This is a genomic window from Leptospira dzoumogneensis, assembly GCF_004770895.1.
GTDB lineage: Bacteria > Spirochaetota > Leptospiria > Leptospirales > Leptospiraceae > Leptospira_B > Leptospira_B dzoumogneensis.
Genome location: NZ_RQHS01000018.1, coordinates 401,955 through 459,625, shown reverse-complemented (window position 1 = coordinate 459,625; position 57,671 = coordinate 401,955). Strand labels below are relative to the sequence as shown.

The window sequence follows — 57,671 nt, the reverse complement described above, 5'->3', positions numbered from 1 at the left end:
CTCCGGTAATCGAGGTTTCTATCACATTAAAAGAAGATGATGGATCGGTCGAAGCGGAGAAAAAATTACGCGCCCAAGCAAAGATCCTAGAACAAGCACTTTTAGATATTTCCGGAGTAGCAAAGGTTTCCCGCAGAGGTTGGAGAGAGACCGAAATGCAAGTGGATATTCTTCCGAATAAACTATTCGGATTTTATCTGACCGGCCAGGATGTGATCGGTGCATTAAGAAATCGTAACGTAAACGTTCCCGGCGGGAATGTTACGGGTATAGATAACGAGATCATTCTTAGGACTATAGGAGAATTCGATACCCCTGCTGAAATTTCGAAAGTACATGTAAGAGGAAATGAGATCGGGAATGCGATCCAGGTCCAGGATGTCGCCAGGGTCACCGAAGGTTTAAGAGAAGCGGATTATATAGAGAATGTGAATGGCACTAAAACTGTGGCTCTTACGGTTCTCAAAAGACAGAGTGCGGATGCGATCAAGGTAGTGGATAATGTAAAATCCACTGTCGAAAAATTCCGCCAAAGTTCTCCCGAATTCCAATACGCATTCGTAAACGATCTTTCAAAATATATCCGACGAAGGCTGAACGTTCTAATTTCAAACGCCGCATTCGGTATGATCCTAGTCACAGGTTCTCTATTCTTTTTCTTAGGATGGAGAGTGGCACTTATGACCGCTCTTGGGATCCCTGTATCTTTCGGTGCTACATTCTTCATAATGGACCAGTTCGGACTGACCTTAAACCTGATCTCCATGTTCGGCTTGGTTTTGGTCGTGGGAATCCTAGTGGATGATGCGATCATCATCTGCGAGAATGTGTATAGATACATAGAAGAAGGGCTTCCTCCTTATGAGGCAACTTTAAAGGGAACCCTGGAAGTGGTTTCTCCGGTAACAGCAACTGTTACTACAACAATCGCTGCATTTGCACCTCTTCTATTCATGCCTGGAATTTTCGGTAAGTTCGTATTTAGTATCCCACTTGTTGTGATTATCGCGCTTTGTGCATCTCTTGCGGAAGCATTCTTCATTCTTCCAAACCACTTGTACGATATCAATAAAGGTGGAGTAAAAGCGGGAGAAATTAAGGAAGAATCGGGATGGTTTTCCAAATTTAGAAATACCAAATATGTTCCTGCGCTTAGATTCTCATTGAATCATCCTTGGAAGATGACCATCGGGATCGTTGCGCTGCTGATCGTTAGTTTTATCATCCAAATCCTATTTTCTAAATTTAAACTATTCCCAGGTTCCGTGGACCAATTCTATGTTAAGGTCACCGCAAAAACCGGAGCCAGCTTGAATGAGACCTACCGTTATTTAGAGGTAATCGAAAAGGAGATCGCTAAAGTTCCGGGAGAAGATCTGGAAAATTATGCAACTCGTGTGGGGATTATCCAGGCAAATCCGAACGATCCTTTTACCAAAAGAGGAAAACATTACGGAATGGTAATGGCTTATTTAACTGCGGAAGAGAACCGTAAAAAATGCCATAAAACGGACGATATCATCCAAAAACTCAGAAGAAAAACTCTTTGGTTACTCAATGAAACTTCTCGTAAAATTGAAGAAGAGAAGATCCAAAAAGAAGCGGCAGAGATCAAAAATCCATGCGATGTCCCGGAGCCCACTGTTATCCCGGAAGAATTCGAATCTCTTAGAGGAAAACTAATCGCTTTAGAATACGAAAAAGTATCCGGAGGACCTCCTGTAGGAAAACCTGTGGCGATTGAGATCAGAGGAGATAGTTACGATACACTTCTTAAAATTGCAGCGGAATACAAGGGTGTATTAGAAAGAGTGAGAGGAGTCACTGATATAGCAGATGACTTCAATGAAGGAAAAGACGAGGTCAGAATTCGTGTCAGCGAATCACTTGCTTCTACCGCCGGAGTTTCGGTATTCAGAGTTGCACAAGCGATCAATACTGCATTCCAGGGAACAGTAGCAACCAAGATCAAAAGAACGGATGAAGAAGTAGAAGTAAAAGTCCGTTTTCCGGAATCTTATAGAAAGTCCGTGGATAGTCTGAATCATGTATATGTTTCTAACTCGATCGGCAAAATGATCCCAGTATCTAGACTAGTAACAATGCAAAGACTTCCAGGTGTTTCCAATATCAATCACTTGGATGGAAAAAGACTTATCACAGTCACTGCAAACTTGGCCGGTGGAAAACAGGCAAACTCAAGCGAAGCAAATTCTTTCGCAAAAAAAATAGCCGAGGAAGAAAAGATCATAGATAAGTATCCGGGTTATATAGTCCGTTTCGGTGGAGAAAATAAGGACACGGAAGAATCCATGGGCTCCTTAGGATTTCTATTCTTGATGGCATTACTTATCATGTACATTATCATCGCTTCTCAATTCGGGTCTTTGATGCAACCTCTTGTGATCGGAAGTGCAATCCCCTTCTCCTTTATCGGAGTGATTTTAGCATTCGTAAGCCATGGAGAATATTTCGGATTCTTAGCAATGCTCGGAATTGTAGGTCTAGCAGGAGTTGTGGTTAACGACTCCATCGTGCTTGTGGACTTTGCAAACACACTTCGCAGGGAAAATCCGAATAAAAATATCAAAGAGATCTTAATAGATACGGGAAACTTAAGGTTAAGAGCTGTGACTTTGACCACAGTCACCACTGTATTGGGGCTCTTGCCTACTGCCTACGGGATCGGAGGTTATGACCCGTTCCTAGTTCCAATGGCATTGGCTTTCGGTTGGGGACTCGCATTTGCTAGTATCATCACACTTTTGATGGTGCCTGTATTCTACTTACATCTATATAATTTCCAAAATTGGTTCTCTTCGAAAATGAAACAATTTCAGGCATGGTTAGACAGAATTTTCGACAAGAAAAAAAGATCTAATAGAGGGACTGTATATTTCCCAAGCCCGGAGTTTTCAAGCGAGCCTGAACCCGTTCCTACGAATAATAAAGGTAAAAAGAAGAAGTAAGATCAAAACGAAAAACGGGGTCAATCCTGCTTTTCATTCAGTATTTCCGGAACGGTTACGAATTTATAACCTTTGTTTAGCATCGCCTGGATAAAATCAGGAAGAATATAGATCAATTTTTCGGATTGTCTAGGCGAACCTAAGTGCATCAAAATGATTGCACCGTTCATTCCATTCTTGTCTGCGGCTTCCCAACGATATAAAAAGTCCAACATTTCTTCTTTTGTTTTATAATGAGGATTTTGTACTAGTTTCGTTTTTCCGGTCGCGGGATCTTTTTTGGTAATGTACTTTTTATAAACGAAGTCCGGTACATCCAAGGAACCTACAGTATTATTGCTCCAGAAAATATGATTTTCATACCCTTGGGTAGCATATACATCCAAGATAATTTGGTCCACTGCACCATAAGGTAATCTATAATACTTGGTAAGAGATAGCCCTGTAATCGTCTTAAATTTATCCTCTACAGAAGTTAATTCTTCCAGAAGAAGATTAAAATCTGGGATCTCGTCAGCAACATAACTTAGAAGCGCTCTTTTTCTAAGAGAGGATTCTTTCAAACTTCTGGGTAAATTAAAATGGCTCCAAGTATGATTTCCAAAAACCACCCTTCCATCCAGAGCCGCTAATTTTTTGAGATAGACTAAGTTCGTTTTAGAAAATAAAGATCCGCCTTTTTTAGCCGGGTTCTCATTGGAAACGAATAAGGTGACCTTGATCGGGAACCTCATCATAAATTCATAAAGTATTTGCAGATCTTCTCCAGTACCCAGATCGAATGTGAGAGATATTTCCTTAAAATTCGGATTTCCTCTGCTTATGTTTTTACCTGTTCCCGGTTTAGGAATGATCGCTTGTAGAGAATTTAAGTTTTTATTAACCTCTTCGCTTAGATCTCCATCGGGAACATCGTCCAAAATGGAGGACTTAAAACGAAGAACTTCCTCTTCTCTTTGTTGTTCTTCTAATCTTAGACTCGTAATGTCTTCTGAAAGAACAGAGATGACTTCATTCTGCTTTTGGACTGTGCTTTGGAGAGAATCCAATCTTCTTGCCAAAGCAAAAACGGTGATGATGCTCAAGATCAGGAAAAAGATTACGGAGGAACCGATCCGGATCTGACGAAATTTTTTTTCCAGGACTTCCGATTCTACCTCGTTGTCCTGGATCTCTTTGATCGTCTTAGAAAGTACTGTGGATTCTTCTTCGCTGAGCATGTTCTGATTTCGGTCAACTGACCAGACGGATGAATTTTCCTTTTTTGCCTTGGCGAATCAAGTATTCTGCGTTTTTACTTACGGTAAATTTTTCATCCGAAAGTTTCTCTTCGTCGACATAAATCCCCCCGGACTTGATGAGCCTTCTCGCCTCGGAGGTAGAAGGAACAAATCCAAGTTTGGCGAGGACCCAGATGAGCTGAGGAGTTTCCGATTCTTGGAAAAATTCAGGACCTAATTTTGTTTCCGGAATATTCTCCGGGATGGCTCTTGCCTTCGGATTATGGACCTTATTCCATTCTTCGATCGCTTCCGAATTTGCATCGGAGGAGGAGAATTGGTCCATTATTAATTTTGCAAGTTCCGTTTTGACTTCTTTAGGGTGAAGTCCCCCGGATTCGATCCCTTTTTTACGTTCGGAAACGGACTCCATAGGAAGATCCGTAAGCAATTCGAAATAATTCCACATCAGTTCGTCCGAGATGGACATGAGTTTTCCGAACATGTCGATAGGCTCTTCCGTAATCCCTACGTAATTTCCGAGGGACTTGGACATTTTTTTGACCCCGTCCAGACCGACTAAAAGTGGAAGAGTGATCACACATTGTGCCTCTTTTCCATATTCTCTCTGTAATTCTCTACCAACCAGAAGATTGAATTTTTGGTCTGTTCCACCAAGTTCCACATCCGCTTCCATTTCTACGGAGTCGTAACCTTGCACAAGCGGATATAGGAATTCGATGAGAGAGATGGGTTGACCGCCCTTATACCTTTTGCTGAAATCATCCCTTTCTAAAATTTGAGCGACGCTGTATTTGGAAGTGAGTACCAGAACGTCTTCGAAATTCATCCCGGAACACCAGCGGGAATTATAGACAATCTTGGTCTTCTCCTTATCCAAAACCTTAAAAACTTGGCTTTGGTAGGTTTCCGAGTTTTTGAGAACTTCTTCTTTAGAGAGTCTTTTTCTGGTTTCTGATTTTCCTGTAGGATCTCCGATCATTGCGGTAAAGTCCCCAAGTAGGAAATTCACCTCATGACCCAGGTCCTGAAAATGCCTTAATTTTCTAAGTAAAACGAAATGCCCCAGGTGAAGGTCCGGAGCTGTCGGGTCGAAACCGGCTTTGATTTTTAAGGACTTTTTTTTGGTAAGTTTGGAGGTAAGTTCCTCTTCGCTGATCAGGTCGACTGTCCCGCGTCGTATCAATTCGATTTGTTTTTTAGGTTCCATTTGGCTCTTTTATTGCAATTTCACCCGGCGAAATCAGCCTGTAAAGCAGGAAGACCTTGTACATGCAAAAACACGATCGCAAAAGCCGGTTTGAAAAATTAAAAGAAGAACAATTCGACCTTCTGATTTTGGGGGGTGGAGCCACCGGAGCCGGAGCCGCCCTGGACGCGAGCCTTAGAGGACTCAAAGTTGCACTTTTAGAAAAATCGGATTTTGCTTCCGGAACTTCTTCTCGTTCCACAAAACTCATTCACGGCGGAGTGCGTTACCTCGCCCAATTCCATTTCAAATTGATCCACGAGGCACTCACTGAAAGGCAAAGGCTTTTGGAAAATGCACCTCACCTGGTCAAACCGCTTCCATTCATTCTTCCCACATACAAACTTTACGAAAAACCGTATTATAGTATCGGAATGACTATGTACGATATCCTGGCTTGGAAAGGAAATCTGCCTTCTCACAAAAGAGTTTCTAAAGAAGAAGTAGAAAAAGATTTCCCTGCTCTCCAAACCAAGGGACTCACAGGAGGGATCTTATATTACGATTCTCAATTCAATGATGCAAGATTGAATGTGAACCTGGCCCGTGCTGCATCCAAAGAAGGCGCTCTGGTCCTAAACCAAACAGAACTTCTATCTTTCCAGAAGAAGGACGGCAAAATCACAGGTGGAAAAGTAAAAGATCTACTCAGCGGCGAAACCTATAACGTAAAAGCAAAAGTTGTAGTGAACGCGACCGGACCTTGGGTGGACGATATTCGTTTAAAAGACGATCCAAGAACATACCGAGTACTTTCTCCAAGTCAGGGTATCCATTTGGTTTTCAAAAAAGAAACCATTCCTTGTAATACCGCACTCATTATCCCTAAGACAAAGGACGGACGAGTAGTATTTATCATTCCTTGGGAAGACCATGTGATCTTAGGAACCACAGATACGCCGATCCATGAAGTGACCCAAGATCCTCTTCCTTTAGAATCAGAAGTGGAGTTCCTGTTACAAACAGGCTCTGATTATTTAGCTAAACCTCTCCAAAGAAAAGATATCATCTCGGTATTTTCAGGGATCAGACCTCTTATCTCACCGGAAGGGAACCAAGACACAAAAAGTATCTCCAGAGAGGAAGTGATCTTAGTTTCTTCTTCCGGGCTAATCACTATGGGTGGAGGGAAATGGTCCACCTACAGAAAAATGTCCGAAGACCTGATCGATAGAGTTTTGAAAGAAGGCGGACTAGAAGAATTCGGCTCGAGCAGAACTGCAAAATACGCATTCCCGGGAAAAGTAGGATATTCGGAAGACTTATACAAAGAGATCCAAAAAATGTATAAGGTAAGCGAAGTTTCCGCAAAACGTCTCCAAAACTTTTACGGAGGAGAAGTTTTCATCATCCTAGGCAAGAAGCCAACTCCTCTCTTGAAAGGTGTAGAATATTTCCAAGAAGAAGTGGAATGGTTCGCAAAAGAAGAATTTGCACTCACTGTCACAGACGTTCTTGCCAGAAGGTTCAGAATTCAATTTTTAGATCTAAAACTTTCCGCAAAATTAGCAACGCCGGTCTCTAAAATTTTGGCTAAACAATTAGGTTGGAAAGAAACAATTCGAAAGGAAAAAGAAGCAGAGGCTCTGGAACTAATAGAATCACTCCGAGCTACCTACAACGGTAAGTGAGAGACACGGAGGTAATAGAGGCACAGCGTTTTACACACGCAGAGCCGCAAAGTCGCGGAGAGAATTTAGTAAAGCTAATAAACTCTGCGTCTCCGTGTCTCTGCGTGAGACATTCCCTGCGGCTCTCTAAACTCCGCGGCTCTTAATCGATGTAGTCTCTCAGTTTTTTAGAACGAGATGGATGTCTTAGTCTTCGGAGCGCTTTGGCCTCGATCTGACGGATCCTTTCCCTGGTTACTTTGAACTGGTAACCAACCTCTTCCAAGGTTTGAGGATAACCGTCATCCAAACCGAAACGCATACGGATCACTTTCTGTTCCCTTGCAGGAAGAGTATGAAGCACCTGACGTATCTGTTCCGCTAAAATACTGGAAGCGGCAGAATTCACCGGAGATTCCACATCTTTGTCTTCGATAAAGTCTCCGAGTTCTGAATCTTCTTCGGAACCTACCGGGATCTCTAGAGAGATTGGTTCTCTTGCTACGTTCTTAACTGCTTTTACTTTTTGGACAGGCCAGCCTAAACGTTCTGCAATTTCTTCATTGGAAGGATCACGACCGAATTCTTGGACGAATAAACGAGTCTCACGAATCACCTTGTTCACTTGTTCTATCATGTGAACTGGAACACGGATCGTTCTTGCTTGGTCGGAGATTGCACGGGTAATCGCCTGGCGGATCCACCAAGTAGCATAAGTGGAGAATTTATATCCTTTCTTATACTCGAATTTATCTACTGCCTTGATAAGACCGATATTTCCTTCTTGGATCAAATCGAAGAAATGCATTCCTCTGTTTGCATAACGTTTTGCGATGGAAACCACAAGTCTTAGGTTTGCTTTTACAAGTTCCTTTTTGGCTTGAGCGATCTCTCTCTCACCTTTGATGATCTTTTCGCCCCAGTCCTTGATCTCTTGGACGGAAGAACCGGCTTCCTGTTCCATACGGCGAAGTTTACGCTCATTATTACGAATATCTTTGATGACCTCACGAACCTCGTCGATAGAGACTCCCATCATCTTTTCGATATCTTCTAACTTTTCATTCTTCTCGATGAAACGGTTGAACGCTTTGATATCCTTAACGTCGTAACCGTACTGAGCTTTGATCTTTAAGAAATGACGATCGATCTCCTTGATCCTAAAGACCATAGATTTGATCTTTTGGGAGATTTTTTGGATCTCTTTTTGAGAAACACCAAGTTCACGAACGGCAGTATCAATGATACCTTTGGAGATATCAATTTTCTCTTTGAACTCTTTGTATTTTTTAGAGTTCTCTGAATATTTGCGGATCCTGGATTGAGCTTCTTGTAAAACTTTTTCCTGTTCTTGGATAACGGAGATGTTCTTGAAGAAAAGTTCTTCTAACTTCTTCGCTTCTTCCGCATTCATAGCATACATCTTGTCTACTCTGACAAGATCATACACCTTAGTCTTTTTACTGCGGATCTTAGGAAGAAGTTTGATGAAGTTCGCTCTAAGTATAGAAGAACCTAAGATGGTTTCTTCAATGATCTTCTCACCTTTCTCGATCTTCTTAGCGAGGAATACTTCCGTTTCTCCGGAGATCAAATTTACTTTTCCGATCTCTTTCAAATACAAACGGATCGGGTCCTCGGAACCGCCTGCGGAAGATGCGGTTTCTTTCTTTTTGCGGGCAGGTTTTACCGGAAGAGCCGGATCATCTTTAGGCAGGATAGAAGTAGCCGGCTCCAAAGATTTTCTAGTATATTCTTCTACGATCTCTATTCCCATTTCGTGAAGAAGAGTGAATACATCGTCAATCTTCTCCGAGTTTAAGATCTTATCCGGAAGTATCTCATTGATCTCGTCGTAGGAAATTTCGCTATTTGCTTTTCCTATCGCGATGATCTTCTGCACTTCCGGCATGCTTTGTAGATTTTCCATTCTGCGGTCCCCTATCTTACGCCCGAATTCTCATTACGGATAAATTCCAATAATTTTGCTTTCTCGGTCTTATAATATGCCAGTTTTGTAAAATGTTCGGGATCATCCATTGGTGAACCCGAATCCAACTCTTCCATTCTCTTATCGATCACGAAAAGTTTCTGTTGATTTAATAGTCCTCTAAATACCTTCACGGAATCTTCAGGACTCATATCCGCTTCCGAGATCAGAAAAGGAGCTATGGATTCCTTAAATTCGTTTGGGATCTCCGAAGAAATAACGGAAGCGGGAGAAACTTCTTCTTCGCTTGCGTATCTCGTATATATAAAGTCCCATAAAAACGCACTTTTAGAGTCCAAGAATTCCAGCCCGGATAATTCTTCGGAAAAACGGAATAAATGATTCGCCTTCACGAGTAAGGCAATGATCTCTCTTTCGCATTTTTCGGCAGGATTCGGGCCTGATACACGTTTGGCGGATTTATCCTTATTATTATCGGACTTAGGATTGGCAAACTTGGCTCCTCCGCCCTTATAATCTCGTAAAACTGCGTCCATACTGATCCCGAGCCTTCTTGCTCCTAGACCTAAAAAAAACTCCTTATCGGAGTCCCGATTGAACCCTTTCAGGAATTGGTATAGATTATCCAGGGCCCTTCTTTTCTTTTCAGGAAGAGCTCGGGAGTCAGCCTTATCTAAAAGTTCTTCTACCACAAAGGAAGAAGCTGGGATCTGATTTTCCAAAAGTTTATGCAATTCTTGGCGGTTCAATTCCTTAGAAAGATCGAAAGGATCTTTACCTTCCGGTAATAATATAACAAAACAATCCAGGCCTTCTTTCAGGCAAAGTTCAGCCGCATGGAGCGCTCCCTTTCTACCCGCAGAGTCCCCGTCCAAAACCAGAAGGAATTTGTCGGAGAACTTCTTCATGGTCCGGATATGATTTTCAGTCACAGCAGTTCCCATACATGCAACCGTGTTTTCCAGTCCCTTATCTACGAGACCGATCACATCCAAATATCCCTCCACTAAAATCGAGGTCCTGGACTTTTGGATGGATTCTTTTGCCTGATGAAGATGATAAAACGTTCTTCCTTTATCAAATATGGAAGAAGCAGGACTGTTCACATACTTAGACTCTTTTCCCGGGCCTAAAATCCTTCCTGAAAATGCGATTACTCTGCCGGAAAGATCGAAAACAGGGAACATGATCCTGTCTCTGAAAAAATCATAAGGTTCTTTACCTTTTTCGGATTCACGGATGAGACCCACTTCTAAAGCGGCCTTGATCTCTTCTTTTGTATTAAAAACTTTTCCGGTTAAATGATTAAATCCGCCGGGAGCGTAACCGAGTTGGAAAGATTTTTGGATCTCTTCTCCAAGACCCCTAGAATTTAAATAATCTCTTGCAGCGAGTCCTTGTGGTCCTCGCAGATTTTCTTGGAAGAATAAAAGAGCCTTCTTATTTACTTTATAAAGTAGTTCAGTTCTTTCTACTTCTTCTTTTGCTTTTTCCTGGATCGGAATTCCGGAATACTCGGAAAGAATTTCTTTCGCTCTTTGGAAATCCACTCTTTCGTAACTCATTACGAATTGGAATAGATCTCCGGATGCCTTACATCCAAAACAATGATAGAATTGTTTATCTACTGAGACGTTGAAAGAAGGAGATTTTTCTTGGTGGAATGGACATAGACCCACCATGTTTCTCCCTCTTTTTTGTAAGGGTACAAATCGACTGATATAACTTTCGATGGGAACTTCCCTACGAACACGGTCGATAAATTCCCTTTGGAACTGCAAGGTATACCCGCTTAGGAAAGTTTAGATTTTACGATCGCAGAAACCTTTGATCCGTCTATGTTCGCGCCTTTAAACTCAGCCATAACTTTTCCCATAACCTTTCCTATGTCTTTGGGTCCGGAAGCTCCGAGTTCTATAACGAATTTTTCTACGGCGGCGATGATTTGGTCCTCGGGCACATCAGGTGGAAGATATGATTTTAAGACTTCAGCCTCACCCTTTTCCTTATCCGCGAGATCATTACGATTTGCTTTTTCGTACATCTGGATCGCATCCGTACGTTTTACGTAACCACGTTTGATCAAAGCGATGACTTGTTCATCGCTTAATTCTTGGGCTCCGTTTTTCGTAAGCTCGTATTGAATATCAGCCTTGAGTAGGCGTAAGGTGGAGAGAAGAGGCTCCTGTTTTGCTTTCATGGCCTCTTTCAGGTCGGTATTAATTTTTAATTGCAGGGACATGCCCGTTCCCCTATCTCTTAGGAACCTAAGACCGGGAATTAACCGCGGTCTTTACGGGAGAAGAGACGTTTTTTCTTTTCTAGTTTGCGTTTCGCGGATTCTAAAGCCTTTTTCTTTTTGATGCTAGGCTTTTCGTAGAATTCACGTCTTTTGATCTCGCTCATGATTCCGGCGTTAGCGCAATCTCTCTTAAAACGTTTGAGAGCGGATTCGATGGACTCGCCTTCCTTTACAATGATTCCTACCATTCGGTGGAGTTCTCCTGTTTGGATTGTTTTAGGACCGGATAAACAATATCGTAAAACGATACCGACCACTGAAAATAACAGAGTCCGGAGTCTGGGGACAAAGTACCCCGTATTTACTAATTTCTGTTGACCGGGTGGGAAGTCAAGGCCATTTGGCCGGTTTTCTGTCTCAAAACCTTGAAAACCTCAAAATGACCTTATATGGCCAAAATGGAGGTCCAATTATACCCATACAAACCAAGTATGACCCCAAGTCCTACTCCGTAAATCAAATGCCCGAAAACGTGGGCAGCAGCTACGCTGATCCCTGCTTCTCTAAACTGTTCCATGGGGTGATTTCTGGCTACTAGTACCACTAAAAGGAAACCTACCAAGTATCCATGGAAGAATCCTACTGCGCCTCCGGTTACAATAGAAGCGATCAGAATATGAGGAGCCAGACTGATCAGGAATGCATAGGGAAATGCAAATAGGAGCCCAACTATAATATGAGTGATTATCCCCGGGATCAGGGCCTTATTCATATCCTTTGTGAAAAAACTTCCTACAGCTCGGATCATATCTGCATTTACGGATCCTGCGTAATGAATGGACCACATGGAAAGGGACATACAAATGGTTCCGACAAAACCGGCCACAAAGATCAATCCTATTGCTTCCATAATTCCTCCGCTCGCGGGGAAGAATTGTAATCTAAAAAATTAGGCCGGACAAGAACTAAAGATCGGTTTAAGCAGCAAAAAAATCCGCTTTTTGGATGGAAGAAATTTCGATTTCTGCTTCTATTCCGAAGTCTCCGTTTTTGATCACTACGTCACCGTTCATTTTTCTATTTTTGTCCAGCTCGATCACGGTTCCGTCTTTTAGAGTGAGGATGATATCTATTCCACGGTAATTGATATAACGTTCCAAGGTTGCCTTAAATTGTTTCGCTCTATCTTTCATCTTCTCCCCCAATACGTTTTAATTTACGGTACAACCGTTCATTTTCTCGATATAGTTTTTTAGGAGAGATTTAATTTATTTTCGCACGGAGTGCGTAGAGAATTAGGGATAAAAAAAGAAGAAGGTACACAGGCGAATAGTACTTCCTCTGCGTCCTTAGCGCCTCTGCGTGAGAAAAAATTAATAGAATTGGCACGCAGAGACGCCGAGCCGCAGAGAGCTAATGTAATTAGAAATGTGCTTTTAGTAGTTTTTCGTAAACAGGTTGGAAGGAATCCAGAGGTTCTGTGATCTCTAAAAAACGGATCTCGTAGTCAATGATCAGATGATTTACTTGAAAGATAACTTCGTCGAATCTGCTTTTTACAATATCCAATCTACAATCGGGACAAAAAGTTAAGAAGGATCTGGAATTTAAAACGTACAATTTATCGTACGGACGAAGATGGGCCTGAATCACTGATTTTAATTCTTCTAAAATTTCGCCCGATTTTTGTTCTCCCAATAATTTGAAATATTGGGAAAGATCCTGAAAATAAAAATGGGTCAGAACCATTTCAGTGCTGAGTGAATTTTTAACATCACGTAAGAATTGGTTCGTAAATTCTTCGAACACATCCGGGATAGGCTGCTTCTGATTCGCTGTTTCCATCTCTTTTAAAAATATCGACATAGGGACCCTCTAAAAGCCTAACTTTTTCATCAGAAAGAAAACTTCATTTATGGATAAAATCGCTACAAAAGGTAGAAGCCTTGCATTAAAGGATCTCAGAAATCAGGCTTGTCAACCTGCCCAGGAGCGATTTTATATCCGGTAGAGCTAAAAAGCAAAAAGGAGAAACCGCTGTGAGCGCTCACCCTACCCAATTAATGAGTCTTTCCCAATATTTGATCGAGGAACAACTCAAACTTCCCCAAGCAACGGGGGATTTTACCGCACTCATGAGCCATCTCGTATACGCCGCTAAAGTTGTTTCTAGAGAAGTAAGAAAAGCAGGTCTTTTAGAAAACATCTTAGGTGCAACGGACCAAACTAACGTCCAAGGCGAAACAGTCATGAAACTGGACGAATACGCGGACAAGATTTTTACTCATACACTTACCCGCTGCGGACACTTATGTGTGATGGGAAGCGAAGAGCAGGAAGACATTATCACGATCCCAACCGGATACAAGATCGGAAAATATACGATCGCGATAGATCCTTTGGACGGTTCTTCTAATATTGATGCAAACGTTTCTATAGGCACTATTTTTTCGGTCCATTTGAGAACTTCTCCTCAAGGAACTCCTGGAACCAAAGAAGATCTTTTGCAAAAAGGATCCAAACAAAGAGCTGCAGGATATATCGTTTACGGATCTTCTACCATGCTTGTTCTTTGTGTCGGAAAAGGAGTCTCCGGTTTTACATTAGATCCATCTTGCGGGGAATTTATACTTTCTCACCCGGAAATGAAAATGCCGGAATCAGGCGGGATCTATTCCATCAACGAGGGAAACTACGATTATTGGTCGGATGAAGTTAAGAATTATATCAGAAACATCAAGTCAATCGAAGGTGGACGTAAACCTCAATCCCTGCGTTATATCGGTTCTCTTGTAGCGGACTTCCATAGAAACCTTTTGAAAGGAGGGATCTTCCTGTACCCGAACGATACTAAATCTTCTAAATATCCTAAGGGTAAACTCAGACTTTTATACGAAGTTGCACCTATGGCGCTGATTGCTGAGCAAGCAGGTGGAATGGCGGTAACTGTAGAAGGCAAAAGGATCCTAGATCTGGAACCGGAAGAACTTCACGAAAGGACCACATTCGTAGTCGGCTCTAAAAAAGAAGTGGAACATTTCTTAACCTTTATAAAAAATTAATATACCATCGCGGACTTTCTTTATCTGTTTTTCAGGAAGAAGGTCCGCTGGCAGTTAACCTTCTTCCTTCCCCGCTCTTCTTCTCTTTAAAATTTCTCCCTAAAATCACTCCAAAAATAAGCGCTTAGATCCTGCTTATATTTTACACCTCCCCTTACTTTATAGTAAGAAGACTTACATTTCATTTTTCATTCTTCTTATATATTATAATTTAATAATAAATAAAAATCTCATGATTTTATTTTAGCGCTTGCTACAATAATTTGGGCAGATAATTTATAGGTGTTTGAAATATAAAACAAGGTATTTTGAAAGAATGAAGATAGTGAAAAATTGGATCAAACCTTCAGTAGCCGTGGCTTTAACCGCCGGATACTTAGCGAGTTGTTCCCCAAATCAATCCAACTTAAGCGGTTTATTAGGATTTTTAGCAGGCTCAGGCTCTTCTAAACAAGTAGAAGAAACAGGTCCGGGAGCGCTTAAGATCTCTGGCGCTGGCGAATTATATACGGAACCTTCTTACGGAAAGGCCCTTTCTTCTTACAGTAAAGAAGCGATCACTCCTTTTCCAGCGGGTATTCCCGTCCCGGATTCTAAAACAGGCCATTATTCTTGTACCACTGCTAAGTGGGGAGCTTCCGAGGTAAGAAGTCTCGTAGACAGAGCAATTTTGAACCAAGGCTCGGAAGTAATCTATCCAGGAGCCTTATTACAAGGTAAGTTTTTGGAAGCAGGAGGTTATACTCCGGTTACTATCCCAAGATCAGGCGGTAAAATTTTCCTAACAGGTCTGAAACTTTCTCCGAACGCAATCTACTCTAAGGAATTACCTCAGGTTAGCGCATCTAATATCCAACAAGGGATCCAAGACATTTTATCTACAGATGTTATAGGAACTGCAGCAGACGCTTCCTTCAGCGTTGAACAAGTTTATAACGAAAATCATCTTCTATTCAATCTTGGATTGGATGCTCGTTTCTCCGATGTCGGCTTAAAGGTTAGCCTCGGAATAGACAATCTGGGCAAAAAGAACTATATTTTGATGAAGTTCACCCAGAAGTTCTACGATGTAAATTTCGAAGATCCTACACTTTCCACTTCGGTTTTCAGGGATGGAGCTAATTTCCAAGATCCGGAAGGACAGATCGAGGCAAATAATCCTCCATTATATGTTTCTAAAGTATCTTACGGAAGAGCAGTCTATTTCCTATTGGAATCGGAATATACTGCACTTCAGGTTAAAACTGCATTGGAAGTTGCTTGGGATCCTGGAATTCTTTCCGCGGTTTCTCCTGTTCCTCCAATCGGCGGAGAAGTTTCCGTAACTCATGAACAGGTCTTAGACAGGACCAGGATCGCTTATTTTGTAAGAGGTGGAAATGCAGGTTTAGCTCTGGCACCGATCAGTGCTGCTGATTCCGCTACTCCGGGAAGTATGTACCAAGCAATCCGCAATTTTTTAGCGAACCCGGAAGCTGCAAATTATTCAGCAGCGAACCCTGGAGTTCCGATCGCTTATACTTTAAACTATCTAAAAGACAGATCCGTTGCTAAGATGAGCTATACCACAGTGTATGACCAAAGAGATTGTGAGGCTACTTACTCCGAAAATCCTCAAGTATTCACTGCAAAACTTGGAAAAGTGGATGATAAGGTCCGTTTCTTAATGGATGGACAAGAGTTCTTTTCTACAAACCCGGAAGCGGACGTTTATACAGGACCTGAAATCAATCTGAACAATGCAATGAGCGTCGGTTCAGAGCATGAATTCACAGTAGAATTGTATAACTCGAATTGTTTCGGAACCGCTCTGGATCTTGAACTGAAATTGAATGGAACCGTATTAAGGACACGTAATCTAAGCAGAAGTATAAGTACCTGTGGGAAGCAGCTAACTTATAAATATAAATTGAATAAGATTACCGGAGCTTGGTCCATTATAGAAGAGAACGAAACTGCAGAAATGTAATCACTATTAACCGATCTTTCAGGCTTCTTCTCTGATCAGGGAAGAAGCCTTTTCTTTTAATGAGAATGGTTTTTGTGAAATTCCCAGGCGCTGGTAACTATATCTTCTATCTTTGCAAATTTAGGATCCCAACCTAAAACCTTTTTGGCTTTTGTATTGTCTGCGATTAACTTTGCAGGATCCCCTTCTCTTCTGGGACCGATCTTGTACGGGATGGAAATTCCGGATACCTTCTCCACAGTTTTAATAATTTCTAAAATAGAAAATCCTTGTCCTGTTCCTAAATTGAAGAAGTCGGAAACTCCTCCTTTTTTCAGATATTCCAGTCCGAGGTGATGGGCCTGAGCTAAATCCATCACATGGATATAATCTCTAACAGCTGTCCCGTCATTGGTATCATAATCATTTCCGTTCACTGTAAGTGAATCTCTTCTTCCTAATGCTTTTTCGATCACTATAGGAAGAAGATGTGTTTCCGGATCATGCTCTTCTCCTATATCCAAATCGGAACCGGAAGCGTTAAAATAGCGAAGCGCCACAAACTTTAGTTCGTACGCATGCGAATAATCCGCTAAAATTTTTTCGATCATCAGTTTGGACTGCCCATAAGGATTGATCGGATCTTGAGGAGTGGTTTCCAAAATCGGGACTTCCGTAACGGCTCCGTAAGTAGCACAGGTAGAAGAGAATATGAAGTATTTGACCCCATGATTTTTCATTGCTTCCAAAAGTTGGAGAGTCCCCATCACATTATTAATATAATATTTTTGGGGATCCGTAACTGATTCTCCCACATATGCTAATGCTGCAAAATGAATAACAGCTTCGAATTCGTGTTCTGAAAATACACGGTCCAGGTCCGCCTTGTTTAATAGATCTCCTTTGAAAAACTTTCCCCACTTGACCGCTTTCTCATGACCGTTGGAAAGATTGTCGAATACAACGGTTTCCACACCTAATTTATGGAGATATTTATTCATATGGGAGCCAATATATCCGGCTCCACCGGTTATCAGGATTTTTTTCATAAAGCTTTTACATGTATTTCAGAAGGATCGAAATTGTAAAAAGGAATTTGGGACTTCTTAGGTATCATCTCCCTTCTTATAAGAAGAGCTAGTTAAGGATTCTTTCAGACTTATAAAGTCGGAGAGAATAAAGATGATCGTAATAAAGGATAAAATTGCTTCGAAAATTACCAGGATCTCGGCTTCAGTACTTTCAGGGACAATTTTGATAATCCCAATATTTGTGAAGATCATTAGGCTAAAATATACAAATTTAAAAAATAGAGAAGAATAACCTAAATCGCTGGGAATTCCTGAAAAAGAACTCATATCCATTTTATAAATACAAAGATAATCGAAACCGAAAGATAAAACGATTACGCTGATATTAAATGCTATAAACACCAGAAATTCATAATATTTTAGATCCAATCCCGAAAATTCAGAGATCCTTCTGAAACCTTTTATGAAGAAATAACAGGATTTAAAACCTGCAAGAATCAATATTAGATATTTGATCTCCAGTCCTGAAAATTCGATCTCGTCCAGATAGATCAGTAATATCCCTAAAGATAGAATGAATACATATTCGATGGATGTTTTAAATATAGTTTTGATAATATAACGATCAATTTTCATGATAACTTTAAATTCCGATATTACTGATATTTATCATTACGTTAGAACGGATCTGCATCCGTCCAATTATTGACAAAGACTTAAAATAGAAGAATATTTTTAACAAAGATACAGTCAATAGGTGTTCAATATGAAATTTATAAATTCAAATTTTTGGGATAGAGCGTTCAGAGTTATATTAGGAACCTCTCTGATTACCTGGGCGTTTTATATAGAAGATCTGTATAAACTTGCGATTTTTGCGGTCGGATTCGTGATACTTGCAACCGGGATCATCGGTTGGTGCCCGATTTATACGTTATTCGGATGGAATACTCGCACCCATTCCAAAAAATCTTAAATTGATCCGGTATTAGAAAGATATTGCCTATTAGATCAGTTCTAGACTAAATAGACACTATGCCCCCTGCCAAGGAGATTGTTTATAAAGATTTAAGTTTTAGAGAAGCGTCCGAACTTCTTCATAAGTTTGGACCAAATGAATCCAAACTAGAGAAAACGTCTTTCTGGAAGACAATACTCTCCATTATCTCGGAGCCGATGCTTTTCTTGCTATTGGCCTGCGGATTTATCTACGCGTTATTAGGAGATTTAGAAGAAGCGATCACCCTTTCCATTGCAGTGATCGCCGTAATTTCTCTCACAATCTTTCAAAAGAATAAGTCTGAAAAAGCTTTAGAATCCCTTCGAAAACTTTCTCCTTTACGAGCCAAGGTGATCCGAGAAGGAAAAAAAATAGAGATCGATTCGGCATTTATTGTGCCAGGCGATCTAGTCTTTTTAGCCGAAGGAGATAAGGTCCCCGCTGATGGATACTTAGTAGATGGATTAAATTTACACTCGGACGAATCTTTATTAACAGGTGAATCCATCCCGGTCCTAAAAGAAGAGACTGATCCAAATAGCTCAGGACCTTATTCCGAATCCCAAAAAATTTATTCCGGAACAAAGATAGTCTCAGGAGAAGGTATTTTCAAAGTATTATTCACCGGTGATTCCACTTTTATAGGTTCTATCGGAAAAGAAATGGGAGAAATTTCGGAATCGGAAAGTCCTCTACAAAAAGAAGCCAAAAGATTCACTACATTCTTCTTTTTAGGCGCCTTAGTAGTTTCCGTTTTTCTAATCTATGGTCTTGGGATACGGAACGGGAATTGGATACAGTCGGTATTGGCTGCTCTTACTTTTTTAATGGCAGTATTGCCGGAAGAGATACCTGTTGTTCTAAGTATCTTCTTCTCTTTAGGAGCTTGGAGAATTTCCAAAAGTGGAGTTTTGACAAGAAAACTGAACTCCATTGAATCATTGGGAGCAGCAACTGTATTATGTGTGGATAAAACTGGAACCCTGACTGAAAACCAAATGAAAGTGAAGGGTTTGGTTTCTTCTGCGGAAAATCCTTTATTCGAATTTATAACTTCGGAGGTGGCGGAGGAATTTCATCTGCTGTTGGAGTTCTCAATTCTTGCTTCTAAAAAAGATCCTTTCGATCCAATGGAAAAAGCGATCCGTGAATTAGGGATCAATCTTCTATACGATACGGAACATCTACATGCGGATTGGACATTAGAAAAAGAATACCCTCTTTCTCCTAAATTACTGGCACTCAGTTATGCTTGGAATTCGGAAGAACCCGGGGCATTTGTGATCGGGACCAAAGGTGCTCCAGAAGCGATATTCGATCTTTGCCATTTTTCAAAGGAAAAAACGGAGCATTGGGAGAAGATCACCGAAACATATTCCTTACAAGGATACAGGGCAATCGGAGTCGCAAGGTCCAGGATCGTAAATACTTCTCTTCCTGAAAACCAACATGATCTTACATTCGAATTTTTGGGGTTGATCTTATTAGAAGACCCGATCCGAGAAACTGTACCTTCTTCCGTTTCCGAATGTATCCAAGCAGGGATCAGGGTCATTATAATAACGGGAGACCATGCAGGAACGGCAAAGGCAGTAGCCTCTAAGATTGGATTAGAAGATCATCAGGACAGTATAACCGGAGATGAATTAGAAAAACTCACTGAAGAGGAACTGGATTCTAAACTAGATACGGTAGGTATTTTTTCCAGGATCAAACCGGCGCAGAAATTAAAGATAGTAAGAGCATTCCAAAAAAAGGGAGAAATAGTGGCGATGACCGGAGATGGGGTAAATGATGCCCTCGCTCTGCAAGCGGCTCATATCGGGATCTCTATGGGAAAAAGAGGTACGGATGTAGCAAGAGAAGCATCTGATCTTATACTACTAGATGATAATTTTTCCTCCATAGTGAAATCCGTATTTTTAGGAAGAAGGATCTATGAAAACATACAAAAGAGTATCTCTTATATTCTATCAGTTCATATCCCGATCATCGGAATGTCTTTATTGCCTGCTTTTACCGGCGATCCTATCTTCTTCTTTCCGGCACATATCTTAGTATTGGAGTTAATTATAGATCCGACCTGTTCCATTGTTTTCGAGTCATTGGATCTAGAAAAGGGAGATCGTTATTCCAGTCCGAGAAGAAAGAATTCTAGTCTGATTACAATCTCTAGATTCGCACTTTCCTTTTCCCAGGGAGCAATCGTTCTAGTAGTATTACTAGTTTCCTATTTCTTGCTAAAACAAGAAGGTCATAACGAAAACCAAATCAGATCTTTCGGTTTTATTTTTTTAGTCGTATCCAATTTCAGTTTAATGCTTACGAATTTATCCCATCAAGGTGGATTTATTTCTATTTTTAGATCTTTGCATTCCAGTGTTTTCTGGATTTTCTTTTTAGCGGCTTCCGCATTGATCGCAAGTTTCCAATTTGAATTCAGCCTTAGATTATTCGGATTCGAAACAATACCTTTAGATTGGGTATTGTTCTCTATCGGGTTAGGACTTATTTCAGGTCTTGTTTGGGAAATCAGAAAGATCCGATTTTTTGCTTGAGAGTTTTGGAAGAAGCAACAATCTACCTGTAAGACATCTCATGAACATTGAGACATTTTTACCTAGTAAAAATTTACAACCGTATATCCGCGAATTCCTGATCATAGGAAGCGAAGAAGGTATGCAGAATAGAATTTTACCGGGATCCTCTTTAGTAATTTCATTCAGGATCAATGGAAAGATTACTCATAAGGAAGAAAATCTGGAAAGTATTCTTCCGATGTCGGGAATCACAGGACTTAGGCGAATGCCCAGGCTGCTCGAGTATTCCGAAAAAGCTTCCACCCTATTAGTCATTTTTAAAGAAGGTGGAGCTGCCAGTTTTATCAAAGAACCTCTCCATCATCTCTTCGAATTGAATCTTTCCTTAGATCATTTAATCTCTTCCAAAAAGATCTCGGAAATAGAAGAGAAACTTTTTCAGACAAAAACGAATCTAGAAAAGATCTCCATACTCGAAAAATTCCTAATCTCGGAATGGATAGAAAACAAACAGGATAATTTAGTTATCGATTCCATTCGAAAGATCAGAAAATATAAAGGAAATCTGAAAATCGGAGATTTGCTAAAAGGAATGCCGATCAGCAGGGATTCTTACGAAAAAAGATTTAGAGAATGGATCGGGACCAGCCCTAAACAATTTTCGAATCAAGTGCGGATCAGGAATATTATAAATTCTTATTCTTCTAAGATCAACTTAACGGAAATGGCCCAAGATGCAGGATATTTTGACCAGGCTCATTTCATCAAAGATTTTAAAACGTTCACAGGCCAGACACCGAAACAGTTCTTCAAACTTTCCATTCCGTACTGGTAAAATCCTGAATTTTTACAATTTTTACCCGACCGAATCTGCTATTCTGTTCCCGAAAAGGAGAGAAAGAACATGCAAAAAGTTCTAATAGATACATTCATCGTTCCTAAAAAAGCAGAGGAAGAGTTTTTCACTCGAGTCAAGGTGAACCGAAACCTGATTAAAAGTCTTCCTGGGTTTGTGCAGGACTCCGCTTATATTCGAGAAAAAACTAAAGACGAATTCCAATTTGTAACTGTAGCAGTTTGGGAAAATGAAGAAGCAATTGACAGCGCTAAAAAGGAAGTTTTGGCATCTTACCAAAGAGAAGGTTTCGATATGCCGGGAATGTTACAAAGACTCGGAATTTCCATTGAAAGAGGGATTTTTGAAATATCTAAGAGTTAAAGATTCGTTAAAGAAGGGAGGATTACTCTCCCTTCTTCTTAACTATACTTAGTTAGTAATTTTATTTTTAATAGCCGGAACGGTTTGCAAATAAGCAAATATAGCTGCAAGATCTTCCTCAGTCATTCCTGCATACATTGTCCAAGGCATAATCGTTTGGAATTCTCCCTCTTTTATGGAGTGAGGTTTATATTTAGGAAGTTCCATACTCTTAAATCTTTTTACAAACCGAGCCTCTGTCCAGTTACCTAGTCCCGTTTCTTTATCCGGAGTCAGATTTGCGGATATAATTTTAGTTCCGTTTCCTAAGGGAAATTCAAAACCTCCGGCAAGTTCCATACCGACAATCGGTTTTCCTTTATCCTGTTTTGTATGACACTCAGTGCAAGCAGCTGCAACGAATAGATACTTTCCGTAAGAAACTTTATCTTTTTTATTAGGAAGTTGTCCGAATTTTGCAGGACTAGGAATTGTTCTTAAGATCAAGTTAAACGGAAAATCCGGCTTAGAATTAGGATTTTTCTTTTCTATCGGCTCCAAACTTCTTAAATAAGAAATGATAGAAATTAGATCTTCTTTGTCCATCTGCCCATATGCTGGGTGAGGCATAACCGGAAATAACGCGTCTCCTTCTTTATTGATCCCGCTGGAAATGGCTCTTAAAATTTCTCCGTCCGTCCATTTGCCCAATGCACTCGGAGTAATATTCGGTGCGATAAAAGAGCCGGGAAACCCAATCTTTTGGTCAAAAACTTCTCCACCTTCTCCCAATGTTTCCTGGACCAATGGTCCTGAAAATTTCGACCAGTCTCGGATAGAATGGCAATCCATACAGGCAGATACATGGTTGGCGAGGTATTTTCCTCTTTGTATGCGCTCTGGATCGTTTCCTGCGGAAATTTCAAGAGCAGGTTCTGCATTCGGAAATTTAAAATATAAAAATCCAATCACGGAAACCGGTATGAGGATGATCAATACTCCAATAAGCTTCAAAATTCGTTTCATTCACAGTTCCTTTTTATTTTTTCTAATCAATCAACACAGATTTATGATACTGTTATGATTACTTTACCGGCGGCGTGGCCTTGTTCAACGTATTGGATTGCTTGTGGAACTTCTTCCAATTTGTATCGTCTATCAATTACCGATTTTATCTTACCTGACTGCATAAGTTCGGATAAAAAAGTAAGATCCTTTTGATTCGGCTCGGAAGAAGCAGCGATAATCTTTTGGCTACCTCTTAGAGAAATGAAAGGTCCCAAAAGTAAGGCTTGGAATAACTGAGCTGTGCCTCCTCCAGCCATTACATATCTTCCTTTCGGATTTAGGACACTCTTGTATTCTGAAAGAGAACGATATCCATTTACACCGACTATTAGGTCGTATTTTTTTCCGCTTTCGATGAAGTCTTCTTTGGTATAATCGATTACTTGATCGGCTCCTAACGCTAATGCCTGCGTTATTTTAGAAGTGCTACAAACCGCGGTAGTATCTGCTCCGAAATATTTTGCGAGTTGTATCGCGAATGTTCCAACACCTCCGGATGCTCCGTTGATCAGAACTTTTTGCCCTACTTCTACCTTACCGAAATCTCTTAAAGAATGTAAAGCGGTCATTCCGGCTAAAGGTAAAGCGGCTATTTCCTCGAAAGATATATTAGAAGGTTTTAAAACAAACTCTTCTTCTTTACCGCATTTGTATTCGGCAAATGCACCGAAGCCGCTTGCAAAAACGTCTCCGAACACTTCGTCGCCTGGACGGAATTTGGTTACATTCTTTCCGATAGCTTCCACAGTTCCGGCGACATCTGCGCCTAAGGTTGAGATCTTTTTAGGTCTAAAAAGGCCTGCATAAAAACGAACTAAAAAAGGATCCGCTTTCATCATACGCCAATCTGCGGCGTTCACGGAAGCAGCTTTGACCTTTACAAGGATCTCATTTTCTTTTGGAACAGGCTTTTGGACTTCTTTATATTGAAGTACATCGGAAGATCCGTACTTCTCGTATACAATTGCTTTCATTTGATATATCTAAACTATGTTTAGATAAAAAGTGAAGAAGAAAAAATTACCTCTTCTTCACTTCTCCCTTCAGTTCTTCTTTCACCGTATCCCTGGTCGTATTGGATTTATTTTCCAATTTGATAGTATAGTGAATTTGATACTTAGTAACTACCGGCTTCTCTTCGGAATGTTCCATGGACCAACGAGTCACATCATTCTGGATAATTTTTGCCAGATTATTAATTCTAGGAACTCTAGTATTAAAACGGATGGTTTCTACGGCGCCGGTGTTTCCGTTCAGGATCACTAAGATGATCCCATCGTCGTTGAAATTAATTCTATTATATTTTACTAATTCTTCGCTGATGAGCGCATCTCCGCCCTTATCCACTTTTCTGCGAATAAACTTGGAACCTCTGATCTGTCTGACCTGATAGGACTCGCTTGTGATATGCACCCTGAAATATTCGGCACTGTCTTTGGACAGGCCTTGGAAAGAAATAGGATCAGCGGTACTGATCTTCACTTCCCTGCCTTCTTCGTCTATGATCTCCTCGCTGTCTCCTGCCGGATTGGGAAGAACTTCTCCTTTTGGAGTTTCCGGAGTGTGGGAAGTCGGTCCCCCGGAGCTGATACAAGAAATGAATGATAAACAATATAGAACCGCAAAACCGGCTAAAAAAGTTCGGAAAACCGAAACACGAAACATTGGCCTCTCCTATCCAAGGAAATTTATTATTTTATGAGAAATATTCAAACTATACCAAATATTGCAAGAACAGTGTGGCAAGCCCCAGGAAACAGAAGAAGCCAAACGTATCCGTTGTCATCGTAACAAATATGGAAGATGCGATCGCCGGATCTATTTTTAAGAGTTTTAAACCCATAGGAACGCAGGCACCCACCAAAGCAGCCACGATCAAATTCGCAAGCATAGCTAAAAATATAACAATCCCAAGCGCAGGTTTACCGAAGAAAAAATACACCGCAAGCCCTGTAATCGACCCGATCGTGATCCCGTTGATAAGTCCGATCAAACTTTCCTTTCGGAATGCAGTCGTCCAGTTGGAGGCACTTAGATCTCCAGTTGCGATATTTCGGACCACCACGGTGATAGATTGAGTTCCGGCATTCCCACCCATACCTGCAACTATTGGCATAAGAGCCGCAAGAAATACCAAGGACTGGATCGTATTTTCGAAAAAAGAGACCATAGTAGAAGCAAGTGTTGCGGTCCCTAAATTAAATACCAACCAAACCAGTCTTCTTCGGATAGAATCCCAGATAGAAGTGTTTAACCTCTCCTCTTCGGAAACCCCTGCCATCCTCAAAATATCCTCGGAAGCCTCTTCCTGAACGATATCCAAGATATCGTCTACCGTGATCCTGCCTATGATCCGGTCCAGATCGTCCACCACTGCTGCGGAAACTAAGTCGTATTTTCGGAATATACGGGCGACTTCTTCCTGGTCCGTATCATAATGAATGGAGAAAACTTCTTCTTTTACGAGCCTGCTCGCCTTTTGGTTGAGAGGTGCAAGAAATAGATCCTTAAGTTTTATAAATCCTTTTAGATGATTCTCAGCGTCAGTTACATAGAGAAGGTAGATATCATCCGTTTCTTTAGCCACCCTTCTCAATTTGATGATCGCTTTTCTGACTGTATCCGTCTCGTATGCGGAGGCGAATTCCGTAGTCATCAAACGACCTGCAGTGTATTCCCTAAAATTCAGTTGTTTTCGGATCTGAGAAGAATCTTCACGATCCAAGGAATTTAGGATTTCCTCTGCCTTGTCCTTTGGGATCTCGGAGATCAGGTTCGTAACGTCGTCCGGTTCCAGATTTTCGACGATAGGAGAGATCTCCTTCATATTCAGACGAGAGATCAAATCAGCCTGCAGATCCTCGTCGAACTCGACTAGGATCTCGGATTGTTGCTCAGAATCGCAAAGTTTAAATATATAGAATGCATCGTCGATATCCAGCTTTTCCAGGACTTCGGCGATATCCGCCGGGTGATTGGAAGAAGTGAAACTGAGAAGGAATTTATTGTCCTTTTTTTCTATCTTTTCTAGGAATGAATCCATCCAATCCGCGGATTGTGGATTTGCCTTCAGGGAAGAAGATTCCTTTGTGCTATTTGTTTCGTCCATCTTGCGTACTTCCCCCTATGACAGAATCCTGGTGGAATTTATCGGTTCAATGAATTTCCTGATTTTTGGTACAAGAGTTTTTCATTTGACTGGGGGCTCGCAGCCTTAGAATAGAACCTAGTTTCCCTAATCTGACTATGAAACCTTTTCTTTTCCGACTTACTCCCGTTCTTCTAATCCTATTTTCTTTACCGATATTTTCGGACGCATTTTATTTCCCTTGGGAATACAATAAACTCTATAACGAGAATGCAACACTCCGGATCGAATTAGATTCTCTCAGACTCCGTTACAGAAATGAGATCGAAAACGCTAAAAAAGAAAAACTGAGCCTGGATTCCAGGATCCAGAGCCTAGAAGAACAACTCGCAGGAGAAAAGTCCTTTAGAGAGAAGGACAAGGAACTTGCAGCAGAGCTGATCCGAGCCCTGGAAAATCAGATCGCGCTTCTAAAGACCAAGAGCGGTAATAAAGAAAAAGAACTGATCGAAGAGAATGAAAAGCAGTCCAAAAAATACCAGGAATTGATCTCAGAATTAAAGTCCGAGCTGGAAAAAGAAAGACTCGGCTGCATTCGCAGGATGGACGAACTCAAAAGAGAATATGAGTCCAAAATTGCAAGCCTGGAAGCCCGCATCAAAGAGTTAGAAGATAGTCTTTCCAAACTTAAAAATTTGAACGAAGACCAAAAAAGAGAATTGAATCGTTTGGCAGAACAGGCAAACGAGCTGGAATCCAAACTTTCAGGTGAGATCGCTAAGGGACAGATCCGAGTAAAACGTTTTCATAATAGACTAGTCATCAATATAGATGACCAAATTTCTTTCGATTCAGGCTCCGCAGAATTAAAAAAGCAGATCTTTCCTGCTTTGGACAAGATCAAAGAGATCTTGGTAAAATATCCAGGCAACCTGATCATCGTAGAAGGTCATACGGATAATATTCCAATACGTAATAAAAAGTTTAACGATAACTGGCAATTGTCTACAGAGAGAGCGCTTTCAGTAGTTCGTTTCTTGTTAGAGAGTAAAAATCTGGACGCTAGGAACTTCTCCGTAGCAGGTTACGGGGAACACCAACCGATCGTTTCAAACGATACTCCTGAAAACCGTTCCTTAAACAGAAGAGTGGATATCGTTTTGGAACCTCAAAGCGGCAAGAGTCACTAAGGTTTGGAAAAAGATCCTAATTCATCTTATAATTTAGAACCTTTTGCAAGGCAGGCTATTCTTCGTCCCAAAAGGAAGGATACATTACGCAGTTTAGTTTTTGCGTTCTTTCTTTCTATCGGGATCTTTTCCTGGGAAATATTCGGTTCCGCTCAAAGTAAAAGTTTGGCTCTTCTTGCAGACGCTGGCCATGTGATCTCCGACTCATTCGCCTTTTTATTAAGTATATTTGCGGTTTTAGTTTCCGACAAAAAACCGAATGCAAAAATGAACTTCGGATTCTTTAGGGTAGAAGTTTTTGCGGCATTTTTAAATTCGATTCTGATCTCCGGAATTTCTATCTTTATCATTTACGAAGCTATCCAAAGATTCCGTCACCAGGAAGAAATTGTTACCGAATCCATGTTGGTTTTCAGCTTAGGGACGATCGGTTTAAATCTGATCTCCGTTTGGCTTTTAAAAAGGATTTCTGCGGACAATATTAATCTTAGGACGGCTTATCTTCATGTTCTAAATGATCTATTCGGAACGATTGCAGTTTTAGTGGGCGCGATCCTGATCCGTCTATTTGCTTGGACCTGGATCGATCCTTTGCTCAGTTTGGTCCTTTCACTTTTTATTTTAAGAGCGGCTATTGTGATCCTAAAGGAAAGTCTTTTGATCCTTTTGGAATCTTCCCCTACTTTTGATGAATGGGATCATTTGAAAAAGGATCTGCTGCATATCAAAGGAATAGATTCGCTTCTTTCCGCACATACTTGGACCCTAACAAAAGGGATCCATGCTTGTGCGTTTAGAGTTCAGATCACTAAGGAATCCGATCCTAAAAAGATCTTAAAAGAAGCATATGAGCTTTTAAGAGGAGAATGGAAGTTCGAGCAGATCTATCTGCAATTAGAAGATCCTTCTACCACGCATACGATCGACGGGATTATCGCAAAAACTCTGCACGATATCGATTCGGAAGAATGGGGACATCATCACCATACTCATGATCATCCTGCACATCATCACTGATGAATTTTGTAAGAGTCGCCGCGTAGGAACTCCTACATCGTTTCTTTTCCGAATTTTCTCCAGCTTTTGGATTGTTTCAGTCTGTTTTTGATATAAACAGGACTTCTGGCTGGATGGATTGTGCAGAATAATCCTAGATCAGGATATTCTTTCTTATAATCGAAGTTCGGAATAGATTCTAGGATAGAGATACATTCGTCCAGGATTGCTTCGTATCCATATGGATGATCTTCTTCTATTTTATAATTCGGATCCTTGTCCTTCTTATCTGAGATCTCCAAACATTTTCCGTATAGAAGGCCACTTAGATCCCAGAGTTTTCCTAGGATCGCAAATCTTTCTCTGGATTCACTTCCTTGGCTTAGATCGGATACAATCTTACGTATGGCCCCACAGAATAGAACCGCTGCAGACAACATTTCCGAAAGATGGATATCCGCTCCCAGTTTGGAATAATCCTTTATAAAATGATAAGAAGAAGGTAGTTTAAAATTTTCACCTGTGATCTTACAATGAGTGGCTTCTCTGGCAACATCCAGATACACTTCTTCCATTTTTAATCCGGGAAAATCTCTCGGGATATAAAATACTCCGAACCGATTCTGCTCTTCTTCTTTTGCTACAACCAGGTAACCTTCCGCGTCCGCTCCGTTGGTCACAAACCCTTTATGAAAATTGATTTCTATTTCTCCGCTCGGAAGTACTTTTGCAGTAGATTTTAGATTGGTAAGTTTCCCCATCCATCCAGGTTCACTTACTCCCAGGCCTAAGATCCCAAGACCGTTTACTAATCTGTCTTGCAGTTCTAATGCCAATTGTCTGGCTTCTTCTTTGATAGAAGCTCCTTCTTCCGAACCGATCACCAATTTCAAGATCTTTCCGGCCACATTTGTCTGGGCCATCAACCCCACTCCCACTCCTATACCATGAGGAAAAGAAGGGATCAATATTAACTTTTCGTGAAATTTTCTGAAGCCGCCATCTTTTAACGCATTCAACAATCCCGCTTTTGCAATATCTGGCAGGGAAGATCTATAAACGGATCTGAATTCTCCCGGAGGAAAGGAAGAAAGTTTTTCTCTTAATTCTTTCATCATTGTCCGAGAATTTAACCTGCCTTCTTCCCTGGATTTCCTAAAACTTTTTTCAGGTATTGTCCTGTGAATGATTCTTTGACCTTTGCGATCTCTGTAGGAGTTCCTTCGGCGATGATCTTTCCGCCTCCCTCTCCTCCTTCCGGCCCTAGATCTATGATCCAATCCGCTTGTTTGATCACATCCAGATTATGTTCGATCACTATCATAGAATTCCCGCGGTCCACAAGAGTATGTAAAACGGTCATCAGATGCCGAACATCTTCGAAATGAAGTCCTGTGGTAGGTTCGTCCAGTATATACAAAGTTTTTCCGGTAGGCCTTTTGGATAATTCGGAGGCCAATTTAATCCTTTGTGCTTCTCCACCGGAGAATGTGGTGGCAGGCTGCCCTAGTTTGATATAACCAAGACCTACTTCGCTCAAAGTTTCCAGTTTTCTTTTTAATGCCGGTATATTCTCGAAAAATGGAATAGAATCCTCAACGGTCATTTCCAGGATCTCGTAGATATTTTTACCTTTATAACGAACTTCTAATGTTTCTTGGTTATAACGTTTTCCCTTACAAACATCGCAGGTTACATATACATCCGGAAGGAAGTGCATCTCAATTTTTAGGATACCGTCCCCTTCGCAGGTCTCACATCTTCCTCCACTCACGTTAAAGCTGAATCTTCCCGGAGAATAACCTCTGAGTTTAGATTCTTCCAACTGAGCGAACATATCGCGCACAACGGTGAAAAGTCCCGTATAAGTCGCGGGATTGGATCTAGGAGTTCTACCTATCGGGGACTGGTCAATATTGATGATCTTATCTATTTCTTCCAGACCTGTGATCTTCTCGTGTTTTCCCCAAACGGTTCTCATCTTCATTACTTTATGAGCCGCCGCATTGTATAAAATATCATTGATCAAAGTGGATTTGCCTGAACCGGAAACACCTGTGACTACGATCAGTTTTCCGAGCGGGATCTCCACACTTACGTTCTTAAGATTATTTTCTTTTGCGTTTACTATCTTAAGTTTTTTGCCGTTCCCCGGTCTGACAGTTTTAGGGACTGGAATAAATTCTTTACCCGATAAAAACTTACCGGTAAGTGAATTTTTGTTTTTGGAAACTTCTTCCGGAGTTCCGGAACATACAATTGTTCCCCCATGAACACCGGCTCCCGGTCCCATGTCGATGAGCCAATCTGCTTCTTCCATGGTTTCCTGGTCATGTTCCACCACTAAAACCGTGTTTCCCAAATCTCTCAGATCCTTGAGAGTATTGACTAATTTAGTATTATCTCTTTGGTGAAGTCCAATAGAAGGTTCATCCAAAATATATAATACACCTTGCAGGCGCGATCCGATCTGAGTTGCAAGTCTGATCCTTTGGGCCTCTCCACCGGAAAGAGTTCCGGCGGCACGTTCCAAACTTAAATAACCGACTCCCACATCATTTAAGAATGTAAGTCTTTGTTGGATTTCCTTCAAGATAGGCCTTGCGATTATTTCTTCGCTTCCTTTAGGCTTCATTGATTTTACGAAATCGAGTCCCTTTTCCACGCTGAAAGCGGAGAACTTATCTATAGTCAGACCGTTTACTTCCACATGAAGACTTACAGGTTTCAGACGTTTTCCTTCGCAGGCAGGACAATGATGATTTGTCATATATCCTTCCAATTGCTGGCGTCTTGCTTCCGAACCTTCTTTATATCTTCTTTTTAAATTAGGGATCACACCTTCGAATTCCCTGCTGAACTCATAATGCGATTTTTCATTTCTGAAATCGTAATCTATTTTGAGATTTTTATCTCCATATAGGATCGTATCTCTTACCTTTTTAGGAAGGTCCTTCCAAGGAATATTATAATCGAATTTTAGCTTTTTAGCGAGAGAATGGACCGTAGTTAAAAACCAATAACTATTACTCTTAGCACCTGCCCATGCTTCTATACAACCTTCTACCAGAGAAAGTTCCGAATCAGTGATTAATAGATCTTCATCAAATTCTAAAAGGCTCCCAAGACCGTCGCAGGTCTCGCAGGCTCCGAATGGAGAGTTAAATGAAAATAATCTAGGAGAAAGTTCAGGTAAAGATTCTTCCGGGTGATTCGGACAGGAAAGTTTTTGGGAGAATGTATGGTCCTTCTTCCCATCATCCATAAGAAGAATTCCTTCCGATTGTTTGAGTGCAGTTTCCACTGAATCCGTTAAACGAGAACGGATCCCGTCCTTGATCACAAGACGATCCACTACGATCTCAATCGTAGCCTTAAAACTTTTTTTGAGAACGATCTCTTCGTCTAAAGTTTTGATCTCTCCGTTCAGTCGAATTCTATTAAAACCGTCTTTTCGGATCTTCTCCAAAACATCTTTATGCTCTCCCTTCTTTCCGGAAACAATAGGAGCTAAAATTTGGATCTTAGTTCCTTCCGGAAAATTTAAGATCCTTTCTGTGATCTGATCGATAGAAAGAGATTGGATCGGAGTTCCACAAATCGGGCAATGCGGCTTTCCTACTCTTGCATAAAGAAGACGTAGATAATCATAGATCTCTGTCACAGTTCCTACAGTCGATCTAGGGTTACGATGTGTGGTCTTCTGCTCTATAGAAATTGCGGGAGAAAGTCCTTCGATCAGATCCAGATCGGGCTTTTCCATCTGGCCCAAAAATTGTCTGGCGTATGCAGAAAGACTTTCTACATATCTTCTCTGTCCTTCCGCATAGATCGTATCGAAAGCAAGAGAAGATTTACCGGAACCGGAAAGTCCGGTGATCACCACGAGTTTATCCCGTGGAATATCCACATTGATGTTTTTAAGATTATGCTCCCGAGCGCCTCGGATGCGGATATGATCCAAACGAATAACCCTCTCTTAGGTTTCAGATAAATTCTGCAAAGCCAGGCTGAAAAGCGGTTTTCCTTCCGCAATTTTACGTTTTCCGGAATAAATATCCTTTTTACTTTGGTCGCCAAAAGGAATTTTCCATGTTTAGAATTCTGTTCTCCGTTGTTTTTTTACCGATCCGGATTTTGTTCCAAGGATTTAGGATCTTATCTTGGATCATTCGTAAGGGAGATCATTTCTATTTGGAAATTCCTTCTTCATTTTCCTTTGATAAAAAATCTTTTTTCGTAAAACTATTGGTCTCGAAAGAAGAAGCTCCCTTCTTGGTGGATTTTTTATTGGGATTGAAGGCCTTAACTAAGGTCCCAGGTTTGAAAAAAGTTTCTTTCCATATTTCCAATCCTGAATACGGATTTGGAGAAGTTTGGAATATTTGCAAAGCGATCCAATCTCTGAACGAAAAAGGGATAGAGACTTCAGGCTTTTGTTTAGGCGGAGGGACCAAGGCATTACTATTACTCTCTCAGTGCAAATACAGATATTCCTCTTCCGCATCCGAATTCTTTCCTATACTTCCATCTGCTGAGCCTTATTTTTTCGGAGGCGCTGCTAAAAAGTTCGGTGTAGGTGTAGAAGCCTATGCAAGCGGTGCATTTAAATCATTCGGAGAAACATTCCAAAGAACATCCTTCTCCGCTCCCGCTCGAAAAAACTTGGAAGCGTTACTGAATGATTATAAAGAATTACTTTCTGCAGGATTTAAGAAGTCTTCGAATTTAGATCTGAAAGTTTTAGAAGAACCGATCATCAGTTCTGAAAAATTAAAGAAGATCGGATTTATCACAGAGTTTGTGGAAGAAGACGAGTTTGAAGAAAACTATCTATTCGAAAATTATAAAAAAGAGAAGGAAACGGACAAACCTAAATATAAAAAGTTAAGTCCCAAAGGTTTCAGACTTTATCATAAAAAATCCAATTTTTCATTTATTTCCAAATCCATTCCTATCGTAGCGGTTTTGCCGGTCCAAGGAAATATTTTACCGGATCTAGGAAGAGAAGAAGATTTCAGATCCAGACAGGTGTCTTTTAGATACTACCAAGAAATTTTTAAAGATCTAAAAGAAGATCCAAAGGTAGCAGCAGTCATTTTGGAAATGAACTCTCCGGGGGGAAGCGCACTTGTTTCCGAACTTTTATACAGAGAGATCAAAAAACTTGCGGAGAAAAAACCGGTCATCACATACGTGCTGAATGTCGCGGCCTCCGGAGGTTATTATCTCTCCTGCGCTACTCAAAAAATCCACGGAACACCCTATTCTATCGTCGGTTCTATCGGTGCTGTAATGATGAGATTCGAATTAAAAAAATTATACGATAAATTCGGGGTCCAAAAAGAAAGGATCGGATTTTACCCTCATAGAGATATTCTATCGGAATACGGTAAACTTTCACCTAAGTCGGAACAGTTCTTAAGAAAAGAAGTTTTGAGATCCAGGGACTTATTCTATAGCAGAGTCATCGAATCCAGAAAAACCAGTTTCCAAGAATTAGAAAAGAATTATGGAGAAGGTCGTATCTTCTCCGGAGAAACTTTCCGCAAGTCCGGATTTTTGGATTCCTGTGATTCATTTCTGGATACATTACAAAATCTGAAAACAGAACTTAAATCCAAGAAGATTGACGTGCGTTATTTACCTGGAACCTATAGTTGGAAGGATTTAGTACAAGATCTAAAGCCTGGAATGCAGTTTTCCAAGTTTTCTTTATTCTCAAAGTTTAGTGCGGAGAAGAAGCAGAATCCGTTGGAAGTCCTACATCTCTCCGAGATCGCTCAGGAACTTTCGAACATTTAGCTGCATTTGGCACGCAGAGGCGCTAAGGCGCAGAGGAAATTTGTAGGCCGGGTTTTTATAAGAATAATGCCAAAACTCTCTGCGGCTCCGCGTCTCTGCGTGGGAATCCTTTGCGGCTCCTATATCTCTTGCGCCTTCATAATACGATTGAGAAGAGCTTCTTTGCCGGAGGCGTTTGCGGGCGGGAAGCAGTAAATTTTAGAAATTCCTAGACGATCACAATCCCTGAAGAAAGAATATAAATTTTTCATATACTCCGAGTTGTTTCTAAGATCCAAAGCGAATTTCCAACCTCTAGTCAGACCAATTCCGATAGCTGCAGATTCTCTATCCGGCGTTTGGTTCTCCGTAAATATCACCTTTGCCTTAGGAGAGTAATGTTTGTATTTCACTCCAGGACTAGAGGGAGTTTCAACTTCCTTTAACCGGTCATAATCTTCCAGGTCCGGAACATATTTTTGCAATTCTTCCCATCCGAAATATCCGGGACGAAGAAGTTTAGGCGGAGAAATTGAAAAATCCACAACGGTGGATTCTAAACCGATCTCCGGCTCGGCGCCTTTCAAGATCAGATCCACTAACCCGTCAAACTCAGAGATCGCATCATCCAATCTTGTGATAGAAGGTTCTCCGGAAAGATTTGCGGAAGGAGCAGAAACGGGCCCTCCAAAATAAGAAAGCATTTCTAAAGCTTTAGGATGAGAAGGAACTCTTACAGCAATCGTAGTCAGTCCTGTAGAAAAAATGGACTTATCTACCTTCTTCAAGACCAAACTCAAAGGACCAGGCATACATTGTCTGATCAGGATCTTTGCGAATTCCGGGACCTCTCCTATATCAGGGATCAGAGCAGGATTTCCTAGATGAACGATAAGAGGATTATCCGCAGGGCGGTTTTTAATTTTATAAATTTCTAAACAAGAGGAGAGATTTCTGGAATCCGCACCTAAACCATAAACGGTCTCGGTGGGAAATAGAACGATCCCCCCCTCTTTCAGCACTTTTGCCGCGAGAGAAGGATCTTCCGTGATAATTGTAGGTTTACTTTTTGACAAGTTCCGCTTCGTTCTTCGCCTCTTCCTGTCCTTCTTCCGGAGGAGCTTGTTTTACATCAGGAGTAGGAACTACAGGATCTTTTGCCTTTGGAACAGGCGGAAGTTTATTGGTGACCAATAATTCCAGATAATCGTTAATACCCGGATCATTATCCTTCAATAACTGCCAGAAAGAGAATCCACCAATATCATAAGATCTTAATAGAGTCATTTTCTCTTCGAAAGCTTTTCTGTTCATGAAGAATGCTACACGATCGCAGCCTTCCGACTTGTACCAAATACTCGGATCTTCGTAGGTTTTACCTTCGTGAACCCAGCTAAACTTGGAAAGATTTGTCCAAGAACCTGAGTTCTTATTATCCGCTAAAACTTGGCTGATGTTTGTAGGTTGTTTGGTCACACCGAGTTGTTGGCGTTTTAATGCGTCCGACCAATACACTGATTTGATCTTTGCGTTACAATTTAAAGCCCAGTCATATCCGTAAGTCGGGATTGCCATATACAATTTTTTAGCGGGAACTCTTTCTTTTGCGTAAGTGATTATATTTCTGATCCAAACGTTTGGCGCCTGAGGTCCAGGTCCTGGGTTTCTATACTTACGAGGATGAAGTTCATAAGCCATCACTTTTACTCGGTCTGCATGTTTTGCCAAGAAAGCGTAATCATGGGTCATCGGACCTCTCCAATTCTCTGCAAAGTCCATATTAATTTTTTCTTTTAGACCTTTGCATGCTTTCAGACCGGATTTTTTAGCGGCTGTTTTAGGGTGAACTGCTACAGAAAGAAGTTTTCCACGTTTGTGGATCTCTTTAGAAAGAAGAACGATGAACTCCTCAAACTTCTCTTTTTTCTCACAACTCATTCCTTCGTAGTCTATATCGATACCGTCGAAACCGTAAGTATCTACTTCGTATAGAATGTTCTGGATATGTTTGTCCCTGATATCGTTACGTCCGTTCAGACCGATATTTTCGGAGATCTTCTCGTTCTTATTTTCCCAACGGAAGATAGTAGGAATGATCTTAACTTTCGGATTTAGTGATTTAAGTTCAGCAACACGCGCATGTTTTTGAGCGGATCCCCAAAGAGAATAAAGATCTCCGTTATTTGTCTCTCTTCCCTTGAATCCATAGATAAACGGATGGATCTCATTATATAGATGAACAGTACGTTTCATCGCCTCATAGTCAGAGAACCAAGTAGAAGCTCTAAAAGCCGGGTCGTCTTCGATCTCAGGCAAGGAAGAACTTACAGTATTGGAAGTCCCATCCGACTCGGAAGAAGATGTGTTGGAATTCCACCATTTCTTCCAAGATTCCCAGGCTCCCTCAGTAGGAGCCAGATCGGATTTGAGAGTAGTATTTTGGAATGCCACCTGCTCTGTTCCGGTTTGGGAAGAAGCAGCTTTCGGATCCGCTTTTAATGCCTGGAGTCCTAGATAAAAAGAAATTCCGGAAAGTAAAAACCAGGTCAGACTCACTAGGCTTGTTTGCCAGAGAGACTGTTTTTTTGCTTGGTATGGGACTGGACGGATCAAGTCCTCTGGGGTGTAAGGTTCATCGTTTGGATTCATTTGAGCTCTATATATTTATCGAATCGCGGAGGCCAAAAGTAAAGCACCGACTGTCTTCCAGTGATTTATAGGTAGTCTGCCTGTCAAACGTTTGTGGGATTCCTATCTGTTCTTTGATTGACAGAGACCGAAATCGCAAGATTTTTCCACAGATGCAGTTTCACCGGCCCTTCAAACTATTTTTCGTTTTAGGTTCCATCTTCATAACCTTCCTTTTGATGGCAGAGGTGACTGGCTCTAAATGGTTCCAAGTCGCGATCGGAAGTAAGGCATTGACCATGACCTTGGGTGTGATCCCCTTTCCGATCACATTTATCGTAACGGATCTATTGAACGAGTATTATGGAAGAAGAGGAGTAAGATACCTCACCCTAGTCGGAATGGTAATGATAGTCCTAGCATTCTTTCTTCTTCAATTGGACATGGCAATTCCTGCGGCAGGAAATTCACCCGTGGACGATCACTCCTTTCAGGTAGTATTCTTTAATACAGGACAAGTGATCACCGGTTCCATCGTGGCTTACCTGATCGGGCAGCTTGTGGATATACAGGTATTCCATTTGATCCGTAAGAAGACCAAAAACAAACTTCTTTGGTTGAGAGCCACCGGTTCCACCATCTTCTCCCAATTGCTGGATTCTTATGTCGTTATCTTTGTGGCATATTGGGGAACTTACGATTTCCAAACACTGAATTCTATCTCATACACAAACTTCTTCTATAAGATCTTTATCGCGATCGGGATCACACCTCTTATCTATCTGGCACATTACTGGATCGAAAGATATCTAGGAGAAGATGCCCACAAAATGGCAGAAGCAGCCTTGAAAGAAGGAAAAGAAGAAATCCAACCCTATCCGGGTTAAAACTCTACCGAAAGCTCTCTGCGGCTTCGCGTCTCTGCGTGCCAATTTTAGAAGTTTTTATCTCACGCAGAGGCACAAAGACACGGAGGACAACAGGTAGTTAAGATTAAAATCAAAACAGTCTCTCTGCGGCTTCGCGTCTCTGCGTGCCAATTTTAGAAGTTTTCATCTCACGCAGAGTCACAAAGACACGGAGGTTTTAACTACCAGTATAACCAGATCCGGTTTTTCAACGGATCTAGATAAGAAGAATATTTACTGGTTGTAGATTCCTTCTGAAACCCCGCCCCTAAAAGCTTGGATTCAAAAGCTGGGACCTGGGTCTTTGCGATCTTCCATACCAATGTCCCGGGAGACACTGGACATTCTTCTGTTTCTTTGCTAAAAATCACTCTTTGATTTTCTGGAAATACGATCTCTGCGTGACCGACGGTGGACACCTGGACTTCTCCCCCGAAAAGATCCGAGTAAAGTTCGGCTGCAGCAGAACAATCTTCTGATTTTAAGCTGGCGCCATAGAAACTGAGAGAGTTCCCGTCGAAATCCAAGTCTAACCTCCGAAAGCCAAAACCGGTTATTAATTAGGTTTACGGCCCGATTCAGACTATAATTTTGGAGTTAGGGAAGTTTTCCAAGCATATGAACTCAAATTTGGATTTTGTTCGGATTTTCGATACCACTCTCCGTGACGGAGAACAATGCCCAGGCGCGGCAATGAGCGAAAATGAGAAGATAGAGATCGCACTCCAACTCGCTAAAATGAATGTGGATGTGATCGAAGCTGGTTTCCCGGTATCTTCTCCAGTCCAATTCCAAGCAGTCCAAAGAATTTCCAGAGAGGTCGAAGGTCCAATTATCGCTGCACTCGCAAGAGCGGTTCGCCCAGACTTAGAAGCAGCAGCTAAAGCAATCATTCCCGCTAAAAAAAGAAGAATTCATACATTCATCGCATCTTCTCCCATTCATATGAAATTCAAACTAGGCAAGGAACCTTCTGAAGTTTTGAAAATGGCTGTGGAAGCAGTCAAGATCTGCAGAGACCATGTGGACGATGTTGAATTTTCACCGGAAGATGCCACACGTTCCGAACCGGAATTCCTTCGAGAACTTTGTGAGGCAGTGATAGAAGCCGGTGCCACCACGATCAATATCCCGGACACTGTAGGATATACAACGCCGTACGAATACGGAGAATTATTCAAATTTCTAATACAGAATGTGAAAGGAAGTGAGAAGGCGATCTTCTCCGCACATTGCCATAATGATCTAGGACTTGCTACTTCCAATAGTCTTGCCGCCATCTTAAACGGAGCAAGACAGGTAGAATGTACCGTAAATGGTATCGGTGAAAGAGCAGGCAATACAGCAATGGAAGAAGTGGTCATGGCACTTCGCACTCGAAAAGACAAATTCGGGATCCAAACCAAGATCCAAACGGAAGAGATCGCAAAGGCGTCTTATCTAGTAAAAACGATCACTGGAATGGTGGTACAACCGAACAAGGCAGTTGTAGGTGCAAACGCATTCGCTCATGAATCCGGGATCCACCAAGACGGTGTTTTGAAAAATAGAGAAACCTATGAGATCATGACACCTGAAAGTGTCGGGATCCATTCTAACCGTATGGTGCTCGGAAGACATAGCGGAAGAGCCGGATTCAAAGACAGGATCGTTCGTTTAGGATTCAGTCCTCATGCAGAAGAATTAGAAGCAGCTTACCAAAGATTTTTAGAGATCGCAGATCGTAAAAAGGAAATTTTCGACGAAGATATCCGTGCACTGTTTGCAGATGAATCCAGAAAATCTTCCAAAGATAAATTTGTATTAGAAAGTTTTCATGTAACTACCGGAACGAAGAGTACACCTACTGCAAGTATCCGACTTTCCATCGAAGGAAATCTAAAAGAAGAATCTGCAACCGGAGACGGACCGGTGGATTCCATTTTCAAAGCGATCCAAAAAGCGACTATCTCTGATGTGGAACTCATTAAGCTCGTGATCTCTCCGGTAACAGAAGGACAAGACGCTTTGGCAGAAGCTTCCGTTACTTTAGAAAAACATGGAGAAAGAGTCGTAGGAAAAGCAAGCTCCACTGATATTATTGAGGCTTGTTCTCAAGCCTATATCTCCGCTCTAAATCGATTTTCTATGAATTAAAATTAGTTTGCCGAATCATGTTCGGTATCTATTTTCAGAATTCTTAGAAAAACCGTTGCCTTTTCCAAATTCAGGTAAAATCCTTTCTTAGTAGAACGACTGTTCTACTCAAATAAAAAGAAAGGTGAACTGCGAATGTCTTCTTTAGATATTTCCCCGATCTTTCGCCCGATAGAGATCGGAGCCGAAACTATTCCTAATCGTATTATCATGGGATCCATGCACTTGGGTTTGGAAGGAATGCCCAAAACTGCGGATAGAATGGCTGCATTCTACGGCAAAAGATTCGAAGGCGGGGTCGGACTCATCACCACCGGAGGAATTTCGGTTAACGCAGAGGGAAAAGGTTCCAATATATTTTTCGATTTCCAAAAGGAAGAAGACTGCCAAGAACTTGAAAAAGTTGCTTCCGTTCTAAAACCGATGGGAATTTTTTGCGCTCAATTATTCCATGCAGGAAGATATGCCTACCACAGAGAACTCGTAGGAGCTTCTGCGTTGCGCGCACCTATCAATCGATTCATACCGAAAGAACTTTCTACGGAAGAAGCTTGGAGAACCATACGCGATTTCGGATCTTCCGCATTACGTGCCAAACAAGTTGGTTTCAGAGCGGTAGAAGTGATGGCTTCCGAAGGATATTTGGTAAACCAGTTCTTCTCCGAGGTAACAAACAAAAGATCCGACGAGTTCGGTGGTTCTCCAGAAAACCGCAGAAGATTTGCGATCGAAACAATGAAAGAAGTCCGCAAACAAGTTGGACCAGGCTTTCCAGTTATCGTAAGAATGTCTGGGATAGATTTGATCCCAGGTAACCCAAGTTTCGAAGAAGTAATTTCTCTTGCCAAAGAATTAAAAGAAGCAGGAGCAGATGCACTCAATATAGGGATCGGTTGGCATGAGTCTCGTATTCCTACAATCTCTCAACTAGTTCCAAGAGGAGCTTGGGCAAAGATCGCAGGTAAAGTTAAATCTTCCGTTCCTGGAATTCCAATCATCGCTTCGAACAGGATCAATATGCCGGAAACAATCATCCAAGTATTGAATGCTGGAGAAGCCGACATCGTGAGTATGGCGAGACCATTCTTAGCGGATGCAGAGATCGTAAATAAGATCAAAGAAAACCAAACGGAAAGAGTGAATACATGTGTGGCTTGTAACCAAGCTTGTTTGGATCATACTTTCAAAGAAGAAATGGTTTCTTGTTTAGTGAATCCTTCCGCAAACAGAGAACTGGATTGGAAATCTTTACCTCAAGCAAAAAGACAAAGAGTTGTAGTAGTCGGTTCCGGTCCAGGTGGAATGGAATCTGCAAGAGTAGCCGCATTACGCGGACATGAAGTCATTCTTTTAGAAGCTTCCGGGAAACTTGGAGGTCAATTGAATCTTGCCGCCGCAATCCCGGGTAAATTCGAATTTTTTGAAACGATCCGTTATTTCAAAAACGAACTTCCTCGTTTAAAAGTGGATATTCGTCTGAATACAAAAGCGGATTTGAAACTATTAGACGATCTGAAACCGGACGCAGTGATATTTGCAACGGGAGTTCTTCCTAGAAACCCAAACCTTCCCGGTTTAGAGAAAAAACCGCATGCGAGTTATGTGGAGTTCTTAAACGGAACATTCAAACCAGGTTCCAATGTTGCCATCATCGGAGGTGGAGGGATCGGTGTGGACGTGGCTCACAAACTTACAGAGGAGAAGGACCCGGATATTCCTACCTATTTCGAAAAGTATAATGTAAACTCTTATACACAGGCCGTGATCCAACCGGAAACCGCACATAGAAAAGTTTCTATTCTCAGAAGGAATGGAAAAGTAGGAGCAGGCTTGGGTGCGACTACTTCTTGGGCACTTCTGCAAGAATTACAATCTAAAGGAGTGGATTTCCTTTCTTCTCTTACCTACAAAGAAGTAACGGATAAAGGACTTGTAATAGAAACCAAAAAGGAAGGAGCTAAAACCTTAGAATGTGATTCCATCATTCTTTGTGCGGGCCAAACAAGTGATTCTTCCTTGTATGAGACTTTTAGCAAGGAAAGAAGTTCCATTCCTTCTTATCTGATCGGCGGAGCAAAAGACTCGTCCGGTATAGATGCTAAACGTGCTATGTTAGAAGGATATTTGGCTGCTTCTAAGATCGGAACGGAACAAAACTAAAAAAGTACAAGCAATCTAATAGATTTCATACCCGCTTCTTCGGAGGCAGGTATGAAATCAAAACTAGGGATCTGCATATTTTCCGTTCTACTCGGCATCGGAACAAATCTATTCTTTCATTCTCTGGAATATGGGGAATGGATTTATTCAAATTTAATTCCTTCAAACAAACAAAACGTTCCATGCAAATCTTTTCTCTACTTAGAAAAAGGTTGGGAAGTTTCAAAACTTTCAGGTGAGAAGATCGGGATATTTTCTTTACCCAGGAATTTTTCCGACTTAGGCCATTCTACCCTTCTACTTTCTAGATCCATCCAATTTTCAGAACTTCCAGATTGCAAACTAACACTTCTACTTGGAAAAACTTCCGAGGGAACGAAAGTATTTTGGAACGGTATACTTCTTTCGGAAAGATCAGAATTGAATGGCCGATTCGATTTCAGCTACGATAAGAAGAAGGTTTACAATTCACTTCCTATCCGAAACCAAAACAAGTTGGAGATCTTCATTCCTGAATATTTCAAGAATGAATTAGGGATTTTAGAAGGAATCCCAAGTATAGGAAACACGAAACGGATCTTAGAAAAACAATATAGATTCCGGATCTATTATTTGATCTTGATCTCTACGTTTTTATTACTCGGGATCTATTTGGTATTTCTTACCGTCCAAGAAAAAAAATTAGAACCTCATTTTCATTTTGGGATATTTCTGATCTTATTCTTTTTGTTTTCCTTTTCCGGGTCGGAATGGAAATACGAGCTTGGCTGGGATTTTCTATTCTGCAAAAAAGTAGAATATATATCTCTTAGCTTTCTATTTCCATTTTTTACATTCTACTTTTCTAAATTTTGTAGAGATAAACATCATCCTTTTGAGTTTCCTTTGGCTTTATGGGCAGGATTTGTCTCCTTCTTATTTGTATATTCCGCGAACCCTTTAGAACTGGATAAATTAAATCGAATTCTTTTACAGCCTTCCTGGATTATATATCTTTGGATCCTATTTAAATGTATTAAAGCCAGATTATCAAAACAGGACGGAGCCGGTTTTTTAGGATCTGTCTGTTTTTTGGTATTTTCTATCCTTCTGGATATTTCTTCCGCGAGAGGATGGATCCTATTTCCAAGATGTTCCGAATATTCCGTCTTGGGATTTATATTATTCTGTTCATTTAGGATTTCAGGCAGATTTGTAGAAATGAAAAATGAACTAAAAGTCTGGAACGAAAAACTACAGGAAGACATTACTCTAAAAACAAAAGAGCTGAGAGAAAGTTTAACAAATGTTCGCAACTTAAAAGATAAACAAGACGGGGATTATTTCTTAATGAGCATCCTACAGTCTTGCTTTCAAAATAAGGTCAATGACTTTGGAGATTTCAAAATCGAGGCATTGGTTTCTCAATTTAAGACATTCGAATTCAAATCCAAACTTGGGGAAATTGGAGGTGACCTGGTCTGTATAGAAGAGATCCGGATCGGAGACAGAAAATTCCTAGCCATTCTAAACGCGGATGCAATGGGAAAGTCTCTCCAAGGTGCGACAGGCGCACTACTCGCCTCCTCCATGTTTAAGTCTCATATCGACTCTTCTCACTCAGGCTTTTATACTCCAGAAACCTGGATTGTATCCTTATACAGAAAAATACACGGATTATTCCAAAGTTTTGCCGGAAATCTATTCGCAACTGGGATCTTAGCGGTTTTGGATCCGGAGAATTCTTGTATCTTCTTCTTGAATGCTCAGCATCCACCTTCCGTTCTACTTAGGAATAATATCTCAGGATTTATAGAAAATGAAACTTCTTATAAGATGGGAATTCCTATCCTAAAAGACATTCCTAAAGTATATTGTATTTCCCTAAAGGAGAATGATTCTATTCTTTTCGGCTCGGACGGGAGAGAAGATCTGAGAGTCAGGACAAAAAACAAAGAGATCCAATCATTCTCCGAGCAATTCTTATTAGAAGTATCTAATACAAATGGGGATCCTGCTCTTCTCAAAAACAAAATGGAAGAATATGGAAACTATATAGATGATCTAAGTTTAGTCAGGATCTTCAGAAAAGTAAATCCTCGAAAGAAATCCAGGGATATTTGGAGAGAAACATCTAAAAGAAAAAACCTCCAGAAAGGGATCCTACTTTGGAAGAAAGGTGATAAAAAAATTGCTTGTTCCTTCTTCTCCAAACTCAGCTCGGAAGATCCTAATGATAAGGATCTAGCCTATATCACTGCATGGGCGTATTGGAAAACCGGAGAATACGAAAAGGCCAAAACATATTCCGAAAAACTGTTATATAGGGATCCTAAAAACCATCAGAATCTTGTACTATTAGCGAAAATTTATTTTCAACTAGGTATCTCTGATGTTATACTTCTAGGCTTACTGGAGGGTAGCGGATTGGACGTGCAAAGAATGTTCCGTCCAACAGATTATTTGAGAAAGGTTTCCTAAAACATTCTCTAAACGTCCGTCCGTTTTGTGACGTAGAAATGCCAAAACTATTCTTTCCCGTTGACTTTTTGCGGCTATGTTTCTTAATGGAAACCACATTTTCCTCTGGTTTCTAGAGGAGTTATCCAAAATGAAAGTATACTCAGCCGACAGAGTGCCGAACTCAGCAGATTATAATTTATATGTAACCGAAGGGAGCGCCAAAACCAGGCTCAGTTTATTCGAGCCTGATCTCCCCGGGTATTTCGAATTAGCTGCAAATGATAAAGTTCTAAAGTCTTTGGCATATACAGTTCTTCTAAACTACACCCAAGACAGGGAATTTGCTCTTAGGAATACGAATCGATTCCTGAATTTTCTAAGTGATATAGTTCACAGGGATTCTTGGTTCTTCCTAGCCAATCGAGTGGAACAGTTTATTAAGGATGTAGAGAATTTCGGAGTCGAAATTTCCTACGACTTTTGACTTAGCCTCAAAAATCTGATTGTCCTAGGATCTTCCAAGAATATACTAACTTAAATTACGTGCCGGAACTTCCCTCCCTTACCCGTCAAAGGGCCTTTCCCGGTTGGAGCAATAAATGAACCCAAGAGTAGTGACTTTTCACTATAAATTAACAGATAAAGAAGGAAACGAAATCGATTCTTCTCAAGGAAGCCATCCTCTTTCTTATCTGGAAGGAACCGGACAGATCATTGCCGGTCTTGAAGACGAAATCAAAGCTATGAATGCTGGAGATAAAAAAGTAATCTCCGTTAATGCTGATAAGGCTTATGGGCAAAAAAATCCGGAATTAGTTTTCGATGTGCCTAAAAGCCAATTCCCGGAAGGGGAAGAATTGAGTGTTGGAATGATGTTCCAAACTGACGAGCCGGATACCGTTTATACGATTACTGATATCAAGGGAGAATCTGTGATCGTAGACGGAAACCATCCTTTAGCCGGGGTGGATCTGATTTTCGATGTCCAGATCGTAAATATCAGGACAGCAACCGACGAGGAAGTGAGTCATGGACATGTTCACGGTGAGGGGGGACATCACCACCACTAATCTCAATAATGGCGTCCTTAGAGTCACTTAACGAAAAACAAAAGGAAGCTATCGAGACCCTAAACGGCCCGGTTTTAGTGATCGCCGGTGCCGGAACAGGTAAAACGAAAACAATCGTCCACAGACTTTCCAAACTAGTCGAATCAGGCATCCCTGCCGAAAATATCCTACTTCTTACATTCACCCGAAAAGCCTCCAAAGAAATGCTCTCCAGGGCCGTGGCTCTATTAGACAAACGTTGTGCGCGAGTTCACGGAGGAACATTCCATTCATTTGGAAGTCATATTCTCAGAAAATACGCACCTGTCCTAGGTTTCTCCTCTCAGTTTTCCGTTCTGGATGAATCGGATACTTCCGATATTTTCCAACTTTTAAGAACGGAAGGAGAATATGCAAAGCAGAAGTCCAGGTTCCCTTCTAATGATACTCTAATCTCTTTACATTCTTCTATCATCAATCGTGGAAAAACTTTAGAAGAATTGCTCGAAGCCGAATATCCTAAGTTTTTGGACCAAGAGTCCGCAATTCGTAAAATTTTCCAAGAATATGCTGATTATAAAAAACAAAGATCTTTATTGGATTATGATGATCTATTGACCTATACAAGAGATCTTTTGAACAAACATGAGACTGTCCGAAAAAAGATCAGCGAACAATATAAATACATTATGGTGGACGAGTTCCAGGATACAAACCAGATCCAGGCACATATAGCATGTCTGCTCGCATTAGATCATGAGAATATTTTGGTAGTCGGAGACGATGCCCAAAGTGTATATTCTTTCCGCGGAGCTGACGTAAACGGAATATTCAATTTTCCGAAACTATTTCCTAAAACTAAAACCATCTATCTAGAAAGAAATTATAGAAGCACTCCATCTATCTTAAATTTGGCAAATGTGGTTCTTTCTAATTTTAGGGAAAAATACGAGAAATATCTATACACTAAAAATGAAGACTTCCAAAAGCCTGCACTCGTCGGATATGCAGACGAATTAGAAGAAGCGGAAGGGATCGCGGATCTAATCTTAGAAAGAAGAGAAGATGGGGTCGCTTTAAAGGATATCGCAGTCCTATTTAGATCCGGCTGGAATTCAAACCAGTTAGAATTGGTTCTTTCTCAGAGAAATATACCATTTTTAAAATTCGGCGGAAAGAAGTTCGTAGAAAGCGCGCATGCAAAAGACTATCTTTCTCTTCTAAAAATTAAGGAGAATAAGACGGACTCAGTTTCTTGGCTGAGAGTTCTGCTTCTTCTTCCCGGGATCGGGGCGGCAAAAGCAAGATCCATTTTGACGGACTTGGAAAGATCGGGAGGAAATCTAGAAAGGATCGTCTCCGAATCGAAAGGTGCAACGGCTTCTTATTTAAAAGAATTATATGATCTAACAAATGATCCGGAAAAGGACTTAAAAAAACTTCTAGGCAATTTTATAGACTATTACTCTCCTCTACTCGAAAAGAAATATGATGATTTCAAAAGAAGATTAGAAGATCTGAATGCTTTTTTGACACTTTCCCAAAAATACGAAACATTACACGAATTTTTAGTGGATATGAGTCTAGAAGGTCCGAGCCGCAGCCTGGAGAAAATTTCTCCCGAGGAAGAAGATGAAAGATTGATTTTATCTACAGTCCATTCTTCCAAAGGATTAGAATTTGATACTGTAATTTTATTAAATGTATCGGAAGGTTCCTTTCCTTCGGGAAGAGGAGAAAAAAACTTAGAAGAAGAAAGAAGACTTTTCTATGTAGGTATCACGAGGGCTAAAAAGAAATTGGTGCTCACCTACCCTCAAATTTCCCAGCAAAAAAATTCACAATACTTCAATCGAGTCTCCAGGTTTATAGAAGAGATCAAAGAACCCGAAAAAGTGATCGATAAAAGTTTTATTAACAAAAAGGAAGAAGTTCCGGGACCTTCTTCTACTCAAAATTCCCAAAACCAAACCGATTCAGATGCCAGAAAAAGAATTAGAGAGTTTTTCGGTTCCTGATACTATTCCGGATAGGAACTGGGAGGAGCTTCTGGTTTCCGTTTGGGATTCTTTGAAAGTCAGATCCAGGCGTTTTAAGGAAAGCCAGGTCCGTTCCGTACAACTGAAATTTTATCCCTATAAAAACGGAAATCATTCCGTATCCTTCCACAATGGGGTTTTAACGGCTAAATTTCATACTTCTCTAACGGAAGCAAGAGAAGAAACAATAGTTTCCTTCGTTTCATTACTCATTTCTAAATTGTTAGGGCTTAAACCGAAGCAGTCCTGGAAAGAAGAAGTTGCAGAATTCCTAAATTCACTTCCAGAGTCCGGGACCGGGAACTTCAAAAAATTAAGAGAAAACGGAGCTGCTTACGATCTGAAGGTTATTTTGGAAAAAATTTCTTCGTTCTATTTTCCTAAAATGGACGCAAAACTTCTTTCCATAGGCTGGTCGGATCGGCTCGGAAAAAGAAGATTGGGTAGTTACGAAAAACGGAATATGAATATACGCATCAGCCCTATTTTGGACCATCAAGAGGTTCCGATCTATGTTTTGGAACATGTAGTGCATCACGAGATCCTGCATCATATTCTTCCCACCAGGATCAAAAACGGGCAAAATTCAATCCATAGCCCTGAATTCAAACGTAAGGAAAAGGAATACGTTAGATACAAAGAGGCCATAAATTGGTTGAAAACGGAATATCCTAAGTTTCTAATAGGACACCAAAGAGAGATCGGCCATAGGCTTAGATCAGAATTTTACGGATAAACTTTATGCATCCGAACCATTTCGAAACAGTATATATACGTAAAAATATAATAGAAGAAGAACTTTCCAAACTTCTAAAAGAGTTTTCCGGGCTGAGTTATAAATCCCTGTCGGATTACGACAAGGGAGTGTATGACGGTTACACCCAAGCAGTCACTGAAGTTTTAAGAAAAGTACAGAATAAAAGATAAGATAGATACGCATTCTCAAAATCTTAAGGATAATTTATCTGGATCTTGGATCTTTTGTTTATTCCGAATTTTCTGGCGCTCATTACTTTTTGTCATCCCTTCCAAATAATGATTTTCTTTTTAAAAAATTGTTCTATAGATCGGATATGTCTTTCTCAAAGAAAGTATTCTCGATTTTCATTTTTATTTTCTGCACAACTAGTATGCTGCATTCTTCTCCTTACGTTTATAATGATTTTTCAGGATGGACGGAGACTCATCCTTTAACTCCCGATTATTCTAAATATTCTCCCGGATTCTATAACCAGGTAACTTCTCCATTCAATACAACCGGATCCAAGGACTTACAGAAGGAAAAAGAACGTGTGGAATTACGCCGTTCTCTTTTGGACTGGCACCAAGGTTTAGGACTTGCCACTTGGATGTTCTGGCTTGCCACCAATATAGTGGGGGAACAGGCTCTCTCGAATCTCAAAAGAGAATACGAGCCCTACGCAAATTATTTACTGATCTCCGATCCTCAAAAAAATCTTATTTTATACACCGCACTCATGAAAGCATCTCCTTGGGACTCGGAATCTTCAGGAAGTATGCATTCTGCTTTAGCAGGGACTACTTTTGCTTTGTATACTATTACCGCAGGACTTGCATTCTTCTCCCCTTCTAAAAGTTTAGAAAGAGAACCGGGACTTAGCACAATATTCACTCATAAGGCAATGATCTGGATACATTTACCTGCAATGCTTGCACTTCCATTCATAGGAGAAAGGATCTCTAAAGAAGGTCCGAGTGCGGCAAATGAAATGAGAGCGGTCGGTTGGGCAGGTTTCGGTGCATTTAGTGTTTCTATAGCGGTTTTTTATTTTTAAGGAGTAGTTACGTGTCTTATCTTTTACGTTTTTTGATCATATTCTTATTCAGTGTTCCTTCCGTTTTTTCGGAAGAATTAAAACTACAAGAATCCAATATCAATTTTATAGCGATCCACCCGTTTAAAACGGTAAATGGAAAATGTTTCGGGACCACAGTCAGCCCTATGACCCTAACCCAAGGTACAAACGGTTTACAAATCCCCAAACTTATAAAAATTGAGATCCCGATTTCTCAGATCAAATCCGGGGATGAGAATAGAGACGAACATATCATCGAATCGTTAGGATATCCTACGATTACCAATATAAGTTTTACTAGCACGTCAATTACTGCAAAAGAGAATGAATGGACAATCACCGGGAATTTAACGGTTAAGGGTAAGACTAAGAACATCAAGTCAGTGGCGGTTATTCAAAAAGAAGGACAGGATACTATTCTTTCCGGAAAATTCCAGGTCCTGATGAGTGATTTTGATGTGGAAAGACCTAGTTTGTTATTTGCGACCGCAAAGGATGAAGTGAGTATAGAATATAGGTTCATTCTAAAACCTTAATCATCTTTTTCCCAGAAGTTCTCTGATCCCGTCTTCTAATCCATCTACGCTTAAAAAAAACATAGGAAATACTTTTTTGAGTTCGTAGATGGTGGGAGCATCCCAATATCTTTTTGGCTCCGGATTCATCCATATTGTGTCGGCAAAATGGGATTTGATCCTTTTAAAACTGTCCAGTCCGGATTCCGGATGTTCAGGCAGCTTGGATTCCTGTCTGAACCTGGAATGATAAAATCCGTAAGCAGGATCTAAAAGTTCATAGGGAGCCATATACGCATCTCCTACTATGATCAATTTGGTATCGTCCTTATGTTTTTTAAAAAGATTCTTTAATGGAATAGGATATCTAAGATCACCTTTAGGATATACCGAATCATATACGGAGTTATGAAAATAATAATGCCCGAATTCCTTAAAATGGTTCATTTGGTGGGCTGCAGAAAAAAGTTTACTCACTCTTTCCGCATAAGGAGTCATACTTCCGCCGGTATCCATTAAAAGTAATACTTTGATCCCGTTCTTTCTAGTACGATCAAATACAAGTTCAGGATCTCCGGCGTTCCTACAGGTGGCATCCACGGTTTTAGGAAGATGGAATTCAGGGATGCCTTCCTTTCTTAAATTCCTAAGCTTTTTAAGTGCGATCTTGATCTGACGAACATCCAACTGTTCATCGGTCCTATAGTCCTTATACTTTCTTTCCATTGCTTGGAAAACAGCGGACTTTCCACCTCCTTCTCCACCGATTCGGACCCCGCCTGGATTTACTCCGGAATGGCCGAAAGGAGAACTTCCGCCAGTACCGATCCATTTATTTCCGCCATGATGTTCCCCTTTTTGGTTTTGTAGTCTGTCTAAAAACTCTTTCCAGAGTTCCTCGGGTGGGATCATTCCTGGGGGAAGTTTATTCGGATTTTCGAATATAGTAGAAAGCCAATCCATCATTTCCTTACGGAAAGTCTCTTTAAGCACTCCTCTTTCTCCGAAAAGTTCCGTGAATACTAGATCGAATGCATCGTAATATTTTACGTCTTTAACTAGGCAGAGCCTGGAAACTCTATAGAATTCATTTACGGAAAGAAATGTTTTATCTCTGGTTAAAGCCTCGGTTGCTTTTAGAAAATCCAGTAATTCCACAGTGGAGATCGGAACTCCGGAGGATTTCAGCCTGTAGAAAAATGGGAAAAACAAGTTCTTTATCTGAACAATTTCAGATCCTCTTCATTTTTCACAAGAGCGCCTATATACGGAATTCTTCCATCTTCCGGAAGTTTTGCTCCCATATGGATTAGAATTTGGATCCAATCCAGTAGTTCACTAGTGCCTGGCTTTTTTTTCATGTCATCCATGGTTCGGATCACATAGAAGGACTCTAATGCTCTTTTTAATAGAGAAGATTCAATCTTTGGAAAATGTGAAGATACGATGTCCGCCATAAAAGCAGGTTCAGGAAAGTCTATATAATGAAAAATACATCTTCTTAAAAATGCTGCGGGAAGTTCTTTTTCGTTATTAGAAGTGATCAAAGTCAAAGGTCGATTGATTGCCTTAATCTTACGACCTGTCTCCTGGATCACAAATTCCATTCTGTCCAATTCTAAAAGTAGATCGTTCGGGAATTCTATATCCGCTTTGTCTATCTCATCTATCAATACTACGGAAGGTTCAGCGGCAGAGAATGCTTCCCCAAGAGCGCCCAATCGAATATAATTTTCGATATTTCGGACCTTCTCCTTATCTTCCGTAAATCTGGAATCGTTCAGTCTCGAAACCGCATCATAAAAATATAAACCTTCCTTTGCGAGAGAGGTGGATTTTACATGCCAGGAGTAGAGCTTTTTTTGGGTCTTAAAGGAAAGATAATCCGCTAAAAGTGATTTTCCTGTTCCAGGTTCTCCTTTTAATAATAAAGGTCTAGCTGTGATCTCGGCAACTTGGACTGCTTCTTCTAATTCTTTGGAGAGTAAATATGTTTCGGGCTTGTTTCTTTCTTCCGACATGATCAACCTGCTACGTGAATTTCCGAGATCAAAATATCAGGCACCTTGATGGAAGAATAACTGTCGGAATATTCGTTGGAAATCCCTTGGATCTTATGAAGTAGATCGAAATAGTTCGTGTTCATTGTGATACGATCCACTGCATGTTCCGGCTTTCCATTTTTATAATAGATCCCTTGGATCCCGATTGAAATTTCTCCCGAGACCGCGCTGCAACCCGCCCCGCCTTCCAACTTAGTCACAAAAATACAATGAGAGTCGGATGATAATAACTCCTCTTTGGTCTTAGTGCCAAATGGAACGATCATATTAGAAAAAGAAGTACCTGCTCTTCCTGAATAAGAACGAACCCCATGACCGGTCGGCAGTACATTATCCTTTTTAGCGGATTCTAAATTATACAGATAGGATCTAAGGATCCCATTTTCTAAAACCTTGGTACGTGCCGTAGTAGGAATTCCTTCCGCATCAACCAAGCGGGAACCAGGATAATCAGGAGTATGAGCTTCACAATAAATACTTAATATAGGAGAAGCTACTTCGTTCCCTAATTTTCCGACCAAACGAGAGGATCCTTTTTGGACTGCGTCTGCAAAATAAGGAGAAGAGAACATTCCGAATATTTGAGGACTGATACGATTTCCTAAAACGATCGTATATACTCCGCTAGGAAGCGGTTTAGCACCTAAAAGTTCGGTTCCTCTATGAGCCGCTTCCTTTGCAATATATGATGGATCGAATTGGGAAATATCCCTGCCGGAGCGGTAATAACTTCCCATTTTTTTGGTATCACCTTCCGCAACTACAAGACCTGTTCCTAGATAAGCGACATTGGATTCCTTTTTAACAAATACACCTTTTGAGTTTGCGATCAAACTTTGGCTGGAACTTTTTCCCACACCTACATGAGGCACATTCTCCACTCTTTTGTCCGACTCCCAAGAAGCATGGTCGAGTGCGAGTCCCAGTTCTCTCATCCATGCAAAATCCAATTTTTCTAATGCAGGATTATAATGTTTTAGATCCACTTCCGCCAATTGTTTTGGTCCGGGCAATTCCATGTCCAGAGGATCCGTGATCTCAGTCTGGTCCATCGCGTCTCTTACCATTTGGGAAAGAGCTTCTTTACTAAAACGTTCGCTGTAAGAATATCCCGGGCGGGAATTGTTAAGAACTCTGATACCGACCCCTCTGGAGCGGGAAGTTTCTGTGGAAACAATTCTTCCTTTAAAAACTTCTATCCCAATATCTTCCGAGTCTGTCGCGATCAGGTCGAAAGAATCGATTCCGTATCTTTTTCCTTCTTCTAATACGAATCCGGCTGCTTGTTCCAAATCCATTATCTTCCCCCCACTAGGATCTCATCCACTTTCAGGGAAGGTTGTCCTACAGTTACAGGGATAGATCCGGAAGAAGCACCACAGGTTCCTGCTGCCAATTCCAAGTCTTTTCCTACCATGGAAATTTTAGGAAGAATTTCATGGCCTTTACCGATCAGAGTGGCCCCTCTTACAGGTTCGGAGATTTTTCCGTTTCGGATAACGTATCCTTCCTCGACGGCGAAGTTGAATTCTCCGGTGGCAGGGTTTACCGAACCTCCGCCCATTCTTTTTGCATAAAGCCCGAAATCCACGGAGGCAAACATTTCATCTAAGGAATCTTTTCCCGCTTCTATATATGTATTTCTCATCCTGGAAACAGGTGCGTATTGGTAGGATTCTCGTCTGCCGCTTGCCGTTCTAGGGGAACCTGTTTCCATGGATCCGATCCTATCAGCAAGATATGCTTTTAAAATTCCGTTTTCTATCAGAAGTGTTTTTTGTGTAGGCATTCCCTCATCGTCTACTTTCAAGGAGCCGTATTGTTCTTCGATGGTTCCGTCATCATAAGCGGTCAGACAAGATTGTGCGATTGACTCTCCTAGTTTTCCTACAAAAGGAGAAGATTTTTTACGGATCGCCTCGGTCTCCAAAGGATGACCACAGGCTTCATGGAAAATTACTCCACCAAAACCGTTACCCATGACCACAGGCATTTTTTTACCTTCTATATAACCTGCATCCAGCATGAATAAGGCCCTTTCACCGGCCTTTCTTGCGATGTCCTCGACTGCTAATCCTTCAAAAAATTCGAATCCTTTGAGTGCGCCCGGAGATTCGCTTGCTACGAATCTTTCTCCCTTATTCTCCGCAGTTACGGAAAGGAAAAATCTACTTCTGACCCTTAGATCTTCTACCCAAAGCCCTTCCGAGTTTGCGATCAGAATATTCGTCACTATATCGGAGGCGCTTACTCCTACTTGTATGATCTTAGAAGAAACTTTTCTTGCGATATGGTCCGCAGTTTGTAGGAGCTCCAACCTTCTAAATGGAGGAACTTTTCTAGGATCATGAATATTTTTAGAAAAAGAATATTTAGAAACATCTCCCGGAAGAGCAAATGTTCCGGAGTTATTTGCCGCTTCTCCGCGGGAATCCGCTAAAAGATGTATTAAAGAAAGTAAATGTTGTTGGTCGTCGTTGCTTGTATAAGCGTATAATACGTCGGTCCCGTATACCAATCGGATCCCGATCCCGTAATCTGTCGCTGCAAGTGATTGTTCTATCTTTTGGTCTCTGAGTGAAATGGAAGAATTTCTGGATTCTTCCTCGTAAATTTCTACAAAGTCCGCTTTTCTTTTTTTACCTGCGTCGATCAGGGTCTCTATATTGGATTGATTCATAACCTTTTACTTTAGACAGAAATTTTTTGATAATAACGGAAGGAAAAAGGATCATTCGAATTTGGGAAATGGTATCCCGACCGGAGCCGAGGCCAAACCTTCTAATGCTAATCGAATGTACTCGGGTCCTTTGATCTCTTCGTATCTAGGAACCAGATGAAAATGCATATGAGCTACTTTTTCCGCAACCAATACGGTATATATTTTAGGAGGAGAATATTTCTTCTGGATCCAATCGGTTGCAAATTGGAGCGTCTCTCCCAAGTCCTTGAACTCTTTAGGGTCCCAGTCTGAATATTTTTCTCTATGCGAAATCGGTTCTATATATAGATAACCCGGGATTTTTTTATCTTCAGACGCATGACGGATGATAAAAGAAGAATTTTGGTGAATTAATCCTGGGATCTTTGCCCCTCGCAGCACGGAACAAATGGGGCAATCTGGAGAAACTACTAAGGTCTTTTGGGCCATTACACCCCGCTGCCCTGAGAAAGATAAGATTTATACTTTTCGTATACTCTGAAGATATACTCCTTATCAGAACAAAAACGAATGATACATCTATAAAAATGGTATCTTTCCAGATCCTTTCTTTCCCCGTTCTCATCCGCCTTATGTTCTTTTAAGAGGGACTTTAACATTCCCAAAAACAGGGACCTTTCTTTTTGATTATACCCTTCTTGCGAATAACGTACACCTTCTAAAATATTCACGAACTTTTCGGCAGAGGCCTGGAATGCATCCGGAGAAGAAAGGAACTCCGACTTTTCCTCAGGAGAAAAAGTGGATAGATAATCATGGAATAATGTGAGTTGTATCGCCTCTACCAAGGACTGGGTTTTAGCCTTTGTTTCGGTATAAAAAGGAGTTTGGATGCTGTATTCCACAAAGTCTTGCCAGGAAGATTTGGTGGTTTGTATTTTATGTAGTTCTAACAGGCTCATATATTTTTAAAGCTTTTCAGTTTGGGGTTTTCGATTATGGTTTGAGTATTACAGGATAAAAGCCGCCTATGTCAAAGGTTTTCCGATTCTTCTTTTTGCTTTTCTTTCTCTCCTATCCCTTAAGCCTTACAGCTTCCGAAAAATCCGCGGACGAGTTATTAAACTCGTTTTTAGAATGGTCCGGACATCCGGTTTTGGCGGAAGAAAGGATAGTCCGCAGCCTAAGTGAAAAATACATTACGGAGTTAAAAAAAGACTCCGAACAAAGTTTGGAATTATTCCTAAAAACCGATCTAAAACCTGGCAAAAACCGAAAGCCTGGACTTGATAAACTAAAGAAAGATCTACAAAGCCTGGAAAGATTTGAAGGAGTTCAGATCCAATTTTCCGGAAAAGAATGGGAGACCCTATTTTACGAGAAGGGAAATTTCCCAGATTCTTATTACGAATTCGAGACCGGCACAGTTTCCATCAGATATATATTCCGTAATCTTCCCTATCGCCCTTTGCCTAACTGGGGAGAATTAAAACTGCAAGGAAGTTTTTTGCTCTTCTCCGAATCAGGAGCGCTTTTATTGTACAAAACAACTCCGGACTTTCCAATCCAGGACTTAGATATCAGAGAGGTCCGCACATTCTTCGAAGAAAATAAAAAGTCCGGTAGAAATGTGAAAATTTTCTCCGAAAACAAGACGGAATTATTCTATTTCCCGAATCATAATATAGCACCCTTCTATATATTACTTCTCTCTAAAATACTCTTGGTCTTCTTCTCTTTTATTATATTTATATTATATGCGGGAAGGTTCTGGAAATTCCTTTTAGAACAAACACGTAGAAGTCATAAGGCAGAGATCTCGTTTTTAGCGGATAAAGAAAAGGCGGAGAAGGGATTTTTGTCCGATTAGGCCTTGTTTTTACGTGCCCGTTTTACTACAACCATATTTACTATACAAATATTTGCACTTTTTTCACCCTTGATCCAATTTTTTGGGTGACATAAGAATGATTTCATTAGAAACTTTTCTCAGGGAATCCTGAAGGTTTTTTTAGATCCGACCTGGAATTTGTCCGGGACTAAGAGTATCCTTCCTATTAGAAAAGATTGATTCCCATTAAAAAAGTACACGCAGTTTTATCTGAGGGGGAACCGGGTCTTGGCAAGAGAAGGAGCTAAAGAGTCCATGAAAAAGCAAAAAGAAGAAGCACAGGGTTTGGATGATTCCAAGCGCCAGGCCATAGACCAGGCAATGACCCAAATCGAAAAACAATTCGGTAAGGGATCCATTATGCGCTTGGGAGCTGCATCTGCAGCTACAGTTGCCCCTGTTATTCCTACAGGATCCCTGGATTTGGATATCGCATTAGGGATCGGTGGTTATCCATTAGGAAGGATTGTAGAGATCTACGGTCCAGAGTCTTCCGGAAAGACCACTCTTACACTTTCGGCAATTGCAGAATGCCAAAAAAGAGGCGGAGTTGCAGCGTTTATAGATGCAGAACACGCATTGGATCCTGCTTACGCTAAAAAGTTAGGAGTCAACTTAGAGGAACTATTAGTTTCTCAACCGGACAACGGAGAAGAAGCATTAGAAATTTGTGAATCTCTAGTTCGAAGTAACGCGATCGATATCGTGGTTTTAGACTCGGTCGCTGCGTTGGTTCCTAAGGCAGAGATCGAAGGCGATATGGGAGATTCTCATATGGGTCTGCAAGCGAGACTTATGTCCCAAGCACTTCGTAAACTGACTGGAACCATTTCTAAGTCAAAGACTGTCGTTATCTTCATCAACCAGATACGTATGAAGATAGGTGTTATGTTCGGTTCTCCTGAAACAACAACCGGTGGAAACGCATTAAAGTTTTATAGTACGGTTCGTTTAGACATCCGTAAGATAGAGACACTTAAAGAGAAGGAAGAAGCCACTGGGAATAGAGTGCGTGTAAAAGTTGTAAAAAACAAAATGGCACCACCTTTCCGTCAGGCGGAATTCGACATAATCTTTAACACAGGGATCAGCCGAGAAAGTTCTCTCGTTGACTTAGGGGTAAAACACGACATTATTAGCAAATCCGGAGCCTGGTATTCCTATAATACGGAAAAGATAGGCCAAGGAAAAGAA

50 protein-coding genes (2 of these 50 cut by a window edge) are annotated in these 57,671 nt (G+C 40.9%); 24 read left to right on the top strand and 26 right to left on the bottom strand.

The genetic code is table 11. From position 1 onward, the window contains the following. On the top strand, positions 1-2,969 hold the 3' portion of the coding sequence (locus tag EHR06_RS13035; protein WP_135757400.1) for an efflux RND transporter permease subunit. 409 nt of this gene lie to the left of the window's left edge; only the last 2,969 of its 3,378 coding nucleotides appear in the window; its start codon lies beyond the left edge, outside the window; its stop codon occupies positions 2,967-2,969. A 20-nt stretch (positions 2,970-2,989) separates the two neighbouring features. On the opposite strand, the gene EHR06_RS13030 is transcribed toward EHR06_RS13035, so the two are convergent. Both EHR06_RS13030 and tyrS read right to left on the bottom strand, forming a co-directional pair. Beyond that, positions 2,990-4,189: a polysaccharide deacetylase family protein gene (locus EHR06_RS13030; RefSeq protein ID WP_135757399.1), complete on the bottom strand. Its 1,200-nt coding sequence runs from the start codon at positions 4,187-4,189 to the stop codon at positions 2,990-2,992. A 13-nt stretch (positions 4,190-4,202) separates the two neighbouring features. After that, positions 4,203-5,420, bottom strand: coding sequence for a tyrosine--tRNA ligase (tyrS, locus tag EHR06_RS13025; protein WP_135757398.1), 1,218 nt, complete (start codon positions 5,418-5,420; stop codon positions 4,203-4,205). A 62-nt stretch (positions 5,421-5,482) separates the two neighbouring features. Here tyrS and EHR06_RS13020 point away from each other — a divergent pair, with 62 nt between their 5' ends. Continuing rightward, the gene (locus EHR06_RS13020) at positions 5,483-7,090 is read left to right on the top strand and encodes a glycerol-3-phosphate dehydrogenase/oxidase (RefSeq protein WP_135757397.1); all 1,608 of its coding nucleotides are present in this window, start codon (positions 5,483-5,485) and stop codon (positions 7,088-7,090) included. A gap of 142 nt (positions 7,091-7,232) precedes the next feature. Here the strand turns inward: EHR06_RS13020 and rpoD are convergent, their stop codons facing one another. The 7 genes from rpoD to EHR06_RS12985 all read right to left on the bottom strand — a co-directional run bounded on the left by rpoD (position 7,233) and on the right by EHR06_RS12985 (position 13,107). Then, entirely contained in the window at positions 7,233-8,999 is a 1,767-nt protein-coding gene (gene rpoD / locus EHR06_RS13015) for an RNA polymerase sigma factor RpoD (RefSeq protein WP_008589554.1), read from the bottom strand. 11 nt (positions 9,000-9,010) lie between these two features. Next, on the bottom strand, positions 9,011-10,801 hold the full coding sequence (gene dnaG / locus EHR06_RS13010) for a DNA primase (RefSeq protein WP_135757396.1): 1,791 nt from the start codon (positions 10,799-10,801) through the stop codon (positions 9,011-9,013). Positions 10,802-10,812: 11 nt separating this feature from the next. Beyond that, positions 10,813-11,262 carry a GatB/YqeY domain-containing protein gene (locus EHR06_RS13005; protein ID WP_135757395.1) on the bottom strand — a complete coding sequence of 150 codons (450 nt, stop codon included), beginning with the start codon at positions 11,260-11,262 and terminating at the stop codon, positions 10,813-10,815. Between the two features lie 38 nt (positions 11,263-11,300). Continuing rightward, positions 11,301-11,510 carry a 30S ribosomal protein S21 gene (rpsU, locus tag EHR06_RS13000; protein WP_008591132.1) on the bottom strand — a complete coding sequence of 70 codons (210 nt, stop codon included), beginning with the start codon at positions 11,508-11,510 and terminating at the stop codon, positions 11,301-11,303. 197 nt (positions 11,511-11,707) lie between these two features. Next, entirely contained in the window at positions 11,708-12,172 is a 465-nt protein-coding gene (locus tag EHR06_RS12995) for a DUF6789 family protein (RefSeq protein WP_135757394.1), read from the bottom strand. A gap of 67 nt (positions 12,173-12,239) precedes the next feature. Next, the gene (locus EHR06_RS12990; RefSeq protein WP_086449339.1) at positions 12,240-12,455 is read right to left on the bottom strand and encodes a hypothetical protein; all 216 of its coding nucleotides are present in this window, start codon (positions 12,453-12,455) and stop codon (positions 12,240-12,242) included. A 229-nt stretch (positions 12,456-12,684) separates the two neighbouring features. Continuing rightward, positions 12,685-13,107 (bottom strand): hypothetical protein, encoded by a 423-nt coding sequence (locus EHR06_RS12985; protein WP_135757508.1) that lies wholly within the window; start codon positions 13,105-13,107, stop codon positions 12,685-12,687. A gap of 194 nt (positions 13,108-13,301) precedes the next feature. On the opposite strand from EHR06_RS12985, the gene fbp reads away from it, so the two are divergent. Together fbp and EHR06_RS12975 are read left to right on the top strand one after the other, a co-directional pair. Continuing rightward, positions 13,302-14,324 carry a class 1 fructose-bisphosphatase gene (gene fbp, locus EHR06_RS12980; protein WP_135757393.1) on the top strand — a complete coding sequence of 341 codons (1,023 nt, stop codon included), beginning with the start codon at positions 13,302-13,304 and terminating at the stop codon, positions 14,322-14,324. A gap of 316 nt (positions 14,325-14,640) precedes the next feature. Beyond that, positions 14,641-16,293: a thiol-activated cytolysin family protein gene (locus EHR06_RS12975; RefSeq protein WP_135757392.1), complete on the top strand. Its 1,653-nt coding sequence runs from the start codon at positions 14,641-14,643 to the stop codon at positions 16,291-16,293. Positions 16,294-16,349: 56 nt separating this feature from the next. Here EHR06_RS12975 and galE read toward each other — a convergent pair whose 3' ends face one another. Together galE and EHR06_RS12965 are read right to left on the bottom strand one after the other, a co-directional pair. After that, positions 16,350-17,321, bottom strand: a complete 972-nt coding sequence (gene galE / locus EHR06_RS12970; protein ID WP_135757391.1) for a UDP-glucose 4-epimerase GalE — start codon at positions 17,319-17,321, stop codon at positions 16,350-16,352. A 57-nt stretch (positions 17,322-17,378) separates the two neighbouring features. After that, positions 17,379-17,939, bottom strand: coding sequence for an ion transporter (locus EHR06_RS12965; RefSeq protein WP_135757390.1), 561 nt, complete (start codon positions 17,937-17,939; stop codon positions 17,379-17,381). A 130-nt stretch (positions 17,940-18,069) separates the two neighbouring features. On the opposite strand from EHR06_RS12965, the gene EHR06_RS12960 reads away from it, so the two are divergent. From EHR06_RS12960 to EHR06_RS12945, 4 genes are all read left to right on the top strand, one after another. Further along, the gene (locus EHR06_RS12960) at positions 18,070-18,279 is read left to right on the top strand and encodes a YgaP family membrane protein (protein ID WP_135757389.1); all 210 of its coding nucleotides are present in this window, start codon (positions 18,070-18,072) and stop codon (positions 18,277-18,279) included. A 59-nt stretch (positions 18,280-18,338) separates the two neighbouring features. After that, complete coding sequence (locus EHR06_RS12955) at positions 18,339-20,861, top strand: cation-translocating P-type ATPase (RefSeq protein WP_135757388.1); 2,523 nt, start codon at positions 18,339-18,341, stop codon at positions 20,859-20,861. A 40-nt stretch (positions 20,862-20,901) separates the two neighbouring features. Continuing rightward, positions 20,902-21,678, top strand: coding sequence for a helix-turn-helix domain-containing protein (locus tag EHR06_RS12950; protein WP_135757387.1), 777 nt, complete (start codon positions 20,902-20,904; stop codon positions 21,676-21,678). A gap of 69 nt (positions 21,679-21,747) precedes the next feature. Then, on the top strand, positions 21,748-22,062 hold the full coding sequence (locus EHR06_RS12945) for an antibiotic biosynthesis monooxygenase family protein (RefSeq protein ID WP_135757386.1): 315 nt from the start codon (positions 21,748-21,750) through the stop codon (positions 22,060-22,062). 48 nt (positions 22,063-22,110) lie between these two features. Here the strand turns inward: EHR06_RS12945 and EHR06_RS12940 are convergent, their stop codons facing one another. Genes EHR06_RS12940 through mgtE form a run of 4 tightly spaced genes read right to left on the bottom strand, consistent with a single transcriptional unit; the run spans position 22,111 to position 26,218 of the window. Beyond that, on the bottom strand, positions 22,111-23,067 hold the full coding sequence (locus EHR06_RS12940) for a cytochrome c (protein ID WP_135757385.1): 957 nt from the start codon (positions 23,065-23,067) through the stop codon (positions 22,111-22,113). A gap of 41 nt (positions 23,068-23,108) precedes the next feature. Continuing rightward, positions 23,109-24,083, bottom strand: coding sequence for an NAD(P)-dependent alcohol dehydrogenase (locus tag EHR06_RS12935; protein ID WP_135757384.1), 975 nt, complete (start codon positions 24,081-24,083; stop codon positions 23,109-23,111). Positions 24,084-24,129: 46 nt separating this feature from the next. Continuing rightward, positions 24,130-24,774, bottom strand: a complete 645-nt coding sequence (locus EHR06_RS12930; RefSeq protein ID WP_135757383.1) for an LA_2219 family laminin/E-cadherin/plasminogen-binding protein — start codon at positions 24,772-24,774, stop codon at positions 24,130-24,132. Positions 24,775-24,823: 49 nt separating this feature from the next. Beyond that, the gene (gene mgtE, locus EHR06_RS12925; protein WP_135757382.1) at positions 24,824-26,218 is read right to left on the bottom strand and encodes a magnesium transporter; all 1,395 of its coding nucleotides are present in this window, start codon (positions 26,216-26,218) and stop codon (positions 24,824-24,826) included. A 137-nt stretch (positions 26,219-26,355) separates the two neighbouring features. On the opposite strand from mgtE, the gene EHR06_RS12920 reads away from it, so the two are divergent. Further along, entirely contained in the window at positions 26,356-27,387 is a 1,032-nt protein-coding gene (locus EHR06_RS12920) for an OmpA family protein (protein ID WP_135757381.1), read from the top strand. A gap of 3 nt (positions 27,388-27,390) precedes the next feature. Beyond that, positions 27,391-28,404 (top strand): cation diffusion facilitator family transporter, encoded by a 1,014-nt coding sequence (locus tag EHR06_RS12915; RefSeq protein WP_135757380.1) that lies wholly within the window; start codon positions 27,391-27,393, stop codon positions 28,402-28,404. Positions 28,405-28,436: 32 nt separating this feature from the next. Here EHR06_RS12915 and EHR06_RS12910 read toward each other — a convergent pair whose 3' ends face one another. Beyond that, complete coding sequence (locus EHR06_RS12910) at positions 28,437-29,501, bottom strand: acyl-CoA dehydrogenase family protein (protein ID WP_135757379.1); 1,065 nt, start codon at positions 29,499-29,501, stop codon at positions 28,437-28,439. 11 nt (positions 29,502-29,512) lie between these two features. After that, on the bottom strand, positions 29,513-32,347 hold the full coding sequence (uvrA, locus tag EHR06_RS12905; RefSeq protein WP_135757378.1) for an excinuclease ABC subunit UvrA: 2,835 nt from the start codon (positions 32,345-32,347) through the stop codon (positions 29,513-29,515). 128 nt (positions 32,348-32,475) lie between these two features. Here uvrA and EHR06_RS12900 point away from each other — a divergent pair, with 128 nt between their 5' ends. Then, a complete protein-coding gene (locus EHR06_RS12900) occupies positions 32,476-34,188 on the top strand; it encodes a S49 family peptidase (protein WP_135757377.1) in 1,713 nt (570 codons plus the stop codon). 119 nt (positions 34,189-34,307) lie between these two features. Here EHR06_RS12900 and EHR06_RS12895 read toward each other — a convergent pair whose 3' ends face one another. Beyond that, complete coding sequence (locus EHR06_RS12895) at positions 34,308-35,243, bottom strand: L-threonylcarbamoyladenylate synthase (RefSeq protein ID WP_135757376.1); 936 nt, start codon at positions 35,241-35,243, stop codon at positions 34,308-34,310. Continuing rightward, positions 35,230-36,816 carry a glycosyl hydrolase family 18 protein gene (locus tag EHR06_RS12890; protein ID WP_135757375.1) on the bottom strand — a complete coding sequence of 529 codons (1,587 nt, stop codon included), beginning with the start codon at positions 36,814-36,816 and terminating at the stop codon, positions 35,230-35,232. The genes EHR06_RS12895 and EHR06_RS12890 overlap by 14 nt, the downstream gene beginning before the upstream one ends. Before the next feature lie 152 nt (positions 36,817-36,968). Between EHR06_RS12890 and EHR06_RS12885 the strand changes: the two genes are divergently transcribed. After that, positions 36,969-37,682, top strand: a complete 714-nt coding sequence (locus EHR06_RS12885; RefSeq protein WP_135757374.1) for a queuosine precursor transporter — start codon at positions 36,969-36,971, stop codon at positions 37,680-37,682. A 203-nt stretch (positions 37,683-37,885) separates the two neighbouring features. Here EHR06_RS12885 and EHR06_RS12880 read toward each other — a convergent pair whose 3' ends face one another. Further along, the gene (locus tag EHR06_RS12880; RefSeq protein WP_135757373.1) at positions 37,886-38,230 is read right to left on the bottom strand and encodes a hypothetical protein; all 345 of its coding nucleotides are present in this window, start codon (positions 38,228-38,230) and stop codon (positions 37,886-37,888) included. 91 nt (positions 38,231-38,321) lie between these two features. Here EHR06_RS12880 and EHR06_RS12875 point away from each other — a divergent pair, with 91 nt between their 5' ends. The 10 genes from EHR06_RS12875 (at position 38,322) to EHR06_RS12830 (ending at position 49,882) form a co-directional block, all read left to right on the top strand. Continuing rightward, a complete protein-coding gene (locus EHR06_RS12875) occupies positions 38,322-39,839 on the top strand; it encodes a 2-isopropylmalate synthase (RefSeq protein WP_135757372.1) in 1,518 nt (505 codons plus the stop codon). 135 nt (positions 39,840-39,974) lie between these two features. After that, entirely contained in the window at positions 39,975-41,999 is a 2,025-nt protein-coding gene (locus EHR06_RS12870; protein WP_135757371.1) for an oxidoreductase, read from the top strand. A gap of 51 nt (positions 42,000-42,050) precedes the next feature. Continuing rightward, positions 42,051-44,459 (top strand): SpoIIE family protein phosphatase, encoded by a 2,409-nt coding sequence (locus EHR06_RS12865; protein WP_135757370.1) that lies wholly within the window; start codon positions 42,051-42,053, stop codon positions 44,457-44,459. Positions 44,460-44,589: 130 nt separating this feature from the next. After that, positions 44,590-44,925 carry an LIC14007 family protein gene (locus EHR06_RS12860; RefSeq protein ID WP_135757369.1) on the top strand — a complete coding sequence of 112 codons (336 nt, stop codon included), beginning with the start codon at positions 44,590-44,592 and terminating at the stop codon, positions 44,923-44,925. A gap of 115 nt (positions 44,926-45,040) precedes the next feature. Continuing rightward, entirely contained in the window at positions 45,041-45,511 is a 471-nt protein-coding gene (locus tag EHR06_RS12855) for an FKBP-type peptidyl-prolyl cis-trans isomerase (protein WP_135757368.1), read from the top strand. Between the two features lie 8 nt (positions 45,512-45,519). Beyond that, positions 45,520-47,508: an ATP-dependent helicase gene (locus tag EHR06_RS12850; protein ID WP_135757367.1), complete on the top strand. Its 1,989-nt coding sequence runs from the start codon at positions 45,520-45,522 to the stop codon at positions 47,506-47,508. Then, positions 47,471-48,265: a SprT-like domain-containing protein gene (locus EHR06_RS12845; RefSeq protein ID WP_135757366.1), complete on the top strand. Its 795-nt coding sequence runs from the start codon at positions 47,471-47,473 to the stop codon at positions 48,263-48,265. Before EHR06_RS12850 ends, EHR06_RS12845 begins: the two co-directional genes overlap by 38 nt. 5 nt (positions 48,266-48,270) lie before the next feature. Next, entirely contained in the window at positions 48,271-48,456 is a 186-nt protein-coding gene (locus EHR06_RS12840; RefSeq protein WP_008590780.1) for a hypothetical protein, read from the top strand. A gap of 146 nt (positions 48,457-48,602) precedes the next feature. Beyond that, positions 48,603-49,325 (top strand): hypothetical protein, encoded by a 723-nt coding sequence (locus EHR06_RS12835; protein WP_135757365.1) that lies wholly within the window; start codon positions 48,603-48,605, stop codon positions 49,323-49,325. A gap of 11 nt (positions 49,326-49,336) precedes the next feature. After that, positions 49,337-49,882: a YceI family protein gene (locus EHR06_RS12830; protein WP_135757364.1), complete on the top strand. Its 546-nt coding sequence runs from the start codon at positions 49,337-49,339 to the stop codon at positions 49,880-49,882. Here the strand turns inward: EHR06_RS12830 and EHR06_RS12825 are convergent, their stop codons facing one another. The 6 genes from EHR06_RS12825 to EHR06_RS12800 are packed head-to-tail and all read right to left on the bottom strand — an operon-like array spanning position 49,883 to position 55,548. Continuing rightward, positions 49,883-51,073 carry a VWA containing CoxE family protein gene (locus EHR06_RS12825; protein ID WP_135757363.1) on the bottom strand — a complete coding sequence of 397 codons (1,191 nt, stop codon included), beginning with the start codon at positions 51,071-51,073 and terminating at the stop codon, positions 49,883-49,885. 5 nt (positions 51,074-51,078) lie between these two features. After that, positions 51,079-51,882: an AAA family ATPase gene (locus tag EHR06_RS12820; protein ID WP_135757362.1), complete on the bottom strand. Its 804-nt coding sequence runs from the start codon at positions 51,880-51,882 to the stop codon at positions 51,079-51,081. Positions 51,883-51,884: 2 nt separating this feature from the next. Beyond that, a complete protein-coding gene (locus EHR06_RS12815; protein ID WP_135757361.1) occupies positions 51,885-53,222 on the bottom strand; it encodes a TldD/PmbA family protein in 1,338 nt (445 codons plus the stop codon). Beyond that, positions 53,222-54,604, bottom strand: coding sequence for a TldD/PmbA family protein (locus EHR06_RS12810; protein WP_135757360.1), 1,383 nt, complete (start codon positions 54,602-54,604; stop codon positions 53,222-53,224). Before EHR06_RS12810 ends, EHR06_RS12815 begins: the two co-directional genes overlap by 1 nt. A gap of 51 nt (positions 54,605-54,655) precedes the next feature. Then, complete coding sequence (locus EHR06_RS12805; protein WP_135757359.1) at positions 54,656-55,075, bottom strand: HIT family protein; 420 nt, start codon at positions 55,073-55,075, stop codon at positions 54,656-54,658. Beyond that, positions 55,075-55,548, bottom strand: coding sequence for a hypothetical protein (locus EHR06_RS12800; RefSeq protein WP_135757358.1), 474 nt, complete (start codon positions 55,546-55,548; stop codon positions 55,075-55,077). The genes EHR06_RS12805 and EHR06_RS12800 overlap by 1 nt, the downstream gene beginning before the upstream one ends. 68 nt (positions 55,549-55,616) lie before the next feature. Here EHR06_RS12800 and EHR06_RS12795 point away from each other — a divergent pair, with 68 nt between their 5' ends. Together EHR06_RS12795 and recA are read left to right on the top strand one after the other, a co-directional pair. After that, positions 55,617-56,456 carry a hypothetical protein gene (locus tag EHR06_RS12795; RefSeq protein WP_135757357.1) on the top strand — a complete coding sequence of 280 codons (840 nt, stop codon included), beginning with the start codon at positions 55,617-55,619 and terminating at the stop codon, positions 56,454-56,456. A 276-nt stretch (positions 56,457-56,732) separates the two neighbouring features. Continuing rightward, on the top strand, positions 56,733-57,671 hold the 5' portion of the coding sequence (recA, locus tag EHR06_RS12790) for a recombinase RecA (RefSeq protein WP_135757356.1). The gene runs 150 nt beyond the window's last position; 939 of the gene's 1,089 nt are visible here — the first part of the coding sequence; the start codon lies at positions 56,733-56,735; the stop codon falls past the right edge of the window.

Excerpts from the sequence above, each read along its gene's own strand:
- EHR06_RS13030 (WP_135757399.1), bottom strand. The coding sequence starts at position 4,189 with ATGCTCAGCGAAGAAGAATCCACAGTACTTTCTAAGACGATCAAAGAG.
- tyrS (WP_135757398.1), bottom strand. The coding sequence starts at position 5,420 with ATGGAACCTAAAAAACAAATCGAATTGATACGACGCGGGACAGTCGAC.
- EHR06_RS13020 (WP_135757397.1), top strand. The coding sequence starts at position 5,483 with ATGCAAAAACACGATCGCAAAAGCCGGTTTGAAAAATTAAAAGAAGAA.
- rpoD (WP_008589554.1), bottom strand. The coding sequence starts at position 8,999 with ATGGAAAATCTACAAAGCATGCCGGAAGTGCAGAAGATCATCGCGATA.
- EHR06_RS13005 (WP_135757395.1), bottom strand. The coding sequence starts at position 11,262 with ATGTCCCTGCAATTAAAAATTAATACCGACCTGAAAGAGGCCATGAAA.
- rpsU (WP_008591132.1), bottom strand. The coding sequence starts at position 11,510 with ATGGTAGGAATCATTGTAAAGGAAGGCGAGTCCATCGAATCCGCTCTC.
- EHR06_RS12995 (WP_135757394.1), bottom strand. The coding sequence starts at position 12,172 with ATGGAAGCAATAGGATTGATCTTTGTGGCCGGTTTTGTCGGAACCATT.
- EHR06_RS12990 (WP_086449339.1), bottom strand. The coding sequence starts at position 12,455 with ATGAAAGATAGAGCGAAACAATTTAAGGCAACCTTGGAACGTTATATC.
- EHR06_RS12985 (WP_135757508.1), bottom strand. The coding sequence starts at position 13,107 with ATGGAAACAGCGAATCAGAAGCAGCCTATCCCGGATGTGTTCGAAGAA.
- EHR06_RS12975 (WP_135757392.1), top strand. The coding sequence starts at position 14,641 with ATGAAGATAGTGAAAAATTGGATCAAACCTTCAGTAGCCGTGGCTTTA.
- galE (WP_135757391.1), bottom strand. The coding sequence starts at position 17,321 with ATGAAAAAAATCCTGATAACCGGTGGAGCCGGATATATTGGCTCCCAT.
- EHR06_RS12965 (WP_135757390.1), bottom strand. The coding sequence starts at position 17,939 with ATGAAAATTGATCGTTATATTATCAAAACTATATTTAAAACATCCATC.
- EHR06_RS12960 (WP_135757389.1), top strand. The coding sequence starts at position 18,070 with ATGAAATTTATAAATTCAAATTTTTGGGATAGAGCGTTCAGAGTTATA.
- EHR06_RS12955 (WP_135757388.1), top strand. The coding sequence starts at position 18,339 with ATGCCCCCTGCCAAGGAGATTGTTTATAAAGATTTAAGTTTTAGAGAA.
- EHR06_RS12950 (WP_135757387.1), top strand. The coding sequence starts at position 20,902 with ATGAACATTGAGACATTTTTACCTAGTAAAAATTTACAACCGTATATC.
- EHR06_RS12945 (WP_135757386.1), top strand. The coding sequence starts at position 21,748 with ATGCAAAAAGTTCTAATAGATACATTCATCGTTCCTAAAAAAGCAGAG.
- EHR06_RS12940 (WP_135757385.1), bottom strand. The coding sequence starts at position 23,067 with ATGAAACGAATTTTGAAGCTTATTGGAGTATTGATCATCCTCATACCG.
- EHR06_RS12935 (WP_135757384.1), bottom strand. The coding sequence starts at position 24,083 with ATGAAAGCAATTGTATACGAGAAGTACGGATCTTCCGATGTACTTCAA.
- EHR06_RS12930 (WP_135757383.1), bottom strand. The coding sequence starts at position 24,774 with ATGTTTCGTGTTTCGGTTTTCCGAACTTTTTTAGCCGGTTTTGCGGTT.
- mgtE (WP_135757382.1), bottom strand. The coding sequence starts at position 26,218 with ATGGACGAAACAAATAGCACAAAGGAATCTTCTTCCCTGAAGGCAAAT.
- EHR06_RS12920 (WP_135757381.1), top strand. The coding sequence starts at position 26,356 with ATGAAACCTTTTCTTTTCCGACTTACTCCCGTTCTTCTAATCCTATTT.
- EHR06_RS12910 (WP_135757379.1), bottom strand. The coding sequence starts at position 29,501 with ATGATGAAAGAATTAAGAGAAAAACTTTCTTCCTTTCCTCCGGGAGAA.
- EHR06_RS12900 (WP_135757377.1), top strand. The coding sequence starts at position 32,476 with ATGTTTAGAATTCTGTTCTCCGTTGTTTTTTTACCGATCCGGATTTTG.
- EHR06_RS12890 (WP_135757375.1), bottom strand. The coding sequence starts at position 36,816 with ATGAATCCAAACGATGAACCTTACACCCCAGAGGACTTGATCCGTCCA.
- EHR06_RS12885 (WP_135757374.1), top strand. The coding sequence starts at position 36,969 with ATGCAGTTTCACCGGCCCTTCAAACTATTTTTCGTTTTAGGTTCCATC.
- EHR06_RS12875 (WP_135757372.1), top strand. The coding sequence starts at position 38,322 with ATGAACTCAAATTTGGATTTTGTTCGGATTTTCGATACCACTCTCCGT.
- EHR06_RS12870 (WP_135757371.1), top strand. The coding sequence starts at position 39,975 with ATGTCTTCTTTAGATATTTCCCCGATCTTTCGCCCGATAGAGATCGGA.
- EHR06_RS12865 (WP_135757370.1), top strand. The coding sequence starts at position 42,051 with ATGAAATCAAAACTAGGGATCTGCATATTTTCCGTTCTACTCGGCATC.
- EHR06_RS12860 (WP_135757369.1), top strand. The coding sequence starts at position 44,590 with ATGAAAGTATACTCAGCCGACAGAGTGCCGAACTCAGCAGATTATAAT.
- EHR06_RS12855 (WP_135757368.1), top strand. The coding sequence starts at position 45,041 with ATGAACCCAAGAGTAGTGACTTTTCACTATAAATTAACAGATAAAGAA.
- EHR06_RS12850 (WP_135757367.1), top strand. The coding sequence starts at position 45,520 with ATGGCGTCCTTAGAGTCACTTAACGAAAAACAAAAGGAAGCTATCGAG.
- EHR06_RS12845 (WP_135757366.1), top strand. The coding sequence starts at position 47,471 with ATGCCAGAAAAAGAATTAGAGAGTTTTTCGGTTCCTGATACTATTCCG.
- EHR06_RS12840 (WP_008590780.1), top strand. The coding sequence starts at position 48,271 with ATGCATCCGAACCATTTCGAAACAGTATATATACGTAAAAATATAATA.
- EHR06_RS12835 (WP_135757365.1), top strand. The coding sequence starts at position 48,603 with ATGTCTTTCTCAAAGAAAGTATTCTCGATTTTCATTTTTATTTTCTGC.
- EHR06_RS12820 (WP_135757362.1), bottom strand. The coding sequence starts at position 51,882 with ATGTCGGAAGAAAGAAACAAGCCCGAAACATATTTACTCTCCAAAGAA.
- EHR06_RS12815 (WP_135757361.1), bottom strand. The coding sequence starts at position 53,222 with ATGGATTTGGAACAAGCAGCCGGATTCGTATTAGAAGAAGGAAAAAGA.
- EHR06_RS12810 (WP_135757360.1), bottom strand. The coding sequence starts at position 54,604 with ATGAATCAATCCAATATAGAGACCCTGATCGACGCAGGTAAAAAAAGA.
- EHR06_RS12805 (WP_135757359.1), bottom strand. The coding sequence starts at position 55,075 with ATGGCCCAAAAGACCTTAGTAGTTTCTCCAGATTGCCCCATTTGTTCC.
- EHR06_RS12800 (WP_135757358.1), bottom strand. The coding sequence starts at position 55,548 with ATGAGCCTGTTAGAACTACATAAAATACAAACCACCAAATCTTCCTGG.
- EHR06_RS12795 (WP_135757357.1), top strand. The coding sequence starts at position 55,617 with ATGTCAAAGGTTTTCCGATTCTTCTTTTTGCTTTTCTTTCTCTCCTAT.